The sequence below is a fragment of the Streptomyces sirii genome, assembly GCF_045690365.1.
GTDB classification, from domain to species: domain Bacteria; phylum Actinomycetota; class Actinomycetes; order Streptomycetales; family Streptomycetaceae; genus Streptomyces; species Streptomyces sirii.
The window spans coordinates 7,755,174-7,811,897 of the sequence record NZ_CP147982.1 but is presented as its reverse complement, the minus strand read 5'-3'; the positions used below and the strand labels follow the sequence as shown (position 1 = coordinate 7,811,897).

Annotated in this window: 51 protein-coding genes (2 of these 51 running past the window's edge); 30 read left to right on the top strand and 21 right to left on the bottom strand. The window is 71.4% G+C overall.

Translation table 11 applies throughout. The features are described from left to right. The 4 genes from WAB15_RS34650 to WAB15_RS34635 all read right to left on the bottom strand — a co-directional run. On the bottom strand, positions 1–407 hold the 5' portion of the coding sequence (locus WAB15_RS34650) for a roadblock/LC7 domain-containing protein (protein WP_399145282.1). Its footprint begins 22 nt before the window's first position; only the first 407 of its 429 coding nucleotides appear in the window; it begins with the start codon at positions 405–407; the stop codon falls past the left edge of the window. Beyond that, positions 404–2,926 (bottom strand): nitrate- and nitrite sensing domain-containing protein, encoded by a 2,523-nt coding sequence (locus WAB15_RS34645; protein WP_407288683.1) that lies wholly within the window; start codon positions 2,924–2,926, stop codon positions 404–406. The genes WAB15_RS34650 and WAB15_RS34645 overlap by 4 nt, the downstream gene beginning before the upstream one ends. Before the next feature lie 182 nt (positions 2,927–3,108). Further along, positions 3,109–3,891 carry an MHYT domain-containing protein gene (locus WAB15_RS34640; protein WP_407288682.1) on the bottom strand — a complete coding sequence of 261 codons (783 nt, stop codon included), beginning with the start codon at positions 3,889–3,891 and terminating at the stop codon, positions 3,109–3,111. 712 nt (positions 3,892–4,603) lie between these two features. Beyond that, complete coding sequence (locus tag WAB15_RS34635; RefSeq protein WP_399145279.1) at positions 4,604–5,911, bottom strand: MFS transporter; 1,308 nt, start codon at positions 5,909–5,911, stop codon at positions 4,604–4,606. 133 nt (positions 5,912–6,044) lie between these two features. On the opposite strand from WAB15_RS34635, the gene WAB15_RS34630 reads away from it, so the two are divergent. The 3 genes from WAB15_RS34630 to WAB15_RS34620 are packed head-to-tail and all read left to right on the top strand — an operon-like array spanning position 6,045 to position 8,985. Beyond that, positions 6,045–6,797 (top strand): (Fe-S)-binding protein, encoded by a 753-nt coding sequence (locus tag WAB15_RS34630; RefSeq protein ID WP_407288681.1) that lies wholly within the window; start codon positions 6,045–6,047, stop codon positions 6,795–6,797. Continuing rightward, on the top strand, positions 6,794–8,293 hold the full coding sequence (locus WAB15_RS34625) for a lactate utilization protein B (RefSeq protein WP_407288680.1): 1,500 nt from the start codon (positions 6,794–6,796) through the stop codon (positions 8,291–8,293). The genes WAB15_RS34630 and WAB15_RS34625 overlap by 4 nt, the downstream gene beginning before the upstream one ends. Then, entirely contained in the window at positions 8,290–8,985 is a 696-nt protein-coding gene (locus WAB15_RS34620; RefSeq protein WP_407288679.1) for a lactate utilization protein C, read from the top strand. The genes WAB15_RS34625 and WAB15_RS34620 overlap by 4 nt, the downstream gene beginning before the upstream one ends. A 2-nt stretch (positions 8,986–8,987) precedes the next feature. Here the strand turns inward: WAB15_RS34620 and WAB15_RS34615 are convergent, their stop codons facing one another. Continuing rightward, positions 8,988–9,755 carry a GNAT family N-acetyltransferase gene (locus WAB15_RS34615; RefSeq protein WP_407288678.1) on the bottom strand — a complete coding sequence of 256 codons (768 nt, stop codon included), beginning with the start codon at positions 9,753–9,755 and terminating at the stop codon, positions 8,988–8,990. 163 nt (positions 9,756–9,918) lie between these two features. On the opposite strand from WAB15_RS34615, the gene WAB15_RS34610 reads away from it, so the two are divergent. Then, positions 9,919–10,299, top strand: coding sequence for a VOC family protein (locus WAB15_RS34610; RefSeq protein WP_399145274.1), 381 nt, complete (start codon positions 9,919–9,921; stop codon positions 10,297–10,299). A gap of 182 nt (positions 10,300–10,481) precedes the next feature. Here the strand turns inward: WAB15_RS34610 and WAB15_RS34605 are convergent, their stop codons facing one another. Continuing rightward, positions 10,482–10,721, bottom strand: a complete 240-nt coding sequence (locus WAB15_RS34605) for a hypothetical protein (protein ID WP_407288677.1) — start codon at positions 10,719–10,721, stop codon at positions 10,482–10,484. 392 nt (positions 10,722–11,113) lie between these two features. Here WAB15_RS34605 and WAB15_RS34600 point away from each other — a divergent pair, with 392 nt between their 5' ends. Together WAB15_RS34600 and WAB15_RS34595 are read left to right on the top strand one after the other, a co-directional pair. Beyond that, positions 11,114–12,454 (top strand): hypothetical protein, encoded by a 1,341-nt coding sequence (locus WAB15_RS34600; protein WP_407288676.1) that lies wholly within the window; start codon positions 11,114–11,116, stop codon positions 12,452–12,454. 65 nt (positions 12,455–12,519) lie between these two features. Further along, a complete protein-coding gene (locus WAB15_RS34595) occupies positions 12,520–13,257 on the top strand; it encodes a hypothetical protein (RefSeq protein WP_399145271.1) in 738 nt (245 codons plus the stop codon). Here the strand turns inward: WAB15_RS34595 and WAB15_RS34590 are convergent. Continuing rightward, the gene (locus WAB15_RS34590) at positions 13,151–13,741 is read right to left on the bottom strand and encodes an NUDIX domain-containing protein (protein WP_399145270.1); all 591 of its coding nucleotides are present in this window, start codon (positions 13,739–13,741) and stop codon (positions 13,151–13,153) included. The genes WAB15_RS34595 and WAB15_RS34590 overlap by 107 nt on opposite strands. A gap of 339 nt (positions 13,742–14,080) precedes the next feature. Between WAB15_RS34590 and WAB15_RS34585 the strand changes: the two genes are divergently transcribed. Continuing rightward, positions 14,081–15,259 carry a GDSL-type esterase/lipase family protein gene (locus tag WAB15_RS34585; protein ID WP_407288675.1) on the top strand — a complete coding sequence of 393 codons (1,179 nt, stop codon included), beginning with the start codon at positions 14,081–14,083 and terminating at the stop codon, positions 15,257–15,259. Positions 15,260–15,381: 122 nt separating this feature from the next. On the opposite strand, the gene WAB15_RS34580 is transcribed toward WAB15_RS34585, so the two are convergent. Next, positions 15,382–17,202: an ABC transporter ATP-binding protein gene (locus WAB15_RS34580; protein ID WP_399145268.1), complete on the bottom strand. Its 1,821-nt coding sequence runs from the start codon at positions 17,200–17,202 to the stop codon at positions 15,382–15,384. A gap of 121 nt (positions 17,203–17,323) precedes the next feature. Here WAB15_RS34580 and WAB15_RS34575 point away from each other — a divergent pair, with 121 nt between their 5' ends. Together WAB15_RS34575 and WAB15_RS34570 are read left to right on the top strand one after the other, a co-directional pair. Next, the gene (locus WAB15_RS34575) at positions 17,324–17,782 is read left to right on the top strand and encodes a MarR family winged helix-turn-helix transcriptional regulator (protein ID WP_399145267.1); all 459 of its coding nucleotides are present in this window, start codon (positions 17,324–17,326) and stop codon (positions 17,780–17,782) included. A 144-nt stretch (positions 17,783–17,926) separates the two neighbouring features. Beyond that, entirely contained in the window at positions 17,927–20,866 is a 2,940-nt protein-coding gene (locus tag WAB15_RS34570) for an FAD-binding and (Fe-S)-binding domain-containing protein (RefSeq protein ID WP_407288674.1), read from the top strand. A gap of 13 nt (positions 20,867–20,879) precedes the next feature. Here the strand turns inward: WAB15_RS34570 and WAB15_RS34565 are convergent, their stop codons facing one another. Beyond that, on the bottom strand, positions 20,880–22,250 hold the full coding sequence (locus WAB15_RS34565; RefSeq protein WP_407288673.1) for an alpha-amylase: 1,371 nt from the start codon (positions 22,248–22,250) through the stop codon (positions 20,880–20,882). A 375-nt stretch (positions 22,251–22,625) separates the two neighbouring features. Here WAB15_RS34565 and WAB15_RS34560 point away from each other — a divergent pair, with 375 nt between their 5' ends. Beyond that, a complete protein-coding gene (locus WAB15_RS34560) occupies positions 22,626–24,059 on the top strand; it encodes a Gfo/Idh/MocA family protein (protein ID WP_407288672.1) in 1,434 nt (477 codons plus the stop codon). Positions 24,060–24,117: 58 nt separating this feature from the next. On the opposite strand, the gene WAB15_RS34555 is transcribed toward WAB15_RS34560, so the two are convergent. Together WAB15_RS34555 and WAB15_RS34550 are read right to left on the bottom strand one after the other, a co-directional pair. Then, positions 24,118–25,497: a cation:dicarboxylate symporter family transporter gene (locus WAB15_RS34555; RefSeq protein ID WP_407288671.1), complete on the bottom strand. Its 1,380-nt coding sequence runs from the start codon at positions 25,495–25,497 to the stop codon at positions 24,118–24,120. A gap of 214 nt (positions 25,498–25,711) precedes the next feature. Further along, on the bottom strand, positions 25,712–26,464 hold the full coding sequence (locus WAB15_RS34550) for a L,D-transpeptidase family protein (protein WP_407288670.1): 753 nt from the start codon (positions 26,462–26,464) through the stop codon (positions 25,712–25,714). Positions 26,465–26,697: 233 nt separating this feature from the next. Between WAB15_RS34550 and WAB15_RS34545 the strand changes: the two genes are divergently transcribed. After that, the gene (locus WAB15_RS34545) at positions 26,698–28,554 is read left to right on the top strand and encodes an ABC transporter transmembrane domain-containing protein (protein WP_407288669.1); all 1,857 of its coding nucleotides are present in this window, start codon (positions 26,698–26,700) and stop codon (positions 28,552–28,554) included. Beyond that, positions 28,551–30,332, top strand: a complete 1,782-nt coding sequence (locus tag WAB15_RS34540; RefSeq protein ID WP_407288668.1) for an ABC transporter ATP-binding protein — start codon at positions 28,551–28,553, stop codon at positions 30,330–30,332. Before WAB15_RS34545 ends, WAB15_RS34540 begins: the two co-directional genes overlap by 4 nt. A 70-nt stretch (positions 30,333–30,402) precedes the next feature. Here WAB15_RS34540 and WAB15_RS34535 read toward each other — a convergent pair whose 3' ends face one another. Continuing rightward, a complete protein-coding gene (locus WAB15_RS34535; RefSeq protein ID WP_407289346.1) occupies positions 30,403–31,194 on the bottom strand; it encodes a metal-dependent hydrolase in 792 nt (263 codons plus the stop codon). Positions 31,195–31,820: 626 nt separating this feature from the next. On the opposite strand from WAB15_RS34535, the gene WAB15_RS34530 reads away from it, so the two are divergent. The 9 genes from WAB15_RS34530 to WAB15_RS34490 all read left to right on the top strand — a co-directional run bounded on the left by WAB15_RS34530 (position 31,821) and on the right by WAB15_RS34490 (position 41,868). Beyond that, positions 31,821–34,334, top strand: coding sequence for a DEAD/DEAH box helicase (locus WAB15_RS34530; protein ID WP_407288667.1), 2,514 nt, complete (start codon positions 31,821–31,823; stop codon positions 34,332–34,334). A gap of 51 nt (positions 34,335–34,385) precedes the next feature. Further along, the gene (locus WAB15_RS34525) at positions 34,386–35,303 is read left to right on the top strand and encodes an acyl-CoA thioesterase (RefSeq protein WP_407288666.1); all 918 of its coding nucleotides are present in this window, start codon (positions 34,386–34,388) and stop codon (positions 35,301–35,303) included. Positions 35,304–36,110: 807 nt separating this feature from the next. Further along, positions 36,111–36,377, top strand: coding sequence for a hypothetical protein (locus WAB15_RS34520; protein ID WP_407288665.1), 267 nt, complete (start codon positions 36,111–36,113; stop codon positions 36,375–36,377). Between the two features lie 371 nt (positions 36,378–36,748). Beyond that, complete coding sequence (locus WAB15_RS34515; protein ID WP_407288664.1) at positions 36,749–37,039, top strand: hypothetical protein; 291 nt, start codon at positions 36,749–36,751, stop codon at positions 37,037–37,039. Between the two features lie 711 nt (positions 37,040–37,750). Beyond that, the gene (locus WAB15_RS34510) at positions 37,751–37,972 is read left to right on the top strand and encodes a hypothetical protein (RefSeq protein ID WP_407288663.1); all 222 of its coding nucleotides are present in this window, start codon (positions 37,751–37,753) and stop codon (positions 37,970–37,972) included. Between the two features lie 103 nt (positions 37,973–38,075). Then, positions 38,076–38,264: a hypothetical protein gene (locus tag WAB15_RS34505; RefSeq protein WP_399145254.1), complete on the top strand. Its 189-nt coding sequence runs from the start codon at positions 38,076–38,078 to the stop codon at positions 38,262–38,264. A 246-nt stretch (positions 38,265–38,510) separates the two neighbouring features. Beyond that, positions 38,511–39,488, top strand: coding sequence for an endonuclease/exonuclease/phosphatase family protein (locus tag WAB15_RS34500; RefSeq protein WP_407288662.1), 978 nt, complete (start codon positions 38,511–38,513; stop codon positions 39,486–39,488). Between the two features lie 39 nt (positions 39,489–39,527). Continuing rightward, complete coding sequence (locus WAB15_RS34495) at positions 39,528–40,538, top strand: DUF2278 family protein (protein WP_399145252.1); 1,011 nt, start codon at positions 39,528–39,530, stop codon at positions 40,536–40,538. A gap of 229 nt (positions 40,539–40,767) precedes the next feature. Continuing rightward, on the top strand, positions 40,768–41,868 hold the full coding sequence (locus WAB15_RS34490) for a PP2C family protein-serine/threonine phosphatase (RefSeq protein ID WP_407288661.1): 1,101 nt from the start codon (positions 40,768–40,770) through the stop codon (positions 41,866–41,868). Between the two features lie 14 nt (positions 41,869–41,882). On the opposite strand, the gene WAB15_RS34485 is transcribed toward WAB15_RS34490, so the two are convergent. From WAB15_RS34485 to WAB15_RS34475, 3 genes are all read right to left on the bottom strand, one after another. Then, a complete protein-coding gene (locus tag WAB15_RS34485; protein WP_407288660.1) occupies positions 41,883–42,719 on the bottom strand; it encodes an endonuclease/exonuclease/phosphatase family protein in 837 nt (278 codons plus the stop codon). A 155-nt stretch (positions 42,720–42,874) separates the two neighbouring features. Next, entirely contained in the window at positions 42,875–43,132 is a 258-nt protein-coding gene (locus tag WAB15_RS34480) for a hypothetical protein (RefSeq protein WP_407288659.1), read from the bottom strand. Positions 43,133–43,390: 258 nt separating this feature from the next. After that, positions 43,391–43,882, bottom strand: coding sequence for a hypothetical protein (locus WAB15_RS34475; protein ID WP_407288658.1), 492 nt, complete (start codon positions 43,880–43,882; stop codon positions 43,391–43,393). 250 nt (positions 43,883–44,132) lie between these two features. On the opposite strand from WAB15_RS34475, the gene WAB15_RS34470 reads away from it, so the two are divergent. From WAB15_RS34470 to WAB15_RS34460, 3 genes are all read left to right on the top strand, one after another. Continuing rightward, complete coding sequence (locus WAB15_RS34470) at positions 44,133–44,750, top strand: TOPRIM nucleotidyl transferase/hydrolase domain-containing protein (RefSeq protein WP_399145246.1); 618 nt, start codon at positions 44,133–44,135, stop codon at positions 44,748–44,750. A gap of 119 nt (positions 44,751–44,869) precedes the next feature. Further along, positions 44,870–45,154 carry a hypothetical protein gene (locus WAB15_RS34465; RefSeq protein ID WP_407288657.1) on the top strand — a complete coding sequence of 95 codons (285 nt, stop codon included), beginning with the start codon at positions 44,870–44,872 and terminating at the stop codon, positions 45,152–45,154. A 69-nt stretch (positions 45,155–45,223) separates the two neighbouring features. After that, complete coding sequence (locus WAB15_RS34460) at positions 45,224–45,802, top strand: hypothetical protein (RefSeq protein ID WP_399145244.1); 579 nt, start codon at positions 45,224–45,226, stop codon at positions 45,800–45,802. A gap of 178 nt (positions 45,803–45,980) precedes the next feature. On the opposite strand, the gene WAB15_RS34455 is transcribed toward WAB15_RS34460, so the two are convergent. Continuing rightward, the gene (locus tag WAB15_RS34455; protein WP_407288656.1) at positions 45,981–46,838 is read right to left on the bottom strand and encodes a DUF6397 family protein; all 858 of its coding nucleotides are present in this window, start codon (positions 46,836–46,838) and stop codon (positions 45,981–45,983) included. A 67-nt stretch (positions 46,839–46,905) separates the two neighbouring features. After that, complete coding sequence (locus WAB15_RS34450) at positions 46,906–47,325, bottom strand: roadblock/LC7 domain-containing protein (protein ID WP_399145242.1); 420 nt, start codon at positions 47,323–47,325, stop codon at positions 46,906–46,908. A 170-nt stretch (positions 47,326–47,495) separates the two neighbouring features. On the opposite strand from WAB15_RS34450, the gene WAB15_RS34445 reads away from it, so the two are divergent. Beyond that, positions 47,496–47,924 carry a PPOX class F420-dependent oxidoreductase gene (locus tag WAB15_RS34445; protein WP_407288655.1) on the top strand — a complete coding sequence of 143 codons (429 nt, stop codon included), beginning with the start codon at positions 47,496–47,498 and terminating at the stop codon, positions 47,922–47,924. 53 nt (positions 47,925–47,977) lie between these two features. On the opposite strand, the gene WAB15_RS34440 is transcribed toward WAB15_RS34445, so the two are convergent. Continuing rightward, entirely contained in the window at positions 47,978–48,592 is a 615-nt protein-coding gene (locus WAB15_RS34440) for a GTP-binding protein (RefSeq protein ID WP_399145240.1), read from the bottom strand. 254 nt (positions 48,593–48,846) lie between these two features. Between WAB15_RS34440 and WAB15_RS34435 the strand changes: the two genes are divergently transcribed. Both WAB15_RS34435 and WAB15_RS34430 read left to right on the top strand, forming a co-directional pair. Further along, positions 48,847–50,334 (top strand): purine-cytosine permease family protein, encoded by a 1,488-nt coding sequence (locus WAB15_RS34435; RefSeq protein ID WP_407288654.1) that lies wholly within the window; start codon positions 48,847–48,849, stop codon positions 50,332–50,334. Next, positions 50,331–50,942: a class I SAM-dependent methyltransferase gene (locus WAB15_RS34430; RefSeq protein WP_399145238.1), complete on the top strand. Its 612-nt coding sequence runs from the start codon at positions 50,331–50,333 to the stop codon at positions 50,940–50,942. The genes WAB15_RS34435 and WAB15_RS34430 overlap by 4 nt, the downstream gene beginning before the upstream one ends. Before the next feature lie 21 nt (positions 50,943–50,963). Here WAB15_RS34430 and WAB15_RS34425 read toward each other — a convergent pair whose 3' ends face one another. Both WAB15_RS34425 and WAB15_RS34420 read right to left on the bottom strand, forming a co-directional pair. Next, entirely contained in the window at positions 50,964–51,860 is an 897-nt protein-coding gene (locus tag WAB15_RS34425; RefSeq protein ID WP_407288653.1) for an oxygenase MpaB family protein, read from the bottom strand. 110 nt (positions 51,861–51,970) lie between these two features. Beyond that, on the bottom strand, positions 51,971–52,318 hold the full coding sequence (locus WAB15_RS34420) for a hypothetical protein (protein WP_399145236.1): 348 nt from the start codon (positions 52,316–52,318) through the stop codon (positions 51,971–51,973). 89 nt (positions 52,319–52,407) lie between these two features. Between WAB15_RS34420 and WAB15_RS34415 the strand changes: the two genes are divergently transcribed. Beyond that, positions 52,408–53,190, top strand: coding sequence for a hypothetical protein (locus WAB15_RS34415; protein WP_407288652.1), 783 nt, complete (start codon positions 52,408–52,410; stop codon positions 53,188–53,190). Positions 53,191–53,236: 46 nt separating this feature from the next. Here WAB15_RS34415 and WAB15_RS34410 read toward each other — a convergent pair whose 3' ends face one another. Then, the gene (locus WAB15_RS34410) at positions 53,237–53,419 is read right to left on the bottom strand and encodes a hypothetical protein (RefSeq protein WP_399145234.1); all 183 of its coding nucleotides are present in this window, start codon (positions 53,417–53,419) and stop codon (positions 53,237–53,239) included. 148 nt (positions 53,420–53,567) lie between these two features. Between WAB15_RS34410 and WAB15_RS34405 the strand changes: the two genes are divergently transcribed. Further along, a complete protein-coding gene (locus WAB15_RS34405) occupies positions 53,568–56,513 on the top strand; it encodes an SNF2-related protein (protein ID WP_407288651.1) in 2,946 nt (981 codons plus the stop codon). Beyond that, positions 56,510–56,724: the start of an SWF or SNF family helicase gene (locus tag WAB15_RS34400; protein ID WP_407288650.1), read on the top strand. It continues 1,102 nt past the right edge of the window; the window shows 215 of its 1,317 coding nt (coding positions 1–215); it begins with the start codon at positions 56,510–56,512; its stop codon lies off the right edge, out of view. Before WAB15_RS34405 ends, WAB15_RS34400 begins: the two co-directional genes overlap by 4 nt.

Sequence of the window (56,724 nt, the reverse complement as noted above, 5' to 3'; positions counted from 1 at the left end):
CCTCCGGCCCGCTCGGGCGTGCCGAGGTGTTCACCGACCCGCTTGACGAGCCGGGCCATCTCGTAGGCGACCAGGCCGACATCGGCCTCGGCGTCGCCGAACACCCCCAGGCACGACCCGTCTCCCGCCGCCACGACGAAGAGGAAGCCGCCTTCCAGCTCGACCATGGTCTGGATGACCTGGCCGGCCGCGAAGTGCCGGCCGGCTCCCTTGGCGAGGCTGTGGAAGCCGGAGGCGATGGCGGCGAACCGCTCGCTGTCGTCACGGGTCAGGCCGCTCGACGTACCGACGGGCAGGCCGTCGCCGGAGAGGACCACGGCGCAGCGGATCGCGTGTACCCGGGAGACCAAGTCGTCGAGAAGCCAGTTGAGTTCACCGGAGAGGTGCGGGTGCTGGTCGGCGGTCATGGGGTCTCTTCTCCTCGGGACGGCTGCTGCTCGGCACCGTCGTACGGCCGGTCGTCGTGCGGGGGACGGCCCTGCGGTGGCCGGTGGGTGGCGTCGCGGCCACGGGTCCAGCCGGCGCGCAGGGACGCCATGGTGGCGCGGGCCTGCTCCGGGGAGCGGCGCGGCGCGGGGGTGCCCTCGGTACGGGGAACCCACTCGGGTCGCTGCTGCTGCGGGGTCCCGCGCAGCGCGGGCGCGAGGCTCGCCTGCCGGACGCGGCGGGGCAGGACCACGTCGGGCTCCGCGGACGCGGGGCCGGCGGTGGCGGGCTCCGCGGGGTCGGCCTCCGCGGGGTCGGCCTTCGGCATGGCGGGCTCCGGAGGGGCGATCGGCGCGGGGACGGGGGCGGGGGCGGTGTCCGGCACGGGCCGGACCGGCGGGGGTGGCGTCGGCGGGTGCGGTGGGAGCGGGGGGATCGGCGCCGGGAACGGCGAAGCCGGCGAGATCGGCGAGGGCGGCGCCGGCGGGAGCGCGCCGCGCCGGCCGGTCGCGGGACCCAGCGCCCGTACGACGGGGGGCCGTCGGCGGAACGGCGACGCCGTCTCCGGCGCCCCCTCCCCCTCGTCCTCCGCCGGGTCGTCGTCCCCCTCGGCCAGCAGGGCGTCGGGCAGCAGCACCACGGCCGTGACGCCGCCGTACACCGACGGCTGCAGCGTCACCTGTACGTGCTGGCGGTGGGCGAGCCGGTTGACCACGAAGAGGCCGAGTTGCTCGGTGTCGAGGAGGTCGACCTCATCGGCGTCCGCGATGCGGCGGTTGGCCTCCTGCAGCGCCTCCTTGCCCATGCCGAGCCCGCGGTCCTGGATCTCCAGCGCGATGCCCGTGCCCACGCGTTCGGCGTGCACCCGCACCTTGGTGTGCGGCGGGGAGAACATCACCGCGTTCTCGACGAGTTCGGCCAGCAGGTGGGTGACATCGGCGACCGCGCCACCGGTCAGCCGGGCCTCGGCGACGCCGAGCACCTCGACCCGGGCGAAGTCCTCGACCTCGGCGACCGCGGCCCGCACCACGTCCAGCAGCGGAACGGGGTAGCGCCAGCCGCGGCCGGGCGCGGCACCGGAGAGGATGATCAGGCTCTCGGCGTGCCGCCGCATCCGGGTGGTGAGGTGGTCGAGCCGGAAGAGGTCCTCCAGCTCCACCGGGTCCTCGGTACGGCGCTCCATGGTGTCCAGCAGGGCGAGCTGACGGTGCAGCAGCAGCTGGCTGCGGCGAGCGAGGCTCACATAGACGCCGGAGATACCGCTGAGCGCGGCGGCGCGGTCGGCGGCGGCCCGGAGCGCGGCGCGGTGCACCGCCACCATGGCCTCGCCGACCTGGCCCACTTCGTCCCGGCCGGCGCCGCGGTCGGCTCCGGGCGGGGCGAGGGTGTCGATGTCGACGGGCTTGCCCGCGTACAGCTGCCGCAGCGACCGGGGCAGGTCGTGGCCGGCGATCCGCAGGGCGGAGTTGCGCAGTTCCTCCAGCTCCACGACGAGCCGGCGACCGATCTTGACGGAGATCAGCAGGGAGAGCAGCACACCGGCGAGCCCCAGGACGACGGCGAGGCCGGATCCGCCGAGGGTGGCGAAGGACAGCGGGGCGGCGTCGCGGGCCGCCTCGGTGCTCGCCGACCGCTGCGCCGCCCGCAGTTCGCGCAGCACCTTGCCGTTCGTCTCGCTCCACTGGGTGGCGGTGACGGCCGTGGCGGCGGGGCTGCCCGGGCCGGCGTGCCGTACGGCGTCCTCGGCGGCCCGCAGGGCGCGATAGGTCGGACCGCCGAGGATCCGGTGGTAGGCCGCGGCGTCCTCGGGCCGCAGGTCGTCGACCGCGGCGGCGAACGTCTCGCGCTGGGTGTGCACGGCACCGGTGAAGGAGTCGAACCCGTCGGACGACATCCGTCCGGAGACCTGGGCGGCGCCGAGCACCGCGTCCTCGCGGGCGATGGCCTCCCGGGCGCGGGCGAGTTCCAGGACGACGCGCAGCTCCGAGCTGCCGGCCGGGTTCTGCAGGCCGGTCAGGGCCCCGACGGTGGCCAGGCCGTGGTCGACGATGTCGGTGTAGCGGGCGACGGCACGGTCCGCGGCGGCCCCGGTCGCGGTCCGCTGTGCACGCAGCGCGGACAGCCCGTGCGCGTCGCGCATCAACCGGTCGATCCGGCCGGGCAGATCGGGGTCGACGCCCTCCGCGTCGGCGCTGCCCGCGTTGACGCCGTCCCTGAGGGCCGTGACGGCTGCGTCGGTGGCCCGCTGGCGGTCGCGCAGCGTCTGTTGGCGTGCGGCGCTCGGGGCGGCGAGGGCGCGGGCGGCGGCGCTGCGCTCGTCCTGTACGGCGGCGGCGAAGTTGCCGACCGGCGCCACGAGGGTGGCGTCGATCTCCTTGATCCGGTCGAGATCGGAGACGTTCCGCGCGGAGGTGACCGTGGCGAAGGCCCACAGGGCGATAAGGGACACCACCGGGACCATCAGCAGCGCGACGATCTTCGACCGTACGGATCGGGGCATCAGCGGGAGATGGACGCGGGCGCCGTAATTCCCGCTCCAATTAGCGGACTTGGGGCCGGTTTCGGGGTCGGATCCGACAACCGCCGGGAGCGTGCTTCCGGTCCCGGAACCGGGTGGCGGGGTACCTCTTTCACCCCCGGAACGATCCGGGTTCTGTCGTACGCGCATGAATTCCTCAAAGGTCAGGGAGAAGTGGGGAGTTCGGCCTCGCGGAACGATTCGGCGGAGGCGGAGGCGGCCCGCTCCTGGGCGGTTGGCGACAGTGCGACAAAGGCGACGGTGAGGAAGAGGGAAGAACCGAGCAGGACGGTCAGCGGAAAGATGAATTCCATTGCGGTGGCGCCGGCCACCGGCGCCCGGGTGGGCGTCAGGTCGATGTTCACGGCGGCCATTCCGGTGTAGTGCATGCTGGTGACGGCGAGCCCCATCACCAGAGAGGCGATGGCCGCGCCGGCCGCGCCCCGCACGCTGAGCGCGGCCCACAGGGCGGCCGTCGCCGCGGCGACGGCGATCGCGACGGAGAGCGCGACCAGGAGCGGGTCGTAGCCGACGTTCCCGTGCAGGCGCAGGGCGGCCATGCCCAGGTAGTGCATGGCCGCGACGCCCACGCCCGTGCCCAGGCCGCCGAGTAGCAGGGAGCGCAGCCGGGCGGCGCCGTAGCCGACGGTGAAGACCCCGGCGCCGACGACCACCACGGCGACCAGCAGGCTGAGCACGGTCAGCGGGACGTCGTAGCGGATCGGGCTGCCGGTGACGCCGAATCCGAGCATCGCGATGAAATGCATGGTCCAGATGCCGGCGCCGATGGCGACCGAGGCGGTCAGCAGCCAATTGCGGCGCGAGCGGCCTTCGGCGGCCAGCGCCCTTACCGTGCAGCGCAGTCCGAGGGCGGATCCTACGCACGCCATCGCATAGGCGAGGACCGGGGATACCCAGCCCGCACTGAAGTGGTGGATGTGGCCCACGGAGTTTCCTTTCGCGTTTTCGGTTCGCGGCGATGGACGGTAGCAGGTGATCGTCTTGTGAAAATCGGACACAGTCGCACCCGAATCCGGGCAGAAATGCGGACTTCTCGACGCATGGTTGCGTTACCGGCGAGTTCCGTGACCCGGCGGCCGGGCAAATGTCCGCCATCACCCGGCACCGACACCTCTGATTCCCCGTCAATTCCGGAGTACGGAACCGCCCCGGGAATAGAAAATGACCTCGGCAATGAGAAAGGTCACGCATATCGCGCCCGCTATGCCGTCATACGTCCGGCAGTTGCCGCAAACGGGATATCACCACCAGACCGAACGGTTCAGGATTCCGCCACTAGTTCGGACTTCACACGTTTACATGATCGAAAACGAACACGAGAACGAGTGTTCACTGGAAAGCATGATCGATACCGGAGGGGGTTCCGGGGGAACACCGCGTCGGGTGATGCTTACGGGGCGCAAGCGACGGGCTGCAGACCGTCACCGCGCCTCCGGTCGATATCCCTTGCTGGGCCGGAGAGTTGGTCCCACAACGCATGACTTTCTCAAGGAGAACAACCCAGATGAACGACATCCTCACCAGCGTGATCGCCGGCATCGTCCACATTGTCGGCTGGCTGGTCTGACGGACCTCACAGCACGGAGCGCCGCCCCTCCCTGTCCCGGGAGGGGCGGCGCTCCGTGTGTCCGCCGTACTTCAGGTCTCCAGCTTCTGCCGGGAGGTCTCGGGCAGCGTCAGGTACACCACGAAGGACACCAGGCACAGCGCCGCCACGTACCAGGGGAAGAGGTCGGCGTGGCCGGCCTGCTTGAACCACGTGCCGACGTAAGGGGCGGTGCCGCCGAAGAGGGCGACGGTCAGGGAGTACGGGAAGCCGATGCCGGCGGCCCGCACCCGCGCCGGGAACACCTCGGCGTTCACGGCCGCGGCGACCGAGGTGTATCCGGTCAGCAGCACCATGCCCGCGCACTGCACCAGCAGCAGCGAGAGGAACGCATCGGTGACCAGGTGCAGCAGCGGCACCGCCAGGACCGCGAAGCCCAGGGAGAAGCCGAGCAGCAGCGGTTTGCGGCCGATGCGGTCCGACAGCATCCCGCCGAGCGGCTGGAGCAGCGCGAAGAAGGCGAGCGAGACGGTGCCCACGGTGAGCGAATCGCCCTTGTCGAAACCGGCGTTGACCTGCGCGTAGGTGGGGAGGTAGGTGGTCCAGGTGTAGTAGGCGATGGTGCCGCCCGCGGTGATACCGCAGATCAGCAGGGACTGGCGGGGATGGCGGCGCAGCGCCTCGAAGAGGCCGGGCCGTTCGGCGGCCCGCTGCTCGGAACTGCGGGTCTCCTGGGCACCGCGCCGGATCCACAGTCCCAGCAGGCTCAGCAGCGCACCGATCAAAAACGCGACCCGCCAGCCCCACTGGCCCATCTCCCGCTCGGTGAGCACCGCCGCCAGCAGCGCCGCGGTCCCGGAGGCCAGCAGCTGGCCGAGGGTCGTGGAGACGTACTGGAAGCTGGAGAACAGTCCGCGCCGCCCCGGTCCCGCCGATTCGACGAGGAAGGTCGTGGACGCCGCGAACTCACCGCCCACCGACAGACCCTGGACCAGGCGCGCGATGACCAGGACCAGGGGCGCCAGGACTCCGGTCGCCGCGTAGGTGGGTGTGACGGCGACCAGCAGGCTGCCGGCGCCCATCAGCAGGATGGTGACGGTCAGCGCGCTCCGCCGGCCGCGCCGGTCGGCGACCGCGCCCATCAGCAGCCCGCCGACCGGCCGCATGAAGAAGCCGACCGCGAAGACGGCGAAGGTCGACAGCAGTGGCACCAGGGAGTTTCCGGTGTCTGCGGGGAAGACCTGCTCGGCGAAGTAGACCGCCAGGAAGGAGTAGGCGTACCAGTCGTACCACTCGACGGCGTTGCCGACGGAGGCCGCGGCCAGTTGCCGCAGCCGCGACGGCGGGCGGGCGCCGTCATCGGGTGTCCGGCCCTCGGTCAATCGCTCGGCGCTCGACATGGTCCTCCGCTCCCGGTTCTTCTCCTGGGCCTGCTGCTGGGGCAGGATGAGCCGTCAGGTGATCATGTACCGGTGAGGCGGGTCTCCGCCAGAGTCCATGGCGGCCGAAAGGAGACCGAAAGGAGATGGCAACGTGCGGGTAGCACTGTTCGTCACCTGCATCAACGACATGCTCCATCCCCGGACCGGCCAGGCGGTGGTGACCCTGCTGGAGCGGCTGGGGGTGGACGTCGACTTCCCCACCGAGCAGAGCTGCTGCGGCCAGCCGCAGTTCAACACCGGCTACCGGCACGCGACCGAGCCGCTGGTGCGCCGCTTCGACCGGGCGTTCCGGGACTACGACTACGTCGTCACCCCGTCCGGTTCGTGCGCGGCGATGGTGCGGGACAACTATCCGCGGATCGGGGCGAAGGCCGCCGCCGAGGGGCGCGGCCGGGAGCTGGCCGAGGCGGCGGCGCTCGCGGTGCCCAAGACGTATGAGCTGACCGAGTTCCTGGTGGATGTGCTCAAGGTGGAGGACGTCGGCGCCTACTACCCGCATACGGTCACCTACCACCCCACCTGCCACGGTCTGCGGATGCTGGGGCTGGGCGACCGGCCGCGGCGGCTGCTCGCACGGGTCGGAGGGCTTCGGTTGCGGGAGCTGCCGGGCGCCGAGGAGTGCTGCGGCTTCGGCGGCACCTTCGCGGTGAAGAATCCGGCGGTGTCGGCGGCGATGGGCGCGGACAAGGTCCGCCATGTCCTCGGCACCGGCGCCGAGGCGGTCTGCACCGTCGACAACTCCTGTCTGCTGCACATCGGCGGCACCCTCGCCCGGCAGGGCTCGACGGTCCGCCCGGTCCATATCGCCGAGATCCTGGCCAGTACGGAAGGGAGCGTGTGGTGAGCGGCACGTATCTGGGCATGCCGGCGTTCCCCCGGGCCGCGGAGGACTCCACCCGCGACGCCCGGTTGCGCGCCAACCTCACCCATGCCACCCACACCATCCGCGACAAGCGGGCCAAGGCGGTGGCCGAGCTGGACGACTGGCCGCAGTTGCGGGCCGCGGGCGCCGCGGTGAAGGACCGTACGCTGCGCCGGCTCGACCACTATCTGGAGCAGCTGGAGACCGCGGTCACCACCGCGGGCGGCCGGGTCCACTGGGCGGCGGACGCCGAGGAGGCCAACCGGATCGTCACCGAGCTGGTGCGGGAGACCGGCGAGCGCGAGGTGGTCAAGGTCAAGTCGATGGCCACGCAGGAGATCGGGCTGAACGAGGCGCTGGCGAAGGCCGGCATCCGGGCGTACGAGACGGATCTGGCCGAGCTGATCGTGCAGCTCGGCGATGATCTGCCGTCGCACATCCTGGTCCCGGCGATCCACCGCAACCGCGCCGAGATCCGCGACATCTTCCGCCGCGAGATGGGAAGTTGGGGGCGTCCGGCGCCCGAGGGGCTGTCCGACTCCCCCGCCGAGCTGGCGGAGGCGGCGCGGCTGCATCTGCGGGAGAAGTTCCTGTCCGCCAAGGTCGGGATCTCCGGCGCCAACTTCATGGTCGCCGAGACCGGCACACTGGTGGTCGTGGAGTCCGAGGGCAACGGGCGGATGTGTCTGACCCTGCCCGAGACCCTGATCTCCGTGGTCGGCATCGAGAAGGTGGTCCCGACCTGGCAGGACCTGGAGATCTTCCTCCAGCTGCTGCCGCGCTCGTCCACCGCGGAGCGGATGAACCCCTACACCTCCACGTGGACGGGCACGACGGACGGCGACGGGCCGCGGACCTTCCACCTCGTACTGCTCGACAACGGGCGCAGTGACACCCTGGCCGACACCGTCGGACGACAGGCGCTGCGCTGTATCCGCTGCTCGGCCTGCCTGAACGTCTGCCCGGTGTACGAGCGGGCCGGCGGGCATGCGTACGGCTCCCCCTATCCGGGCCCCATCGGCGCCATCCTCACCCCCCAACTGCGCGGAATTCAGGGCCCGTTGGAGGCCTCGCTGCCGTACGCCTCCTCGTTGTGCGGGGCCTGCTACGAGGTGTGCCCGGTCGCCATCGACATCCCCGAGGTGCTGGTGCATCTGCGCGAACGGGTGGTGGAGGGCGGGCCGGTCACCCGGAGCGGCACCCGGGCCGTGCTCAAACCGGCCAAGGGGCATGCCGCGGAGCGGGCCGCGATGCGCGCGGCGGCCTGGGCGTTCGACCATCCGGGCGCGCTGCGGGGCGGGATGCGGCTGGCGGCCCGCACCCGGCGGCTCCATCCACGGCGGCTGCCGGGACCGGGGCGCGCCTGGTCCAGGACCCGCGAGCTGCCGGCGGTGCCGGCCGAGTCCTTCCGCGACTGGTGGCAGCGCACCCGGGAGGCATCGCCTAACGGGTCCGCGGAGCGAGGTGAGTCCAAGTGAGCAGCCGGGACGTGGTGTTGGGGCGGGTGCGCCGGGCACTGGCGGAGGCGCCGCGCGGGCAGCGGGCGGGCGGGCCCGGCGATCCGCCGGTCGTCCGCGACTACCACCGGGTGCACGGGTCCCGGACGCCCGCGCAGAGGGTCGATCTGCTCGCGGAGAACCTCGCCGACTACCGGGCGATCGTGCACCGCAGCGACCCCGGCGGGCTGCCGGCGCTGATCCACCGGCTGCTGGCCGAGCGGGGGGCGCGGACGGTGCTGGCGCCGCCGGGACTGGAGGCGGCATGGCTGGCGGCGTCGGCCGACTCCGGCGTCACCCTCGTCGAGGACCGGGCCACGGACACACCGCGCGAACTGGACGCCGTGGACAGTGTGGTGACGGGGTGTGCGGTGGCCGTCGCGGAGACCGGCACCCTGGTTCTGGACGCCGGTCCGGACCAGGGAAGACGGCGGATCACGCTGGTGCCCGACCATCACCTCTGTGTCGTCCGCGTCCCGGACCAGGTCGTCGACTCGGTGCCGGAGGCGCTGGGGCGGCTGGCTCCCGAGCGTCCGCAGACCTGGATCTCCGGCCCCTCCGCCACCAGCGACATCGAACTGGACCGGGTGGAGGGGGTGCACGGGCCGCGGACGCTGGAGGTGATCCTGCTGACGGGCGCTGAGCCCGGTCGGTCGATGCCGCGTTCTGGGTGAGGTCAGCGTACGTACGGGGTGGTGGTGGCCAGCGGTACGAACCCGAGGCGTCGCAGGATCGGACGGCTCTGGTCGGACGCGTCGACCTGGAGGTAGCGGTAGCCGTGTTCGGCTGCGATGCGGGTGCGGAAGGCGACCAAGGCCCGGTAGACGCCCCGGCCGCGCCACTCCGGCACTGTGCCCCCGCCCCACAGGCTCGCGAAGGACGTACCCGGGTGCAGCTCCATCCGTGCGGCGCTCACCGGCACGTCACCGGCCATGGCGACGACCGCGGGAGGCGAGCCGGCGGCCAACTGGCCGAGCAACAGTTGCCGGTGGTACGGCCGCGCTTCGCCGAACGCCCGCTCCTGCGCGGCCACCGCGAGCTCGACCCCGGCAGCATCGGTCACCGGGAGCAGGCGAACACCCTCGGGTAGTTCGACGTTCGTGGGCAGGTCTGTGATGTCGGCGACCATCAGCGTCTCCTCGGGTTCGGGTACAAAACCCGCTGCCCTCAGCCGTCCGGGTAGGTCGGCCGGCCGGTCGTGCCCGTACAGCTTCCACTCGAACCCGCGCCCGAGTGAGGTGAAGTACTCCACCTGTTCCGCGACCGCGGCGTCTGCAGTGGCTTCGTCCAGGTCCGACCAGACGATTCCGTTCCAGCCGTCGGCGTCTGCGCCGACATGGCGTACGACGCCGCCCACCCGCTCTACCCGGGCTCCGGGCCCATCGGCCCGGATGCCCTGTCGCATCTCGCGATCGAAGACCGCCAGCACTGTTTCCTGATCCATCCGCTCACTCCAGCATCACCAGGCGCACGAGGCAACGAAAAATGGCATCGCCCCACTGGCCTGGTGTGATGACGAACGCGAGCGGCCCGCCATCCGGCCGGTACCTTCCTTTCGCGACCATCCGACGGGCCCTCCCGGACCCGGCGTCCCCACAGGAGCCCCCATGCGCGTCATCGCCTTCGACCACCTCGTTCTGAACGTCACCGACGTCGAACGATCGCTGGCCTTCTACTGCGGGCAGCTCGGTCTGGAGCCGGTCCGCGTGGACGACTGGCGGGCGGGCCAGGCGCCCTTCCCCTCCGTGCGCGTGAGCCCGACGACCATCATCGACCTCGTCGAGGGGCCCCGCGAGGGTTCCAATGTCGACCACCTCTGCCTGGTCGTCGAGCCCCTCGACTGGCAGGAGGTCGTCGACTCGGGCGAGTTCACGGTGGTCGACGGCCCCGGGCCGCGCTTCGGCGCCCGTGGCGAGGGTGAATCCCTGTACGTCAGCGACCCCGACGGCAACATCGTCGAACTCCGCTGGTATCCGCAGGGCGCCTGAGGCCGCCGGAGTCCGTCGACGGCCGCAGTTCCACGGCGCGGTCGCCCGCGCCGCGATCCGGCCGTGGCGACGCGGGCGACCCGCCGGACAGGCCCCGGCCAGGGGGCGTCCGACGGGGGCGGAGCCGGTCGCGCGCCGGCCGTGGGCGGACGCCCCCGGCCCGGCGCCCCGGACGGCCTGCGTCAGATGTCGCCCATGAGGCGGCCTACCAGTCCGCCGGGTGACTCGTCGCCCCCGTCGCGCCCGGAGGCGCCCTCGCGCGCGATCACGTCCCTGCCCATGGGGGCGTCCGAGACGTCCGCCCCGGAAGCCGAACGGGGGTTGGAGGAGTCCGGGGCGTTGCCGGCGGCGGCGGTGCCCGCGCCGCCGAGCAGGGCGGCGGTGGCCAGGGTTACTGCGAAGAGCGTGGTGCGGATACGCATGAATCCTCCTCAGAGCCAAGACGGTGGTCAGCCTCTGTACTTCCCATCACCGTCTGCGCGATGTGGAGAGCGGCACAAAGATCACCCCGTTGGACCCTTGCGCGGGCGGTGCTCTTCGTTGACTGCCTGTGCTGCTTGCCGACCGCCCTGCTGACTGTCCGTCACGCCCCCTCCAGGGCCGCACCCGTGCGCACGAGCCTTCGGATCAGAGCCTGTCCGATGGGTCATGGCCAGCCCGAACGGGACAGGTGTGCGACCCCGTTGTCAGTGGGGATTCCTACACTGATCGGGATGTCTCTCGCGCACGCGGTGCGCGGGCGCGCCCCGGGGGGAGGGAGCAGGCGATGCTGCGGCAGGAGTTACCACCTCGGCGTTCCGGAGCGGTCGGCGGCTTGCCCGCGCCGGATCCCGGGACGTCGGCCCCCGCCGCGCCGGCCCCCGCGCCGGCCCGGCTGCTGACCTGGCTCGGGAGGCTGGGCGCACCGGCCGCGGCGTTCGGCGCGTTCCAGACGTTGGTGGGGCTCCTGCCGGAGAGCCTGGCGGGCGAGGCGGCGCGGTACGGCCTGGCGGCGACGGCCGGGGCCGGGGTGGGCGCCGTGGTGTGGCTGGCGGCGGCCCTGCTGCGGGCCCGCGCCACGGCCGCCGTGCCCGCGCCACCGCCCGGCCCCGCGGTGCCGGCGGCCGGTTCGCTGCCCGAGCTGATGGACGGCACGTACGAGGCGCTGCGGCGCGGCCTGTCGGTGATCGAGGTGCCCGGCCGCGGTCCGCTCACGGGCTGGCCGCACTCCCTCGCGGAGAGCGGTCCGCCGGTGCACCCGACGGCGTTCGGCACGGCGTACGGGCTGCATCTGCTGCTCGACATCGCGCCGTACGACGGGCGCATACGGGCCGGTGAGGTGGCCGAGACGCTGTGGCGGCTGCGGCTTCCCGGCGGCGGGTGGGCGGCCCGCTCACAGGGCAGCGGGGCACGCCCCGAGGTGACCGCGATCGTGCTGGGCGCACTGGCTCGGGCGGGCGCCGATCCGCGGTTGCTGGAGGCCGAAATAGACTCCTGCGAGGCGCTGTTGGACCCGGATCGCGATGCCTGGGGGCTGGGCAACACCTATGTGGTGACGAATGTGCTGCGCGGTCTGCTGCGGGCGGCGCCCGGCTCCCCATCGCTGCACAGGCTGCGCGAGGTCCTGGTCAACGGCGCCACGGCCGACCCGGCGCGCGACCACCACCGCTGCTGGGGTGCGGCGCTGGCGGGCGGACTCGGCAATCCGGCGCCGTCCGCGGCGCACACCGCTCGGGCGGTGGTGACGCTGGACCGGGCCGCGCGGGTCCTGGGCGAGGACTCCCGGCAGCGGGCGGTGCGCGAGGAGGGCCTGCGCTGGCTGCTGGCGGGCGCGTCGGTCCCCGACGGCGCCACCGATCTGGACAACTGCCAGGAGGAGGTGAGGCGCCCGGGCCGGGAGGACCCGCTGCATCAGGAGCTGCTGTCGGTACGGCACTTCTCGGCCGCCTGGGTGGCCAGGGCCCTGATGACGGACGGAGCGCGGAGGGTGGCCGCGGAGGCGGTGGAGCCGGAGGTGTGGGAGGAGCGGCTGGCCGCGGCCGTGGCGCGGGTTCGGGGGATGCAGCAGGGCGGGGTGTGGCGGTGGGACGACGGCGCGATGGGCCATCCGGTGTGGATGGCGTATCAGGGCCTGTCGGTGCTGCGGCGGCATGCGTTGCTGGTCTACCGGCCGTGAGGTCGGCCGGGTTCGGGGCGGCGGGACCGCCGGCGGTCGGCGGCCCCGGTGAACGGGAGGCGGACATGCAGGTCGAGGAAGCGCGGCGGCTGCTGGCGGAGCGGCTCGGCGGCGGGCCGCGGCCCCCGTCGCCCGAGTCGGCGCGTGCGGCGATCGCCCGGCTGGCGCGGCCCGACACGCTCGGTCCGCTGGTGCGTCGATTATCCGTCGGCGACCGGGACCTCGCGGAGTGCACCCGGCTCTCGTACCGCCATGTGCTGGGCTTCGACAAGCTGTTGCTGCTGCACGGCGCGCCCCGGTTCATGCTGCGGGTCCATTTCTGGCACGGCCGCACGGGCGCGGTCCCCGAGGACATCCACAACCACCGCTGCGCCATCGCCTCGGCCGTGGTCCGCGGCCGCGTCCGGATGGAGTGCTACGAACCGGCCCCGGACGGTGTGCCCGCGATCGCCTATCGGGAGACGATCGACGGCCCCGGCGGGGCATGGCGACTGCGGCGGGTCGGGGACGCCCGGCTGCGGCTGCTGCGCACGGAGCGGTTCGGCGCCGGGCGGAGCTACGGTCTGGACGCCCGTACGCTGCACCGGGTCGTGAGCGAGCAGCCGACGGTGACGCTGTTCCTGGAGACCGCCGCGCAGCGTGCGGCGACCGACGTCTACGTCCGGAGCGGCGGCGCGGGCGGGCGCGCCGCCATGGTCAGGGACGGCGGCGTCGGGCGCCCGGCTGCGCCGCCCAAGACTCCACTGCCGCCGGCCGTCTATCTTGCCGAACTCGACGCGCTGGCAGGCTCTTTGGGCTACTGAACGGGAGCGGCCCCAGCCCCGCGTAGCCGTAGCGGGCCGTCATCGCGCGCAGCCCCGCCGCGTCCAGCCGGCCGCCGAGGGCCTGGCGGATCACGCCGAGGTTGTACGCGTCCACGCCGGCCTCGGTCAGCTCGGCCGGCCGCGCCCAGCGGTAGGCCTGGTCGGCGCTGGGCAGCACGACGTCCAGTGTCAGCGGGCGGACGATGAAGTTGTCCTGGTGGTTGCGGACGCGGCGGCCCTGATAGTCGCTCAGGAAGCTGGAGGCGCCGGTACGCGCGACGATGGCCCCGAGGAGTCCGGTCTCCTCCTTGAGCTCCCGCAGGGCGCCGCTCTCGGCGGACTCCCCGCGGTCCAGCTTGCCGCACGGCACGCCCCAGGTGCCGGGCAGAAAGCGCTCGCGGTAGCTGCGGCGCACGATCAGCACGCGACCGTTGTGCACCACTACCGCCGCGGCCAGATGGGTATGGGCTGCGGATTGATTCATCGGACATCTCGCAATCCGAAGGGACGGGCGGCAGGCCCGTGGCGGAGGACCACCGTACCGGCGATGACTTCACGGCGGACCGGTGGCGACGCGCGGCGGACGGTGAACTGGCGTGCGGCGGGCTTGCATTGGGCGCGCACCGCGTTCGAGCGTGCTGATGGGTACCGACCTGCGCTCGGGGCCGTCGCACGCCCCGGCCGCCGAGGGTGACCCTGGCGTGGGTAGGCATCCGATGCGTACGCAGCCCAGAGGTCTGGGTAGCCCGCACGCCCCTCGGCAGACTCTGCGTCATCGCCGCCGAACGGACGGCGGCGGACAGCAGGAAGGCAGCGCGACATCATGAGCGGCGAGAGCAACTCCCTTGTATGGAATGCCGGTTGGGCGGCGGCCGTACAGCGTCCCAGCGAGGGGTTCCACAAGAACTGGGCGCTGGAGGGGTTCGCGGACCAGACGGTGCGGCAGGTCGTACGGGTCACCGGCGCCGGCACCTCGGCCCGGGTCAGGCTCTCCAACCGGTACGGGACCGCACCACTGGAGATCACCGGCGCCACCCTGGCCCGCACGGACGAGGGGCCGGCCGTGCAGGACGGCACGGAGCGCCGGCTCACCTTCGGCGGCGCACCGTCCGCGCTGATCCCGCCCGGGGGCGAGCTCTACAGCGACGCCGCCGAGGTGACGGCGGCGCCGTTCGACTCGCTGACCGTCTCGCTGTACTTCGCGCGTCCGACCGGGCCGACGACCTTCCACGCCCAGGCCTACGCCACGGCCTACCGCGCCGAGGGCGACCGGCTCGCGGCGTCCGATCCGGCGGTGTTCAGCGAGACGACGGTGTCCTGGTACCACCTCGCCGCCGTGGAGCTGGCGGACGGCGGCCCGGCACGGCGCGACACGGTGGTGGTCTTCGGCGACTCGATCACCGACGGGTTCGCCTCGACCGTCGACGGCAACCACCGCTACTCGGACGCGCTGGCCGAGCGGCTGGCCGAGCGGGGCACCCCGCGCCCGGTGCTCAACCAGGGCATCGGCGGGAATCTGCTGCTGAACGACTCGGCGTGGTTCGGCGAGCGGGCGGTCGACCGCTTCCGGCGCGATGTGCTCGACCAGCCCGGAGTGCGCTCCGTGGTCGCCCTGGTGGGCCTCAACGACATCGGTTTCAGCGAGGTCGATCTGCCGACGTACAAGCCGAACCCGGACAATTCCGCGGCGGAGCTGATCGCCGGATACCGGACGCTGATCGCCTTGGCGCACGCCGCGGGGGTGCGGATCGCCGGGGCGACGATCATGCCCTTCAAGGGGTCGGAGTACCACACACCGAAAGCCGAGGCCAAGCGCCGGGAGGTCAACGACTGGGTGCGCACCTCGGGCGAGTTCGACGCGGTCGCCGACTTCGCCGCGGCGCTGGCGGACCCGGACGACCCGGACGCGCTCGCGCCGGCCTACGACAGCGGCGACCGCAAGCACCCCGACGACGAAGGCTACCGCGCGATGGCCGCCGCGATCGATCTCGCGGCTCTGTAGTGGGCACCGCGCCCGGAATGCCGAGAGCCCGGTATGCCGGAAAGCCGGAAAGCCGGAAAGAGAGTGCGGCGGCCACCCCGACCAATTGAACTGGCCGCCGCGCCTTCGACCTTACCCGCGGGTCACTTACCGGTCACCACTTGATCGCGGGCCGGGGTGAGGTGTGCGTCACGCCGCACCAGCGCCGCATAACGGCCATCGGCGGCGAGCAGTTCGTCATGGGTGCCGCGCTCGGCGATCCGGCCGGCGTCCAGGACGACGATCTGGTCCGCGTCGCGGACCGTGGACAGCCGGTGCGCGATGGTCAGGGTGGTGCGCCCCTCGGACAGCGCGTCGATGGCCTGCTGCACGGCGTGTTCGGTGCGGGTGTCCAGGGCGCTGGTCGCCTCGTCCAGGACGAGTACGGGCGGATCGCGCAGGATGGTGCGGGCGATCGCCAGACGCTGCTTCTCGCCGCCGGAGAAGCGGTAGCCGCGCTCGCCGACGAGGGTGTCGTAGCCGTCGGGGAGGGCGGCTATGTGGTCGTGGATCTGGGCGGCCTTGGCGGCGCGCTCTATCTCGTCGTCGGTGGCGTCCGGCTTGGCGAAGCGGAGGTTGTCGGCGACGGAGGCGTGGAAGAGGTAGGTCTCCTGGGAGACCACGCCGACCGCCCGTGCCAGGGTGTCGAAGTCGAGGTCGCGGACGTCCGTGCCGTCGAGGGTGACCCGGCCCTCGGTCACGTCGTAGAGCCGCGGGACGAGGTAGCTCAGGGTGCTCTTGCCGCTGCCGGTCGGGCCGACCACGGCGAGGCTGCCGCCGGCGGGGACGGCCAGGTCGATGCCGTCGAGGGTGGGTGCCGCGTCGGGGTCGTAGCAGAACCGCACGTTCTCGAAGCGGACCTCGCCGCGCGGGGCGGGGAGTCGGACCGGGTCGGCGGGCTCGGTGATGGCGACCGGCAGATCGAGGTACTCGAAGATCCGCTGGAAGAGCGCGAGCGAGGTCTGCATCTGCACGCCGGTGGACAGCAGCGAGACGGTCGGTCGCAGCAGGCCCTGCTGGAGCGAGACGAAGGCGACCAGGGTGCCGATGGAGAAGACCGGACCGCCGAACTGGAGGACCAGGCCCGCCGCCCAGTAGATCAGCGCGGGCATGGCCGCCATGACGATGCCGATGGTGGCCATCCGCCAGCGGCCGGCCATGTTGGCGCGGACCTCCAGACCGACCAGGCGCTCGGACTCGTCGGCGAAGGACTGGGTGAGCGAGCCCGCCCGGCCCATCGTGCGGCCGAGCAGGATGCCGCTGACCGAGAGGGATTCGGTGACCATCGCGGACATCGCGGCCATCTGCTTCTGCCGCTGGGTGGTGATCTTCTTGCGTTCGTTGCCGACCCGCCGGCTGATCCAGACGAAGAGCGGAAGCAGCAGCAGCGAGACGGCGGTCAGCCGCCAGTCGAGCGCGAGCATGGCGCAGACGGTGGCGATGACCGAGGTCAGGTTGGAGACCAGCGAGGTGGCGGTCGAGGTGACCGTGGCCTGCATACCGCCGATGTCGTTGGCGATCCGGGACTGGACCTCGCCGGTGCGGGTGCGGGTGAAGAACGCCAGCGGCATCTGCTGGAGCTTGGCGTAGACGGCGGTGCGCAGGTCGTGCATGACGCGCTGGCCGACGGTGGTGGACACCAGGGTCTGCAGGACACCGAAGACGCTGGTGGTGACGGCGGTGGCGATCATGCCGAGGGCGAGCAGGGTGAGCAGTCCGGTGCGCCGTTCGGGGATCGCCACGTCCAGGATCTCGCGGAGCAGGAAGGGCGAGGCCACCGAGACGAGCGAGGAGGCGCCGACGAGCAGGCCGACGAGGGCGAGGCGGGCGCGGTAGGGGCGGAAGAGGGCGAGGATCCGCCGCAACTGGACCGGCGCTTCGGGGTCCTTGGGCGGTGGGGTCCACTGGGGTTCGTCGCTGCGCATGGGCTCCTTCGAGGTGTGCGGAATACGGGCGGGGACAGACGGGGGCGAGCATCATGGAGCTTAGCTCATTGTTACCTATACTCACAATGAACCAGGTCCTGATATCGGCTATCCTCGCGGTATGCCCTCCCCCGAGCCGACGGTCAGCACCGCCAACGTCGCCGAGCAGCTGGTACGGCTGACACGGCGGATGCACCGCGCCCAGAAGCACCATCTGGAGCACCTGGACATCGCCTTCACCCCCGCGCAGTCCCGGCTGCTGCGGATCGTCGACCACTACCGCGACGCCCCGCCCCGGATGGCCGACCTGGCCGAGCGGCTGGAGGTCGTACCGCGGGCGGTGACGACGCTGGTGGACGGCCTGGAGGCGCATGGCGCGGTGCGCCGGGTACCCGATCCGGCCAATCGCCGGGTGGTACGGATCGAGCTCACCGACACCGGCCGCTCCACACTCCGCGCGTTGCGCAGCGCCCGACGGGCCGCGGCGGAGGAGATCCTGGCTCCACTGACCGCCGAGCAGCGCCAGGTGCTGGGCGGTCTGCTGTCCACCCTGGTCGACGGAGCGGGCAAACCGCACTGAGCCGGACCGGGTGGACCGCACTGAGCAAGGGCGTGTCTCTTCGGTCGGAGTGACACGCCCTACCAAGCCGAGCGGCCCAGGGCCCGTACGACGCCGATCCACCGGGCGGGCCCGGACGCGGAGTCGACCGGAGGAGTGCCCGCCATGCCCCTGCTGGAGCCGAAGCCCGAGTCCCTGCGGCCCACCGCCCATCACGGCCCCGCGCACGACCGGGTGGCCGACCGGCGGGCATCGGGCACCCCCGAGCCGCTGCGCGGCGACCTGATCGCGCTGCTCGGCGCGGACAAGGTGCTGCACACCATCTCCGACCTGGTCCGCTACTCCTGCGACGCCAGCCCGTACCGCTTCGTCCCCCAGGTCGTGGTGCTGGCCGAGGACCTCGACGATGTCTCGGCGGTCTTCTCCTACGCCCACGGCAAGGGCCGCAAGGTGGTCTTCCGGGCCGCCGGGACCTCGCTCAACGGCCAGGCGCAGGGCGAGGACATCCTCGTCGACGTCCGCCGGCACTGGACCGGGATCGAGGTGCTCGACGGCGGCGCCCGGGCCCGCATCCGGCCGGGCACCACCGTGCTGCGCGCCAACGCCGCCCTCGCCCGCCACGGCAGGGTGCTGGGCCCCGATCCGGCCAGCGCCATCGCCTGCACGCTGGGCGGGGTGGTCGCCAACAACGCCTCCGGGATGACGGCCGGCACCACCCGCAACTCCTACCGGACGCTGGCCTCGGCCACCGTCGTCCTGCCGTCCGGCACGATCGTCGACACCGCCGACCCGGCCGCCGACGAGGAGCTGGCGCACGCCGAACCGGCGCTGTGCGCGGGACTGCTGGCGCTGAAGGCCGAGATCGAGGCGGAACCGGAGCTGGTGTCCAGGATCCGCGCCAAGTACGCCCTGAAGAACACCAACGGCTACCGCCTGGACGCGTTCTTGGACGGCGCGACCCCGGTGGAGATCCTGCGCGGGCTGATGGTCGGCTCCCAGGGCACCCTGGGCTTCATCGCCGAGACCGTCTTCGACACCCTGCCGCTGGACCGCCGCGCCTCCGGTGCGCTGCTGTTCTTCCCGGATCTGAGCGCCGCGGCCGCCGCCGTACCGCGGTTCACCGACGCGGGCGCGCGGGCCGTGGAGTTGATGGACGGCAACACGCTGCGCGCCTCGGTGAGCGTTCCTGGGGTGCCCGCGGACTGGGCGGCGCTGCCCAAGGAGACCGCCGCACTGCTGGTGGAGTTCCGGGCGCCCGACGAGGCCGCCCAGGAGGCGTACGAGCGGGCCGCCGCGCGGGTACTGGACGCACTGGAGCTGGTCGCTCCGGTCGCCTCCGTCAGCAACGCCTTCACCCGGGACGCGGCCGCGCTCGGCGGCTACTGGAAGGCCCGCAAGGCGTTCGTCACGGCGGTCGGCGGCTCCCGGCCGTCCGGGACCACGCTGATCACCGAGGACTTCGCGGTGCCGCCGGAGCGGCTCGCACAGGCCTGTACCGCCCTGCTGGAGCTGCAGTCCCGGCACGGCTTCGACGCGGCGGTCGCCGGGCACGCCGGGCACGGCAATCTGCACTTCCTGCTGGCTTTCGACGCGGCGAAGGCGGACGATGTGGCGCGCTACGCCGCCTTCATGGACGCGTTCTGCCGGCTGACCGTGCGGCGCTTCGACGGCTCACTCAAGGCGGAGCACGCCACCGGGCGGAACATCGCCCCGTTCCTGGAGCTCGAATGGGGCCCGCGGGCAACGGAGTTGATGTGGCGGATCAAGGAGCTGGTGGACCCGCACGGCATCCTGGCGCCCCGCGTCCTTCTCGACCGCGACCCCCGGGCCCATCTGCGCGGCCTGAAGACCCTGCCCGAGATCGAGGCGATCGCCGACCCCTGCATCGAGTGCGGCTTCTGCGAACCGACCTGCCCCAGCGAGGACTTGACCACCACGCCCCGCCAGCGGATCGCGCTGCGCCGCGAGATGCTCCGCCAGCCCCCCGGCTCCCCCGTGACCACCGAGCTGCTGGACGCGTACGGCTATGCCGCGGTGGACACCTGCGCCGGCGACTCGACCTGCAAACTGGCCTGCCCGGTGGGCATCGACACCGGCGCGCTGATGCGGGACTTCCGGCATCGGCGGCACTCGGCGCGCGAGGAGTGGCTGGCGGAGCGGTCCGCCCGGCGGTTCGGCGCCGTCGAGCGGTCGGCGCGGCTGGCGGTGGCCGCCGCGGACCGGATCGGCGACCGGCTGTCGACGTCGCTGACCGGCACCGCCCGCCGGGCCGTACGCCCCGACCTGGTGCCCCAGTGGCTGCCCCACATCCCCGGCGCGGCGCCCCGCCGGCTGCCCCCGACGCAACGGGCGGGCGCGGCCGCGGTCTACTACCCGGCGTGTGTCAACCGGATCTTCGGCGAGCGCCCCGGAGGGCCTTCGCTGCCCGAGGCCGTCGTGGCGGTGTCGCGGCGGGCGGGCCGGCCGGTGTGGATCCCGTCGGACGTGACCGGGACCTGCTGCGCCACGATCTGGCACTCCAAGGGCTATGAGCGTGGCACCGCGGTGATGGCGAACCGCATCGTCGAGGCGGCCTGGGGCTGGACGGCCGGCGGCCGACTGCCCCTGGTCGTGGACGCGTCCTCCTGCACCCTGGGCCTCGCCCGTGAGGTCGTGCCGTATCTGACCCCGTTCAACCGGGCGCTGCACGCCGAGCTGACCGTCCTCGACTCCGTCGTCTGGGCCGCCGACGAGCTGCTGCCGCGGCTGCGGATCGAGCGCGGCGTCGGCTCCGCGGTGCTCCACCCCACCTGCGCCATGCAGCACTTGGGGGACGAGCCGCAGCTGCGGCGGGTCGCCGAGGCGTGCGCGCGGGAGGTGGTGGTGCCGCACGACGCGGGCTGCTGCGGCTTCGCCGGCGACCGCGGGATGCTGCATCCGGAGCTGACGGAGTCGGCGACCGCCAAGGAGGCGGCGGAGGTGACCGCGCGGCGTTTCGACGCGCATCTGTCGGCGAACCGGATGTGCGAGATCGGCATGGACCATGCGACGGAGGGCCGAGGCTACCGCTCGGCCCTCCTGGCGCTGGAGTGGGCCACCCGGCCCGGCGGCCCGTCCGGCGGGTGAGGACGCGCGCGGGTCAGCGCGCGATGTGCAGCGCCACCGCGCTCCTGGCGGGCAGGGTCACCCGCGCCTTGCCGTCGTCGCCGACCGTGACCGTGTTGCCGGAGCAGTCGTCCGGTGCGGCCTTGACCACGTTGCAGTACGTCCCGCCGGGCAGCGACGTGGCGAAGGTCTGCGTCAGTTCGCCGTCGCCGTTGTTGAGGGCGACGAACCCCTTGCCCCGGCGTGCGAAGGCGATCGCGCTCTTGCCGTTGTCCCACCAGTCGGTCAGCTCCGCGGACCCCACCGCGTTGCGGAACCCCACCATCCCGGTGATCTCCCGCTTGGTGTGCTGCTCGGTCCAGCCGCCGCTCCCGCTGGGCGGCCCCGCGTCCTTGTCGGACCACTCGTAGCCGGAGTAGACGTTCGGCGAGCCGTAGGGCGAGGCGAGCATGAAGACGTTGGCGAGGGTGTAGGCCGCGCCGTCCTTGTAGGTGAGCGTCGAGCCGTTGCGCTCGGTGTCCCAGTTGTCGACGAACGTACGGGCCTTGTCGCCGCCGAGCTTGCCGTCCGCGACGGACTTGAGCTGGGCGATGTCGCCGCCCTGGAAGGCGCTCTTGAGGTGGCTGCCGTAGCGGAACTCGTCGACGTCGCCGATGCCGGTGTACTCGTCGGGCTGGACCGCCTCGCCGGCGCCGTGGATGACCTCCTGCACCCAGTAACCGGGGTCGCTCATCTTGCCCTTGACGGCGGCGACGTCGGTGGCGGAGATGTGCTTGGCGGCGTCGATCCGGAAGCCGTCCACGCCCAGCGACCGCAGGCCGTCGAGGTACTTGGCGATGGTGGTGCGGACGTAGTCGCTTCCGGTGTCGAGGTCGGCGAGCCCGACCAGTTCGCAGTTCTGGACGTCGTCGCGGTTGGTGTAGTCGGAGATGCTCTTGCGGCAGCCGTGGAAGTCCTGGTCCTGGTAGTAGCCGGGGTAGTCGTACTTGGTGTACTGCGTACCGCCGGTGCCGGTGCCGGACCCGGCCGCCATGTGGTTGATGACGGCGTCGGCGATGACCTTCACGCCGGCGCCGTGGCAGGCCTTGACCATCGAGGCGAACGCGTCCCGGTCGCCCAGCCGTCCGGCGATCTTGTAGCTGACGGGCTGGTAGGAGGTCCACCACTGGTCGCCCTGGATGTGCTCGGTCGCGGGCGAGACCTCGACATAGCCGTAGCCGGCCGGGCCCAGCTGGTCGGTGCAGGCCTTGGCGACGTCGACGTACTTCCGCTCGAACAGCGTGGCGGTGACGGTCTTCTCGCCGGGCGGGGTGGCCTGTGAGGACCACGGCGCGAAGGTGGCGAGGCCGGCGGCGGCCAGTACTCCGGCCAGCGCCCCGCCCACCACACGGGAACGTTGCTGCATCTTGCGGCTCCTTCGTCATGGGGCACGGCACGCCGCACCGCGCCCACGAGAGCAGCCACGCGCCAGGCCGCCATGGGGGGGTTTCCGTATCGGAGCCTGCCGTTTACCTCGTGAACACGTCAACCCTTTCCGCAAGGCTTTTCAGCGACTTGCGAAAGATGCCGACGGGGTGGCGGGCGGTGTTGCAGCAAGAAGACCCGCGCAGCGGCACCACGCGACCGCGGCAGCGCCCGGACACCTGCCCGGCATCGCGAAAAGAGTCCAAGTGTGTCGTATCAAGAGTCCAATCGGCCCTCTTGTGCCACCGCCTCCCGGCCGACATGGTCCTGACCGAGGTTCACCTGCCCCGGCGCACCACCGCTCCCTGGAGGATCGATGAACGAGGCACAAGCGCAGCACCACGACCACAACGAGGCGGGCCCCAGCCGCCGTTCGGTCCTGTGGACCGCCGGTGCCGCGGGCGCCGGGCTGGGCCTCGGCGGACTGGCGGCCGGGTCCGCCACGGCGGCCACGCCCACGGCGGCCGGTCCCGCCTCGGCGGCCGGCACGGCCCCCGCGGCCAAGGGCAAGACCATGATCGGGGTGCCGTTCGAAGGACGGTCCACCGTACGCGTCGGCATCATCGGCCTCGGCAACCGCGGCGGCGGCATGATCGACCTCTTCCTCGCGGTGCCGGGCGTACGGGTCGTCGCCCTGTGCGACCCGGTGAAGGAGAAGACCGCCAAGGCCGCCAAGAAGGTCACCGCCGCGGGGCAGCCCGCGCCCGCCGTCTACACCAACGGCGACCACGACTTCGAAAACCTCTGCAAGCGCGGCGACATCGACTTCGTCTACGTGGCCACGCCCTGGGACTGGCACTTCGAGATGGCCAAGACGGCGATGCTCAACGGCAAGCACGTCGGCGTCGAGTGCCCCCTCTCCCTGCGCCTGGACCAGCTCTGGGCCCTGGTCGACCTCTCCGAACGGACCCGCAGACACTGCATGCAGCTGGAGAACTGCTGCTACGGCAGAAACGAGATGCGGGTGCTGCGGATGGCGCACGCGGGCCTCTTCGGCGAGCTGCTGCACGGGGCGGGCGCGTACAACCACGATCTGCGCGGCCTGATGTTCGACCCGAAGTACTACGAGGGACCGTGGCGCCGGCTGTGGCACACCCGGCTGCGCGGCGACCTCTACCCCAACCACGGGTTCGGCCCGGTCGCCAACTACATGGACGTCAACCGCGGCGACCGCGCCGTGCGCATTTCCAGCTTCGGCACCCCCGCCCTCGGCCTCGCCGCGTACCGCAAGGAGCACATGCCGGCGAACGACCCGAGCTGGAAGGAGTCCTACATCGAGAGCGACCGGACGATCAGCCTCGTGCAGACCGCCAAGGGGCGGGTGATCCGCCTGGAGCACGATGTCTCCACCCCGCACCCCTACAGCCGCATCAACAGCCTCGGCGGCACCAAGGGCGTCTTCGAGGACTACCCCGAGCGGATCTACCTGGAGCCGGACCAGAACAACGACGAGTGGGGCGACTTCGCGCGGTACGCGGAGTGGGACCACTGGCTCTGGAAGGAGCACGCGAACCCGCCCGGGGGACACGGCGGTATGGACTACATGCTGGTCTTCCGGCTGATGCAGTGCATGCGGCTGGGCCTCGTACCGGACTTCGACGTCTATGACGGGGCGACGTGGACGGCGCCGGTGCCGCTGAGCGACGCGTCCATCAAGGCCAACGGCGCCCCGCAGGAGATTCCCGACTTCACCCGCGGGCTGTGGAAGAAGTACCGGCCGGGGATGGACTCGCAGAAGCCGGAGGAGTAGGGGCGGTTCGAAGGGCCCCGGCCGCGGACCTGCGCCCCACGGCCGGGGCTCCTCGGCATCAGCCGTCGGAGGCCGTGACGGGCGCCGCGCCCGGCTCCTCGGCCGGCCGCGGGGGCCGCTGTTCCGAGGCCTCCGCGACCGCCGGCTGCGGCTCGCCGCTGAGGACCCGCTTCGCCGTCACCCGGTCCAGCGCGCCCTCCCAGCGGGACACCGCGAACACCGCGACGCAGTTGCCGAGCAGGTTGGTGGCCACCCGCATCGAGTCCATGATCCGGTCCACGCCGAGCAGCAGGGCGACCGCGGCGGCCGGGATGACGCCCAGCGCCGAGGCGGTCGCCGACAGCGCCAGGAAGGCCGAACCCGGCACCCCCGCCATGCCCTTGCTGGTCAGCATCAGCACCAGGACGACGGTGATCTGCTGGCCGAGCGAGAGATCGACGCCGACGGCCTGCGCGATGAAGAGCGTGCCGATGGAGAGGTAGATCGAGGCGCCGTCCAGGTTGAACGAGTATCCGGTCGGCAGCACCAGCCCCACCGCGTCGTCCCGGCAGCCGGCGGCCCGCAGCTTCTGCATCATCCGCGGCATCACGGTCTCGCTGGAGCCGGTGCCGAGCGCCAGCAGCAGTTCCTCACGGGTGTAGCGGACGAACCTCCACAGGCTCAGCCCGGTGACGGCCTTGAGCGCCAGGCCGAGCAGCACCAGGAAGGCCAGCGCGACGCCGTAGCAGACCGCGATCAGCTTGCCGTACGTCGACATCGCCCCCAGGCCGTACTCCCCGACGAGGTGGGCGGTGGCGCCGAAGACCGCGAGCGGGGCGAGCCTCATGACGTAGCCGACGACGGTGAACACGACGTCCTGTGCCTGCTCGATCAGCGGCAGGAGCTGCGGTACCTTCTTCTGCCCGAGGTGCAGCAGCGCCGCACCGACCAGACAGGCCAGCACCAGGACCTGCAGCAGCGAGTTCTCGGCGAACGCGCCGACCGCGCTGTTCGGCAGCGACTCCAGGACGAACTGGCTGGTGGAGGGCAGATGTCCACCGCCCGTCCTGGCATCCACCGCGCCCTTGTCCAGGGACGCGGGATCGACGTGCATCCCGGCGCCGGGCGCGAAGACATTGGCGGCGACCAGCCCGATGCCGAGCGCGAGGGTGGTCGCCACCTCGAACCAGATCAGGGCCTTGACGCCGATGCGCCCGAAGGCCTTGAGGTCACCCGCCTTGGTGATGCCGGTGACGACGACGCAGAAGACGAGCGGGGCGATCATCGCCTTGATCAGACGGACGAAGCCGTCACCGAGCGGCTGGAGCGAGGGGCCCGCCTGCGGCCACAGGCGTCCGACGAGGACACCGAGGACCAGGGCGATGAGTACCTGGGCGAACAGGCTGGTGCGCAGGAGGCGGCCTGCGCGGCGGGCGACGGTTGCGGTGGCGTGCGGCACGGGCACTCCTCCAAGGACGAATTCTGTTATGCGGAAGTGGACTTCCGCGATCCGTCACTATGGCCGCCTGCCGTTCACCACGAAAGGTCCGAGGCGACTTCCGGGAAAATCTTGGAGCTTGACCCAAGGCGAATCGCGTGGCCCGTACGCTTTTGCTCGACACCGGCCGTGATGCACGCATTCCGCCCGCCGCGCCGGGCCTCCACCACGCCCCTCAGCCCGCCAGACGCACCTTGTCACCCATGACGACGACAGGGTGCCGCGCCGGATCCAGGGCGCGCAGCAGCGTCTGCATCGCGGCCTTCGGCACGCTGACACAGGCGGAGGTCCCGCCGCCGTGGTCCCCGTGCAGCCAGATCCCGCCGCCCTTGGACTGCCCCTGGGGCCGGGTCGGATCCAGCGGGGAGGTGCCCTTGACGCGGTTGTAGTTGATCGCGACGACATAGTCGAAGTCGTGCCGGGTGCTCTTGTCCCAGTACGGCGGCGGGGTGAACGCCGATGAGTGCGTATAGGGCAGCTTGGCGCCGGGGTCGGCGAGCACCCCGCCCGCGTCGGTCAGCGTGAAGACGCCGACGGGGCTGCGCTTGTCGCCTTCGTGGTGGTCCGCCGTCCAGCCGCGCCGTCCGTTGTGCGCCGTCCAAGTCGCCTTGCGGTCCCACCCCCCGGCGTCCTTCTCGTAGAGGACGACGGTGGAGTTCGCGGAGTCGGCGCCCTCGCCGTAGACCGCGACGACCTGACGCGAGGCGGCGGGGATCCGCGACCGCAGGGCCGTGCCGATCCCGGGAACCTCCTTGAGGTGGGTGGTGGTGGACGCCCCGTGCGCCGGGCCGCCCGGACGCCGCCCCTTCCCCGCGTCGTCCGTGCCGTCCGAGTGCCGGCCGCCCGGACCGCCGCCGCAGCCCGCCAGAAGAACCAACCCCGCCGCGGCCACCGCCGCGCTCCGCACCGCACCGCCCGAAGTCCGCATGGCCCCATGGTCGCACCGCGAGCCTGACGACCGTTCAGCGCCCGTCCGCCGCGCACGGCTTCCCACACGATTGTCCGAATCATATGACCGCAGCGGAAAAACCGTTTGAAAACGGCCCACGCCGCGGGCCAATCTTCCAGAACCTCCGCCGCCAGACGAGACGGGCGAGAGGGGCATTTCGCCTGCCGGGACGGCGCTCTGCCGCCCCCCACCACGACTTCGCCTGGGACATCATGCATATTCGCGATCTTCCGCACCCCGACCCGGGCTTCCCGGACGTCCGTACGGGCGGCGCCTTCCTCCTGTGGCTCTACAAACAGCAGCTCGGCGGGCAGTTCAAGGCCCTCTTGTGGGGGCTGGTGAACTTCGGCGCCATCGCCTCGTTCCCGCTGCCGGTGGGCCTGGCCGTGCAGGCCGTGGTGGACCGCGACGGCGGCCGACTCGCCCTGTCCGGCGGCCTGGTCGTGGTGCTGGGCGCGCTGATCGCGCTCGGCGGCACGATGCTGCACCGCGCCGCCGTCACCAACTGGATCACCACCGTCGCCCGGATGCAGCAACTGCTCGCCCGCAAGACCACGGAGCTGGGGTCGGCCATGACCCGGCGGGTGGCGGCCGGCGAGATCGTCGCCGTCAGCACCGGCGATCTGGAGAAGATCGGCTGGTTCGTCGAGGCGATCTCCCGGTTCGGCGCGGCGGCGGTGACCGCGGTCGGCGTCTCGCTGGCCCTGGTCGTCCGCCAGCCGCAGCTCGGTGTACTGGTGGCCCTCGGTGTTCCCGTACTGGCGCTGGCCGTACTGCCGCTGCTGCCGCCCGCCACCCGGCGCGCCGACGCACAGCGCGAGAAGGCCGGCCGGGCCACCGAGCTGGCCTCCGACACCGTCGCCGGACTGCGCGTACTGCGCGGCATCGGCGGCGAGGAGCTGTTCCTCGGCCGCTACCGCAGCGCCTCCCAGGAGGTCCGCGAGGCCGCCGTGCGCAGCGCCCGGATGTGGGCGCTGATCTCGGCCGTCCAGGTGGTGCTGCCGGGGCTGCTGCTGATCGCGGTGGTCTGGTACGGCGCCCGGCTCGCCCTCGACGGCGCGGTCGCCGTGGGCGAACTCGTCACGATCTACAGCGCGGTCACCTTCCTCCTCTTCCCGCTGCGGCACTTCGAGGAGATCGCCCAGGCCTTCTCCTTCGCCCGGCCGTCGGCGAAGCGCACGGCCCGCGTACTGGCACAGAGCCGGCCGGCCGACGGACGGACCTCCGGACACGGGGCGGCGCCCACCGGCGATCTGCACGACCCGGTCAGCGGCCTGACCGCCCCGGCCGGCCGGCTGACCGCGGTCGTCTGCGGCGACCCCGACGCCGCGGGCCGGCTCGCCGAACGCCTCGGCGGCCATCCCCCGCAGACCGACGAGGACGGCACCGACCGGGTGGAGGGCACCGCCCCGCCGTCCGTCGTCCTCGGCGGCGCCCCGCTGGACGACCTGCCGCGCGACGCCGCCCGCCGAGCCGTACTCGTCCAGGACAAGGACCCGATGCTGCTCTCCGGCACCCTCGGCGAGCTGCTCGACGTACCGTCCTCCGGGCAGGTGCCCGCCGCCGAGGCGCTCGACGCGGCCCAGTGCGCCGACGTGCTGACCGCGCTCGCGCAGGCGTCCGTCGACGACTCCGACGACCCCATGCGCACCCACATCACCGAACGCGGCAGATCGCTGTCCGGCGGCCAGCGGCAGCGGCTGGCACTGGCCAGGTCGCTGGTCACCGACCCTGAGGTGCTGGTGCTCGACGAGCCGACCAGCGCGGTCGACGCGCACACCGAGGCGCGGATCGCCGACGGCCTGCGGAAGATCAGAACGGGCCGCACCACAGTGGTCCTCACCTCCAGCCCGCTCCTGCTGGACCGGGCCGACCAGGTCGCCTTCCTCCGCGACGGCACGGTCGTCGCCGAGGCCACCCACCGCGAACTGCTGCACGGCCACCCCGCCTACCGCGCCGTCGTCACCCGCGAGACCGACACCGAGCCGGCGCTGCGGGCCGGCCGGGTCGACCGGATCGACCAACCCCACCGCACCCACCGGATCGACCAGATCGAGGAGACCGCATGATCGGCCTGGCGCCGCCGGAGCACGATCCGGACGCCCCGCAGACGCTCACCACCCTGCCGGTCGGCTCACCGGCGACCGTACGCGGCTACGTGCGCGGCCTGATCCGCCGCCACCGCCGGGAGTTCACGGTGCTGGTGGCCGTGAACGCCGCCGCGGTCATCGCCTCCATGGCCGGCCCGTATCTGCTCGGCGGCGTCGTCGAGAAGCTGGCCGCGGGCAGCCGTGACCTCCAACTCGGGCGCACCCTCGCCCTGTTCGCGCTCGCCCTGGCCGTCCAGACGGCCTTCGTCCGCATGGTGCGCCTCCGCGGTGCGATGCTGGGCGAACGGATGCTGGCGGATCTGCGCGAGGACTTCCTCGTACGGTCCGTGGCGCTGCCGCCGGGCGTCCTGGAGCGGGCCGGGACCGGCGATCTGCTGTCGCGGATCACCACGGACATCGACCGGCTCTCCAGCGCGATGCGCGAGGCCGTACCGCAGCTGTCCATCGGCGTGGTGTGGGTGGGGCTGCTGCTCGGCGGGCTCACGGTCACCGCGCCGCCGCTCGCGCTGTCCGTGGTGATCGCGCTGCCGCCGCTGGTCCTGGGCTGCCGCTGGTACTTCAAGCGGGCGCCGAGCGCCTACCGTTCGGAGGCCGCCGGATACGCCGCGGTCTCCGCCGTGCTCACCGAGTCCGTCGACGCCGGCCGCACCATCGAGGCCCACCGCCTGGGCGAGCGCCGTATCGCCCTCTCGGAAGACCGCATCCGCTCCTGGACCCAGTGGGAGCGCTACACGCTCTTCCTGCGCTCGGTGCTCTTCCCCGTCATCGACCTGACGCATGTACTGCTCCTGGGCGCGGTGCTGCTGCTCGGCGGGGCCTTCGTCATCCAGGGCTGGATGACCCCGGGACAGCTGACGACGGGGGCGCTGCTCGCGCAGATGATGATCGAGCCGGTCGGCATGATCCTGCGCTGGTACGACGAGCTCCAGGTGGCCCAGGTGTCCATCGCCCGGCTCGTCGGCGTCCGCGAGATCGAACCGGAGGCGGCGGACACCGGGCGGTCCCCCGAGGGCCGTGACGTCCATGCCGACGACGTGACCTTCGGCTACCGCGCCGGCGTCGACGTACTGCGCGAGGTGTCGCTGCGGATCCGTCCGGGGAGCCGGCTGGCGCTGGTCGGACCGTCCGGCGCCGGCAAATCGACACTGGGCCGGCTGCTGGCCGGGATCTACGCTCCCCGCCGGGGCAGCGTCACGCTGGGCGGGGCGGAGCTCTCCGCGATGCCGGCCGAGCGGGTCCGCGAGCAGGTGGCCCTGGTCAATCAGGAGCACCACGTCTTCGTGGGCTCACTGCGCGACAACCTCCAGCTGGCACGCACGGGAGCGGCCGACGCCGAACTCTGGGCGGCGCTCGGCGCGGTGGACGCGGACGCATGGGCCCGGGCCCTGGACGACGGCCTCGACACGGAGGTCGGATCGGGCGGCCACACCCTCACCCCCGCCCAGGCCCAGCAGATCGCCCTGGCCCGCCTGGTGCTCGCCGACCCGCACACGCTGGTCCTCGACGAGGCGACCTCGCTCCTCGACCCACGGGCGGCCCGCCACCTCGAACGCTCCCTGGGCAGGGTGCTGGACGGCCGCACGGTGGTGGCCATCGCCCACCGTCTGCACACCGCCCACGACGCCGATGTGATCGCCGTCGTCGAGGACGGCCGCATCAGCGAACTGGGCAGCCACGAGGAACTGGTCGCGGCCGAGGGGGCGTACGCGGCGCTGTGGCGGTCCTGGCACGGGTGATACGAAGGGCCGGGTCCACGAGGGCCGGGGGTGCGGCGCGGCCGGTACGGAGCCGGCCGCGGCGCGTCCGTCAGATATAGCCGAGCGCGCCCAGGGCGCCGATCCCGCCCAGCACCATGAACACCGGCATCAGCACCTTCAGTTCCACCCAGCTGCCGGCCTTGAAGCGCATGGCCTTCGGCGGCCCGATCGGGTACCAGCGCTTGCGGCCTATCGGGATGGGCCACAGCACGGGGCACCCCGAGACGGTCAGCGCGTCGCCGATGTCATGGACCAGCGCGCCGAGCACGATCGGCAGGCCCAGCCACAGGTACTGCTGCCCCGGTTCGGTGAACAGCCAGCTCGCGCCGTTGCCCGGCTGGTCGAGCACGCCGGCCAGGATCCAGGCCGAGGCGGCGCCCAGCAGCCACACCAGCACATCGCTGGAGACCCGGGCGGCCCGCCACAGCAGCCCCTCGATGGCCAGCACCATATGGACGAAGAGGATGCCGAGCACGGCCCAGCGGCCGCCCTGCATCGCCAGCAGCGACATCCCGCCGCCGACCAGCACGGCCCACACCCAGGTGTGGGTGAGCGTGCGGTGCCCCCCGTTGCGGTGGGAGTCGCCGCGCATCTTGGTCGCCTTGTAGACCGCGTGCGAGAGGGCGTCGACCACCTCGCACAGGATCCGCGACAGCGGCCCGAACGCCCGCGAGATGGTCGCGGACTTGTGGTCGAGGTCCGGGGCGAGCGCCGCTCCGGCACAGATCAGCGCTCCGCAGACGAGCACCGGCCAGGGCATCGGATGGTCGGTGGCCGCGGCCACCGCGCCCACCCCCAGCCAGGCCGCAGCCCCGGACAGCGAGTGCGCCGGTCCCATCATGGTCGTTCCCACCCCTTGTTCCGCCGCGTCGCGTGTCCGTGTGCGTCGCGCCCTCGGTGACCGCGCCTCTGACGCCCGGTCGGCGACTCAGCGTAGCGTCAGATGATCTCCGTACGAGGACCGGGTGACCCGACCCCCGACCCCCGTTCGGGTGCCATTGCCCACCCGCCTCGATCCGGCCTCCCCCACCCGGTGGCGATCCCGCCCGGGACGCCACACCCGACCCGCGCCGAGTGATCTCCACCACGTCCCGGCCTCCACCCCGCACCGCGGGGACCAGCGGCAACCACAATCCGTCCGCGGTCATGTACGGAATGTGAAGGCATTGCGCGGATGCCTTCGCGAGTGCCGCTGCCGCCGACGGCCACCGCGCCCCGCAAAGAGCCCTCCCCGCCCGCGCCAAGGTGCCGTCCACTCCGGCGACCAGGCACCCGCCTACAGCCCCGTACGCCCACGTTTCCGCAGGTCAGAATGGAAGAAGTGGCATTCTGGGGCGATCCGGCCGGTGGCTGGGACAGGCGAGCGCGGCACCGGCACGGCCACCGCTCCGCCTCGGCGATCTTCGGCAGACCCCTCCTCCGGTCGCCGGTTCCCAGATCCGGGCCGGAGGCAGGCAGTATGGGGGCGTGACCCTCATCGATCATCTGCCGAACGACGCCGACCCCGATGCCCTCTTCGAAGCCTTTTCGGGCTGGGCCGAGCAGCAGGGCATCTCGCTCTACCCTGCCCAGGAGGAGGCGCTGATCGAGGTGGTGTCGGGAGCGAACGTCATCCTGTCCACCCCCACCGGCTCCGGCAAGAGCCTGGTGGCGGCCGGCGCGCACTTCACCGCTCTCGCCAACGACCAGGTCACCTTCTACACCGCGCCCATCAAGGCGCTGGTGTCGGAGAAGTTCTTCGATCTGTGCAAGCTGTTCGGCACCGAGAACGTCGGCATGCTCACCGGCGACGCATCGGTCAACGCCGACGCGCCGGTCATCTGCTGCACCGCCGAGGTCCTCGCCTCGATAGCGCTGCGGGACGGCAAGGACGCGGACATCGGCCAGGTCGTGATGGACGAGTTCCACTTCTACGCCGAGCCGGACCGCGGCTGGGCCTGGCAGATCCCCCTGCTGGAGCTGCCGCAGGCGCAGTTCGTCCTGATGTCGGCGACGCTCGGCGACATGTCGCGCTTCGAGGAGGACCTGACCCGGCGCACGGGGAAGCCGACGACGGTGGTGCGCTCGGCGACCCGACCGGTGCCGCTGTCGTACGAGTACCGGACCACGGCGATGACGGAGACACTGACCGAGCTGCTGGAGACCCGCCAGTCCCCCGTCTACATCGTGCACTTCACCCAGGCCACCGCCGTGGAGCGGGCCCAGGCGCTGATGAGCATCAACATGTGCACACGCGCCGAGAAGGACGAGATCGCCCAGCTCATCGGCAACTTCCGGTTCACCACCAAGTTCGGCCGGAACCTCTCGCGCTACGTCCGCCACGGCATCGGCGTACACCACGCCGGCATGCTGCCGAAGTACCGCCGGCTCGTCGAAAAGCTCGCGCAGGCGGGCCTGTTGAAGGTGATCTGCGGTACGGACACGCTCGGCGTGGGCGTCAACGTGCCGATCCGTACGGTGCTGTTCACCGCGCTGACGAAGTACGACGGGTCGCGGGTGCGGACGCTGCGGGCGCGGGAGTTCCATCAGATCGCGGGCCGCGCCGGCCGGGCCGGTTTCGACACCGCGGGCTTCGTGGTCGCGCAGGCTCCCGAGCATGTCGTGGAGAACGAGAAGGCGCTGGCGAAGGCGGGCGACGATCCCAAGAAGCGCCGCAAGGTCGTACGCAAGAAGGCGCCGGAGGGCTTCGTCAACTGGGGTGAGAACACCTTCGAGAAGCTCATCGCCTCCGACCCCGAGCCGCTGACCTCCCGCTTCAGGGTGACGCACACGATGCTGCTGTCGGTCATCGCCCGGCCGGGCAACGCCTTCGACGCGATGCGCAAGCTCCTGGAGGACAACCACGAGCCGCGCAAGAACCAGCTCAGGCACATCCGGCGGGCCATCGCGATCTACCGGTCGCTGGTGGACGGCGGGATCGTCGAGCCGCTCGCCGAGCCGGACGCGGAGGGCCGGATCGTACGGCTGACCGTCGACCTCCAGCAGGACTTCGCGCTCAACCAGCCACTGTCGACCTTCGCGCTGGCCGCCTTCGACCTCCTCGACCCCGAGTCGCCGTCGTACGCACTGGACATGGTCTCGGTCGTGGAGTCCACGCTGGACGATCCCCGGCAGATCCTGGCCGCCCAGCAGAACAAGGCCAAGGGCGAGGCCGTGGCCCAGATGAAGGCCGACGGCGTCGAGTACGAAGAGCGCATGGAACGGCTCATGGACGTCGAGTACCCCAAGCCGCTGGAAGAGCTGCTCTTCCACGCCTACGGGCTGTACCGCAAGAGCCACCCCTGGGTCGGCGACCATCCGCTGTCGCCGAAGTCGGTCATCCGCGATATGTACGAACGCGCCATGACCTTCACGGAGTTCACGTCCTTCTACGAGCTGGCGCGCACCGAGGGCATCGTGCTGCGCTACCTGGCGAGCGCGTTCAAGGCGCTGGACCACACCGTGCCGGACGATCTGAAGTCCGAGGACTTCGAGGACATCATCGCCTGGCTCGGCGAGATGGTGCGGCAGGTCGACTCCAGCCTGCTGGACGAGTGGGAGCAGCTCGCCAACCCCGAGGAGGAGACCGCGGACCAGGCGCAGGAGCGCGCCGACCAGGTCCGGCCGGTCACGGCCAACGCGCGGGCGTTCCGGGTGCTGGTGCGCAACGCGATGTTCCGGCGGGTGGAGCTGGCGGCGCTGGACAAGGTCGAGGAGCTCGGCGAGATGGACGCCGAGTCCGGCTGGGACGCGGACGCCTGGGGCGACGCGATGGACGCCTACTGGGACGAGTACGAAGAGCTGGGCACGGGTCCGGACGCCCGCGGCCCGAAGCTGCTGCAGATCCAGGAGGATGCCGAGCACGGGCTGTGGAAGGTGCGGCAGACTTTCGCCGACCCGAACGGTGATCACGACTGGGGCATCTCGGCGGAGGTGGATCTGGCCGCCTCCGACGAGGAGGGACGCGCGGTGGTGCGGGTCACGGATGTGGGTCAGTTGTAGGGCGACGGCCTCACCCGAGGCCGCCGAGGACGCGACGGAGGGCCACCGGTCATGACCAATCCCGCCGAGAGGCTGGTCGATCTGCTGGATCTCGAACAGATCGAGGTGAACATCTTCCGCGGCCGCAGCCCGCAGGAGAGCCTCCAACGGGTCTTCGGCGGCCAGGTCGCGGGGCAGGCGCTGGTGGCCGCCGGACGGACCACGGACGGTGACCGCCCGGTCCACTCGCTCCACGCGTACTTCCTGCGGCCGGGCCGGCCGGGGGTGCCGATCGTGTACCAGGTCGAGCGGGTACGCGACGGACGGTCCTTCACCACCCGCCGGGTCGTCGCCGTCCAGGAAGGCCGCACGATCTTCAATCTGACCGCCTCCTTCCACAAGCCGGAGGCCGGCTTCGAGCATCAGTTGCCGATGCGCCGGGAGGTGCCCGGGCCGGAGGACCTGCCGACGGTCGCGGACGAGGTCCGCGAGCACCTGGGCGGCCTGCCCGAGGCGTTCGAGCGCATGGCGCGGCGGCAGCCCTTCGACATCCGCTATGTCGACCGGCTGCGCTGGACGCCGGACGAGATCGAGGGTGCGGAGCCGCGCAGCGCGGTGTGGATGCGCGCGGTCGGCCCCTTGGGCGACGATCCGCTCGTCCACACCTGCGCACTCACCTATGCCAGCGATATGACCCTGCTGGACGCCGTCCGCATCCCGGTCGAACCGCTCTGGGGACCGCGCGGCTTCGACATGGCCTCGCTCGACCACGCGATGTGGTTCCACCGCCCGTTCCGCGCGGACGAGTGGTTCCTCTACGACCAGGAGTCACCGATCGCGACGGGCGGCCGAGGCCTGGCCCGCGGCCGGATCTACGACCGGGAGGGCAGACTTCTGGTCTCGGTGGTGCAGGAAGGGCTTCTCCGTCCCTATGGTCCACGTCACATGGACGGGACCGACAAGGACGCCACTCCAGGGGTGACCACCTGAAGGACCCCCGGCGCGGTGCATGCCGGCCGCGGAAGTCCGGGCCGCGTGGCCGGACGGTGGATGAGATCCGAAAGACCGTGGCCGCCCTGGAGGCGGACGGACAGCCCGTCAGCGGCTCCGCCCTTACCGTTGACCGTGCTCGCGCCACCGTGGCCCCCGTCGGCTGCCGCCGGGGCGGCGCTGACCGCGCCGAGGCGAGCACCAGTGCTGCTATGGCGAGTCCCTGATTGACGTCGTCTCCTCCAACGCAAAGCGGGCGTGTCCGGTCCCATGCACTGGGGTCCGCGACACGCCCGCTTCGGAGAGAAGCATCTAGCCAGGTTCCTTACGGAGTATGGCTTCTGCCATTCATGCGGGGCGCTGTACCTGCGGGAGGTTCCCTGAGAGAGGGGAGCCGCCCGTGGTCGGCCCGGAAACCGCGGCCTTGTACGTGAATCCGGTCTCCCCAGTTCACCGACCGCCCGTAGATCACCTGGGCCCCGATGGTGGGACAGGCGGAGTATCGCCCCCTGGACGCTGAACCAGTCGTATGCCGTCCATACGGACGCGGTGACCGGGAAGAGCGACGCGGTCCCGGCCTGCGGCCCTACCCAAGCCGTTCTCCTGCCGTCGTTCGTACGGTTCTTCTAGTCGCGTGAAATGACTGAAGAAAAATATTTCTCGGTCGGGTGACGCCCCGACACTTTGATATGAGTGCAGTGGTTAGGGGCGGTGGCAGTGCGTTACGAGCGTCCGAGGGCGGGACGCCCCGGAGGCACGAGAGTCGTGCCGCGCCGTTGAGCGCACCTGCCGGAAGGGGTACAGATCGTGAAGATCGCCAAGGCTGCTGTGGGTGTTGTTGGCGTCGCGCTGATGCTGGGGGCCGCATCGCCGGCACTCGCGGCTCCTGCGCCGCACGGTGACGACAGGCTGGTGGACAGCAACACCGTCAGCAAGAACGAAGTGAAGAACCCGCTCAAGGACGTCAACGCCGAGGTGTTGATCGGCGGGTTGAGCAAGGTCGCTGACAAGCTGGCGACGAAGAACGACCTCGCCTCCAAGACCAACGCCCTTGGCGGTGCAGCCACCCACTGATCGACAGCAGGTGAAGACTTCGGCGCCCCGTTGATTGGGGCGCCGAACGCATTTCAGAGCCAGAGAATCTTCGGCTTCCAGGACGCGACGCCGTACAGCCACTGAACGCAGATCCACACAACCGAGTTGGGCTTGGCGCGGGCCTGGAGCTTCATTTCCGGATGTGCCCCGAAGGTACGTCAGACGTGGCCGGGCCAGGCCACCGGGCACCACGTCCTCCGAGAGAAGTTCGTGGCCCTGGGCGTCCTTGACTCGGACTGCCTGGGCCCGGCCCTTCGTGGTTCCGCCGTACGGGTGAATCGGCACATAGCGAAAACGGACCAAGGGCAGCCATGACAAAGCCCAATTGACTTGCAAAAAAAGGGGAGTTCATGCGAAGCCTCGCTACGACACTAGGCACCATTGCCGCCGCCGCCATGCTCACGCTCGCCGTCCCCAGCTCCGCCTACGCGGCCGAGGGGGTCCTGTCCATCAACGGCGCGGACTACGTTGATCCCAGTGGCTGTTACGGGGTCGACTGGTTCCCGACCTCAGTGACCAACAACACCGACGCCATCGCCGAGGTCCACTCAGGCCCGGACTGCACGGGTCAGGTCGAGTGGCTCGTGTACCCAGGCGAGACGTACTACACGGAGACCGCGCAGAGCGTCTTCGTCCTCTGACGATCGCACCGCACCCCCTCAGCACACGTACGAGCCGGGGGTCAGGGCTCGCCAGGGGTGCGGTGTCTGAGGGTCTGACGGCCCTTGGAACCCGTACAGGATTCGAGCCGCCATCACGCTTCGCGCGTGATGCCACCGACACAGAGGCTGAAGGTTCGCCGGGCCATGGTCGTCACCCGGGACGATGTGGTCGACGTCCGTGGCCGGCGCCGTGCCGTGGGCGCCGGTGTCCCGCAGGACGGTCACGCGCTGGAAGCCGTCCCGCTTCAGGACGGACAGGCGGCGGACCGGCCAGTCCGTGGGTAGGCGGGAGCGTCGATTGCTGCTGTACCAAGCCAAGGGCACTCCTCCTAGTCAGCATCAGCGGTTCCCTACTCAGGGGTAACTGCTGTGCCAGGTGCATGAAACCCGAGCCCATCAACAGGACCCCTCAGTTCGAACTCCGCTGCGGAGGACTGCACTTAACGATCCAGCGAGTACCAGGTTGGCTCATCACTCTCGTCACCACGGCCACCGGAGCGGGCACCGCGTGGTGGGCAAGCCGCTGACTGGGCAACTGCGTAAGCGCAGTATCAGCGAAAGCAGGCTCGCCGTTGGGGGTTGCCTCGCAAGCGGCCCCGACCGGTGGCTTTCGCCCTCTCTGACGGGGTGTCTCGGGTGGTCGACCCGCCCCGGCGCGCGGCTCGCGGCGCGGCTGCCTACGCTCGGCCCATGGACTTCCACATCACCGCGGCGGAGGAAGCGCTGGTACTCCACGTCGCCGCCCTCGTCCGCGCCGACCGCTCCCCCACCGACGACGACCTGGCGGACGAGATGGGCGACGAGGTCCGGCCCCTCCTTCAGTCCCTCCTTCAGAAGGGCTGGCTGGTCGTCGGCAAGGAGCGGGGGCTGACGCTGTCCGTGATCGCCCGGGCTGCCGTGTCGAGCCGATAAACCGTTTCGTCACCACCCACAAGGAGGACCGTCGGCGTATCGGCGCACAGGCGGGGAAAGTTGTCGCCGGAAACACCAACCGCCTTATGCAAAGGGATAGTTAATGCGTCGAGTCGCCACTGTCATCCTCGGAACCCTCGCGCTCTTCGGAGCCCTCGCCACCCCGGCCCAGGCAACTACCGGACCCGTCACCGATCAGGCTTTCACCTTCATCGGCCACGTGTGGGGCCTCACCGCGCCGGCCAGCGTCACCGACCACGCCGCGAACGCCGCCCTCCAATCCAGTAAGTGACGACGAGGATCACACCGGCTTTACCGCGGCTGACACGATGAATCGCTCTGCCGGTGCAGAGCGCTACTCGTCGTGTCAGCCGCTCCGGCCATGCGTCGCCGAGCTTGATCGTGGGCACCGGCGCGGCGGCGGCAACGTTGACGATCTTGAGGCCGACCGGACAGCGCCTCCTTCCGTTTTCCGTGCCGGACCAGGCGAGTTACGCTCAGAGTATGAGGGCCGACACGGCTGATCGTGGAGGTCGGCATGGATGTCACGATAGGAACCTTCAACCTCAACAATCTCTTTTCACGGTTCAACTTCCAGGCCGAGATTCAGCAAATTCAGCCGGTCGGACCCGACGGCGAGCTGACCTCCAAGTATGTGTTTGACGACCCCGAGAAGGTGCGGATCCGCACCTACAAGGGCAAGCTGGTCAAGGGCAAGGACTCCGGGGATCAGGATCTGATCGCCAAGCGGATCCAGGCGATGGACCTTGATGTGCTGGCGGTTCAGGAGGTCGAGGACATCGACACCCTGCGATATTTCGCCGCTCAACATCTTGGTCATGCCTATGAGTTTCTGTCGCTGATCGAAGGCAACGACCCCCGGCTGATCGATCTGGCGCTGCTCTCCAAATTCCCGTTGGGCGCGGTCACCTCCTGGCAGCATGCCGTCCACCCGGAGGCACCCGGCGAGCGCGTATTCAGCCGGGACCTGCTGGAAGTGGATGTCCTGGATCCGCGCGACACCGATCGCCGTCTGCTGACGCTCTTCAACAATCACCTCAAGAGCAAGTTCGTCGAGCACGGGGTGGACCCTGAGGAGGGCAAGGCCGCAGCCGATGCCCGCAGGCACCGGCAGGCCGAGTCGATCGCCCGTATCGTCGCCGCCCGCACCCGCCCCGACGGGCGTTTCATCGTGCTGGGGGACATGAACGACAGCCCGGACGCGCCGACGCTCGCCCCGCTGGCCACCTCTCCGGAGCTGAGCCTGACGGAGGCACTCGCGCATCCGCAGCAGACCCGAGAACCCAAGGCCGACAATCCGCCGCCACCCGCTTCGGGGGCCTGGACCCATCGGTTCAAGGCGGCCGGGCAGAACGCCCAGTACGAGCTGTTCGACCAGATCTGGCTGAGCCAGAGCCTCACCTCTCAGCACAAGAGCTCGCATATCGATCGGCGCACCCGGCACGGCGGCGACGGGTCCGATCACGACCCCGCCTGGGTGGTTCTCGATTTCTAGCCGCTTCCCGCCGCCTTTCTCGCTTCGGAGTGATGACCAATGCCACTGAAGAACTACGGAGTTCTGGCGTGCCGGGCCGTCGAGCGGCGCCGTGAGGGCGCCCCCGACGAGACCCCGCACTACCAACTCCACCTCACCGACAACGCCGGCACCCACTACCGGGCCGCGATCAACGTCAAGTCCCAGCAGCGTCCGCCCGATCTGCTCTTCGTGGCCGATGACAACTTCCGTCATCCGCTGACCGGGCAGCTGCCCGCGGCCGGTAGCGGATGGAAGATTCTGCCGTCGAAGCCGGGGACGGCCAGCCTGGACTTCATCCGCGGCAATCTCTTCCCGCCGGACGCGGTACGGCCGCTGCCGCCCGATCTGCCCGGCATGGACAACGACTTGGAGGACATGCTGGACCATCACGTGGAACGTGCCATCGCCGACTCGAATACGGAGGTCTATGTCTTCGGAGAGCGGTACGGCCCCGAACCCGACGAACCTGACAAGGTGTTCGGCTTCCGGCCCGGCAACGGTGTCCACGAAATTCACATGAACCAAGGCAGCAGCGGACAGTTCCGCCCCAGCAACGGTGTCTGGCAGGACGGCGGGCTGCTTCTGCACTTCCCCGCCGAATCGCGCTGGATCGCCGTCTTCCTGGCATTCCAGTCCCAGGCCTGGCACACCGACGAAACGACCGGCCACCCCCTCACCGCCGCACCGCCACGGCCCGCAACGCGTGACGCGTCGGTACGCATCCTGGCGGCGCTGGTCAATCCCACCGGGCCGGCACCCGAGCGCGAGACGGTCACGCTCCTCAACGCCTCCCCGGTCGCCATCGACCTCGACGGCTGGCGCCTGGCCGACCAAAAGGATCACCTGCTGCCACTGCCCGCGCAGCCGCTCGCCGCCGGCGCCACACTCGCCATCGCGGGTGGCAACGAGTTCCAACTCGGCAACCACGGCGGGTCGATCACGCTCCTCGACCCTGCCGGGCTCAAGGTCGACGGCGTCTCGTACACGGAGGAACAGGCCCAGCGCGAGGGCTGGACCGTCGCCTTCTGACATCCGAATGACACCCGAATGTGCGCTTCGTTCGATGCGTTATAGGTGATTCCGGGGCAGGCGCACCGCGCCGCACCACAGTGCGCCTGCCACTGCCGCGGGGCCGGGTTCGGTCTCGGCTCGGGCGGCGGTCTCACGGGCCTCCGGCGCGACGGCGGGGGCAGGGGTCGTGGGGGTCGTGGGGGCAGCGGGCACTGCGGGCACCCACGCACCCGCCGAGAGAGGCCCAGTGAAAGTCCTGCAACCCACCCTGGCGAAGGTGCCGTGGATACTCGCGGCGCTGGCCCTCGTGGTGGGCGTGCTGCTGGACCTGGTCGCGCCCGAGCCGTACACGGGGCTCCCGCTGCTGGCCGCCGCACCGCTCGTCGCGGGCGCCACGCTCTCCTTCCGCGCCGCGCTCGCCGTCGTCTGTGTCACCTGCGTGGTCTCGGTGGCGGTGGACATCGAACGGCAGCGCCCGGCGACGCCCTTGCTCGTCGATCTGGCCGTCGTCGGCCTGATCGGCGTGCTGGCTCTCGCGGTCAACCGGCTCATTGTGCGGCAGGGGCGCGATCTGGCGCTGGCCAGGGATGTCGCGGAGGCGGTCCAGCGGGCAGTGCTGCCGACCCCGCCGAGAGAGGTAGGGCCGCTGGACGTGGCAGCGGGGTATACGGCGGCACACGCCGAGGCACGGATCGGCGGTGATTTCTACGCGGTGCAGGAGACACCGTTCGGGGTGCGGATGATCATCGGGGATGTACGGGGCAAGGGGATCGCGGCGGTCGCCGCCGTGTCGGTCGCGATCGGAGCGTTCCGTCAGGAGGCCGAGTACGCCCCCACCCTGGTCGCACTGGGAGAGCGGATGGACGAGGCAATGGCCCGGGCAGCGGCCCGCGGCGACCCGGTGATCTCCACCGAGGGCTTCGCCACCGCCGTATTGGCCGAGGTGTCCGGCGACGGCGAGGTGCTGAGCCTGGTGAACCACGGGCATCCGCCCCCGTACCTCATACACGACGGGCAACTCGTACGGCTCGACCCGACCACCCACCAGCTGCCTCTAGGCGTGGGGCTCGGCGATATCGCTCCCCCCGGCCCCGCACCCGTCGATATGGTGCGGCTGCCCCCCGGCGCCTCATTGCTGCTGGTCACCGACGGTGTCACCGAGGCGCGCGACAATCAGGGCGCTTTCTACGACCCGGTCCGCTCGGAACGCCTGCACAGGTCGTTCAAAGATCCGGAGGCGCTGGTGGATGCCCTCACCAGGGACGTCGGTCGCTGGACCGAGGGCGACCGCGAGGACGACATGGCCATCCTGGCCGTCACCCGACGCCGCCGCCCCCGCCCCACCTGACGCGTCATGCCTGTTCAGACCCGCGCCGGCCCTGACTCGGACCGCAGCTCGGCAAGGACCGCCGCGTGGTCGGACGGCCACACACCGTTCACCGGCCGGTCCGCGACGCGGCGGACGGAGTCGACGAAACCGAGCCCCTCGGGGCCTGGCGGTCCGACGTGGATGTAGTCGACTCGGACGCTGGGCCCGAACTCGGCCCCGATGAACGGGTTGGCCGTGTCCCAGGTCGCCGAGGGCCGGGCGGGATCGGCGTAGTCCCAGGCGTCGAAGAAGACCTGGCCGGGCGCGGCGGGTGCCGTCTTGTAGCCGCCGAACAGCCGGACTTCGTCGGAGTCCGGCCAGGCGTTGAAGTCCCCCGTGATCACCGGCGGGAAGGCGGTGCCGGTTCGATGGGCCGCGACGAACTCGGCGAGCACTCCGACCTGTTCGCAGCGCACCGCAGAGCCGTCAACGGCTGATGTCAGATGTGTGGTGAAGAACGGCACCGGCTGGGAGGGCGCGTCCAGCCGTGCGTACAGGGCGAGACGGCCGTCATCTTCGCCCGGCCCTGCGGGCAGCTGCACCACGTCCTGGTCCGCGATGGGCCAGCGACTGAGGATGGCATTGCCCATGGCGATCGTCGGATCCCCCAGCCTGCGCTGCCAGCGGTCCGGAGCTCGCGACGGTGCCCAGGTCCCGTACATGCCGAGGTCGTCCGACAACCATTGTGCGAGGTTCTCCGTATCCGAGGCCCAGACTTCCTGGAGCCCGACGGCGTCCGGCTGGAGATCGCGCAATACGGCGAGTATCGCCTTGCGCCGCTCCTGCCACGGGCCGAACTTCCACCACAGGTTCCATGTCAACACACGCATCGTCAGCCGCCCTTCCGCTCTGCTGTGCCCGTGAATCCGGTGTCCCTGAATCCGGTGTCCCTGAACCCTGTGTCCACGATGAGCACGGCGCCCTTACGGCACCGCTCGCGAGGCTGCTGCCGGATGGTCCACGCGAATCTGCGCAGCCGCCGTGGTCAGCTGTCTTCGGGGTCCAGCTCGAACGTGAAATAGATGCTCAGTGTGTAGGGCTCGTCCTCATCGTGCGCGAAGTCCCATGACACATCCACCAGGAAGACCTTGTGCTCCCTCACCCACTCATGGGCTTTCCTGAAGGCATCCGCGGCAGTTGTGGCGGGGAAGAGCTTCCTGGCCATGGGATGCACCTGACTCTCGGCATCCCTATCGTCGAACCCCTCCGGAACGTCCAGACAGAGGCCGGGATCGATCTCCATGGACTACGCCCTTCCAGTCGGCTTACCGCTACGAGTACGAGTACAAGTCGCCAGAGCTCGGCCCTCTGAGCACGACGCCCGGTAGGACCACCCCACACCCGGAACGGTTGCTTCTGCCGAACCGCGGCGCGCTGACGGGCGCTGTGGACTCGGGCACCGCGGACTCGGGCGGGGCGTGACCTGACTCGTCGCGGCATGGGCTTCTCCCCCAGCCGCCGAAGATCGGGCACCAGCCGGCTTACGACCGGCCGGCCGAACCTAGGCCACGTCCGAACTCCCGAAGCGGAACCCCAGAGCCCTCATCAACTCCGTCACCAGATCCTCCGCGAGCGGATCCGCCTCAGCCGCGAGTACCGACGCCACCGCATCGGCATCAGGTTCACGGCCGGCTTCCCTCGCCCACGCCACAGCAGGCCCCACCGCCATCGCGTTCCGCTCGACTATCTCGTCCGGAGCCCCGTACGAGTCCCGCGCCGTCTGCGGTGACAGCACGCACTCCCACCTCTGTCCCTGCGGGCCAGCCGCCTCTACCGCCACCACATCACTGTCAAACACATGAGCAACGAGCACCGGAGCCTGAGTCTCCTGAGCAATGGAATCGGCAGGTCTACCACCGCCATGAAGCTGCACCATCTGCCACTCACCGTCCCGGGCGGACCAGCACATATCACCACCTGCCTTGCTCATCGCGGGCAGCTCCGTCAGAGGTCTGTCGCTCCGGGCGATCACAAAAGATCCGAAGAATCCCATGAGCTCAGACCATAGGCCCCGCCACTGACAGAACCCACGTCCAGCTGACGGCCGCGTCCATCAGGCCGCCGGGGCGACGGATAGCCGTCGGTCTGCCATGGCCTGCACTCCGCTCTGCCTCCGGCCACCTACCGGCTGAGGGCCCTACTGGGTATCAGGCCGGCGGCGCGGCGTCCGACGGCCCACCGCCGATCGGCGCGCCGGCGGAAATTCCCTACCGCGGTGGCCGGCAAGGGCGGAGACTCTTCTCATGGCTGACATGGGGGCGTTCCAGGAGGCGGTTACCGCGTGGGCGGCCGGTGGCCCCGGCGGCCCCGCGCGCGAGCTGGCCACGCGGCTGCCCGTCCGGGCCGTCGTCCTGCTCGAAGGGCCGAGCGACGCCGCAGCGGTCAGCGCGCTGGCCGCGAGCCGTGGCCGGGACCTGGCGGCCGAAGGGGTCTGCGTCCTGTCGATGGGCGGTGCGATGAACGTCGGGCGTTTCGCCCGCCTCCTCGGGCCACCCGGCCTGGGCCTCCCCCTCACCGGACTGTGCGACGAGGCGGAACGTCCCTACTACGCCCGCGGCTTGGAGCGGGCCGGTGCGGCAGAGCAACAGTTCTTCGTCTGCGCGGCGGACCTGGAAGACGAGCTCATCCGCGCGCTGGGCGTGACACGGGTGCAGGAGCTCGTCGGGGCCGAGGGCGACCTGCGTGCCCTGCAGACCTTCCTGCGCCAGCCCGCACAGCAGGACCGCGCCCCACAGCGGCAGTTGCGGCGCTTCCTCGGCACGAAGAAGGGCCGCAAGATCCACTACGGCCGCGTCCTCGTCGAGGCCCTCGACCGCGACCGCATCCCCGCCCCACTCGACGGCCTACTCACCAGCCTCTGACCGTATTCCACGGCCCGGGCCGTTCGGGCAGATCACGCAGCACTGCACCCCGCTCCATACCCAGAACCGAGAACAGTGAGCAGCTCGGTCGGGGCGGTACCAGCGCATACGCTCGAGGAATGGATCCTGAGGAGAAGACGGCGCATCTGGAGTCGTGGGCCAACCCGCGCCCCTGCCCAGCCCGCATCCCCGTCAGAGTGACGGCCACCGCCACCGCGGAGGAGTGGGAGGCCGTGTTCTCACCTCCTCTCGACCACGACGCCTACGAAAGCCTGAAACAGCTCATCGACACGGACCCCTGTTTCACCCTCCGCTTCGACGACTCCACCGTCGAAGTCGAAGTCCAGGAAGGGGATTTCGACAATGTCCATCACCTTCGGCTGACCGCTACCTCCAAGTCTTAGACGTCGATTCTCGTGGCAGATGGCGCACCGGGCATCATGATCGGTAGCGCGTGCAAGGTGAGAGGACGTGTGCTGCAGGTGTCTGGGATCGAGCAGACAGCGCTGACGGAGCTGTGGCAGCGGCGATGGCCCGGCTGTCCCCCCGTGGGGCACCAGCTCCGCGGCCCCTACAGGGATGTCTGGGTTCGCTTTCACAGCCTTCCGGAGTCGAAGCGGTACGCACAGGACGAGAGCGAGTACGCCATCGTCTTGGACCGTTACAACAGCGTCCTCGGTGAACTGTTCGCCGGTACGGACGTGTACGTGATCACTCCGGTATGGACGGCCGATCCCGACGTCCCGCCGCATCAACCGGACGCCGGCTACTGGCAGAGTCTGCTCGTGGCGGATGACCCCGACCCGGAGTTCCGCACGTACTGCCACCTCTTCGCTGCCAGGCGGCTCTGGCAGCGTGGCTGCGTCGATGATCTGCTGCGCGACATCGCCGACGACAAGATGGCCGATGTCTTGATCACCGACGTCCAACTGCAGCGCATCCATCACCCTTACGACGGTGGCGCTGACGTCTTCCTCGCCACGCCCGAAGAGCGGGACATGATGCGCGACCGGCACGCCGGCTGGCTTTCCACCCACCCGGCCGGCCTCTGACCAGCCGGTGTGCCCTGCTGCCCTGGGCGCAGCACGACGTCTGAGCGATCCCGATCGGCATCGGGCCGGCGCACCCCCGCCCCTGGCTCCTTACTCTCTTGTGCACGGATGCGGGGATGGAGGGCATGCGCCGGGGCAGCATCTCCGGCCCGGGATCGGCTCGTTGAGCACTTTCCGATCAGCGGGTGTTGCCGGCACTGCGTGAGAGCGAGGCGGGCCCGGGGCCGGTGGTGGCGGGTGTCCTGGGGCGGGCTGGTTTTTCGTTGCGGGCTTGTTCCAGGGATCGGGTGAGGTGGATTCGGTACCACATCACCTCGTCGAAATCGTCCGCTGTCAGCACCCGGTCGTAGGCTTCCCGGGCGGCTGGGGTCGCGGTGATGGTCGAGGCGAGGGTGGGCCTGAGTCGGCGGAGGAGGGAGCGCTCCAAGGGGTTCTCGGCGACCGAGGCCAGTTCTTCCGGGGGGAGTACGGCGGCGATTACGGCTGCGGACTCCCAGGGGTCTTCGGTTTGGCCCATGAGCTGGCCGACCCTTCGGCTGCGCCACTGGCGTGCCCGCCGGTCCTGTCCGTTTTCGAGCATCACCCGCATCGCGGTGGGGGTGTTGCCGCGCAACAGATCCGGTTCTCGGTCGGCGAAGTCGGTTACCTCGGAGGCGAGATAGAGCCAGACCACCGCGCCGTAGCGGTTCACATAGAAGCGGACGGGGTCGAAGCAGCCGGCTCGGGTCAGGCGCAGGGCGCGGCCGGGGCCGATGCCCATCAGGGCCGCGGCCTCGGTCGTGCTGACCGTGCGGACGCGCTCGCGGAGAGCGTCGGGGAAGCCCGGCTCGGCCTGCAGCCGGGCGACCTCCTCCGCCGGGACGCGGCGCCGGCCTGGTGCTCCGGCGCCGCCCGGCCGGCCGTCGCTGGCGGCGGCCGGGATCGTTCGCACTTCTCCGAGCTGGGTGGCGAGCTCGAACTCGCCGGTCCTCAGCTCCAGTTCGCGGGCCGCTCGGCCCATCGCGAGCGTCTGGCGCCCGTCGCACATCACTGTCATGTCGGTTCCCCCGCAACTCGGTCGATCACTGACAGTGACGACCATAGCCGCAGTCAATGACAGTGCGTCAACCTCTTCCGCCGGCCTGTGGATAACTCTCGGGCCGGCGGGCCGCGACGCCCAGATGCTCCCCGACGCGATTGACCAGCAGGGTCATCTCGTAGGCGATCTGGCCCAGATCGGCGTCGGCGCCGGCCAGCACGCACAGGCAGCTGCCGTCCCCCGCCGCCGTCACGAACAACACTCCGTCGTCAAACTCGATCATGGTCTGGCGTACCCGCCCGACGCCGAAGTGGAGCGCCGAGCCCTTGGCCAGGCTGTGCAGTCCCGAGGCGACGGCCGCGAGGTGCTCGGAGTTCTCCCGCCCCAGTTCCTCGCTCGCGCCGGTCACCAGCCCGTCGTTGGAGAGCACCAACGCGTGCCGTACCTTCTCCACCCGTTTGGTCAGGTCGTCCAGCAGCCAGTCGAGTCCGCTGCTCAATGCCATGTGCCGCTTCCTCCCCGTATCCCCGTCCGCGCGCCTGGCCGGACGGCAGGCCCGCGGTCCGTTCGGGGCCTGCCGTGCCAGCCTGTCCCACCTCCGCCGTCTCGGCAAGCGGCCCTGCGGTCCGGCGCGCCACGCGGCGCAAGTTCGTGCGGCACCGGGAGGATGCCGGTATGGGACACAAGATGAGCAAGGACGAGTGGCGGCGGTTCCTCTCCGAAGGCGCGCGCACCGGCAAGCTGGCGACCGTACGGGCCGACGGCGGGCCGCACATCGCCCCCGTGTGGTTCCTCTTGGACGGCGACGACCTGGTGTTCAACACCGGCGCGGAGACCGTCAAGGGCCGCAATCTGGCCCGCGACGGCAGGGTGGCGCTGTGCGTCGACGACGAGCGGCCGCCGTTCTCCTTCGCGGTCGTGCAGGGGTCCGCGGAGATCAGCGACGAGCTGCCGGAGGTACGCGACTGGGCGACCCGGATCGCCGCCCGTTACATGGGCGAGGACCGTGCGGAGGAGTTCGGCGCCCGCAACGGGGTGCCGGGTGAGGTGGTGGTCCGCGTCAAGATCGACAAGGTCGTCGCCGTCGCGGCTCTCGCTGACTGAGGCCCCCCGGGCGGAACGGGCCGTCCGGTGGACGCGCCGGATCGGGCCGCGGCTCACCCCACCGGCGTCGGCACCCTGGCGGAGTGCCGGCGCCCGGCGTGCTCGACGAGCCGGACCAGGACTTCCTTGCCCGAGTCGCGATCCCTCGCGTCGCAGAGCACGACGGGGGTGCCGCGGTCCAGGTCCAACGCGCGGGCGACCTCGTCGGCACCGTAGGACCGCGACTCCGCGAAGCAGTTGACGGCCACCAGGAAGGGGATCGCCCGGCGCTCGAAGTAGTCGACCGCGGGGAAGCAGTCCTGCAGTCGGCGGGTGTCGGCCAGTACCACGGCGCCCAGGGCGCCCTCGGACAGGTCGTCCCACAGGAACCAGAAGCGGTCCTGTCCCGGGGTGCCGAAGAGGTAGAGGGAGAGCCCCTGCCTGATGGTGATGCGGCCGAAGTCCATCGCCACCGTGGTGGTGGCCTTCCGCCCTACCGGCCCGGTGTCGTCGACCGCCTCGCCGGCCTCGGTGAGCCCTTCCTCGGTGCGCAGCGGGCGGATCTCGCTCACCGCCCCCACCAGGGTGGTCTTGCCCGCACCGAAGCCGCCCGCGACTAAGATCTTCAGGGTCAACTCGGGGTCGGGGACCGGGGCTGCGCCGTCCGGGGCCCCTAGTGCGGCGTTCATCGGCCGTCTCCTCCAGGATGCAGGTCCTGCGCGTCACGGGGTATACGGATGCATGGCTCGACGAGGGGAGCCTTCGGCGGCAGAGCGCCGCGCGAATCCATGGCGAGGACCGTACCCGGCGCGGAGCGGGATTTCCGCCCGTTCGCCAAAGCCGTCGTCTTCTTCGATCAAGAATCCCATCGTCCCTGATTTCCATGGTAGTTGGGTCGTACGTTCGTTCCCCGCGACGGTGGCCCATGCGAGATCATGTCGCCATGACTCAACAACAGGAACGCGAGGAGCTCGGACCGCCCGCCGCCGCGAACACCTCGGCCGGCCTCGTGGAACGCAACGGCATCGATCCGGTACCGGACGCCGAGCGACACGGCACACCCCGGTCCCTGTTCTGGCCCTGGGCCGCATCCGGGCTGTCGCTGCTGGGCATCGCCTACGGGATCTACCTGATGGGCCTCGGTCTGAGTCCCTGGCAGGCGATCGTCACCGGGGCGCTCGGCTATGTGCTCTCGTTCCTGCTGGTGGGGCTGGTCTCGGTCGCCGGTGCTCGTACGGGCGCACCCACCATGGCGATCGGCCGGGCGTCCTTCGGGCGGCAGGGCAACAAGCTGCCCACCTTATTCAGTTATGTCTCCAACGTCGGCTGGGAGACCGTGCTCGTCGCGCTCTCCTCCCTGGGCGGCGCGGTGATCCTGGCGCGGGTCGCGCCGGGCACCTTCGCCCAGGCCGACGGGCGGACGCCGACCACGGCGGCGCAGGCGGTCTGCTTCGCGGTGACCGCGGTCGCGGTGGTGGTCGTCGGCATCTACGGGCACGCGCTGATCATGAAGGTGCAGAAGTATCTGACCTGGGCCATCACCGTACTGACCGTGGTGTACATGGTGCTGATGGCCGATCGCGTCGACTGGTCCGCGCTGGGGGACGGCCGCTCGGGCGACCTCGGCACGTTCGTCGGCGGCGTGGTGTTCGCGATGACGCTCCTGGGGCTGGGCTGGGTCAACTGCGGTGCGGACTACAGCCGTTATCTGCCGCGTCACAGCAGTGGGCGGGCGATCACCGGGTGGACCACCCTGGGCGGGGTGCTGCCCCCGCTGGTGCTGCTGGTCTTCGGCGTGCTGCTGAACGCCGGTGATCCCAAGCTCGCCGAGGCCGCGACCGCCGACCCGGTGAGCGCCCTCGCGGCGGAGCTGCCTACCTGGTTCCTGGTGCCGTATCTGCTGACCGCCATCGGGGGCTTCGCCTCCGGAGCGATCATGGACATCTACAGCTCGGGCATGTCGATGCTGGCGCTGGGCATCCCCGTCCGCCGGCACCTCGCGGTCCTGGTGGACGGTGTGCTGATGGCCGTCGGCGGCTGGTACGTCCTGTTCGTCTCGCCCAGCTTCTTCGCCACGTTCCAGGCGTTCCTGTCGATCATCGGGGTGGCGATGGCCGCCTGGACGGCGGTCTTCCTGGTGGAGCAGTGGCGCCGCCGCCACACCGGTTTCGACCTGCGAAACGTACGGTCCCTGGGCTGGCCCGCGGTGCTCTCGCTCGTCGTCGCCACCGTCGTCGGGCTGGGCCTGATCACCTCGGCGGACCCGCACATCGCCAGGGCCGTAGGCTTTCTGCTGACCGACAGCGCCGCGAAGGGCACGCTGGGCGCCATGAACCTCGGCGTCGTGGTGGCGCTGGCCGTCGCCGGCGTCCTGTACGCCGTCACCGCCCCCCTCGCCCCCCGGCGCACCCCGCCCGAAGGAACACGATGACCGACCACCACGCCGACCGGCCGCACGAGGTCCGGGCGTTCTTCGCGGCCCGCGCCGCCGGCTGGGACGCCAGGTTCCCCGACGACGGTCCCGCCTATGCGGCGGGCGTCGCCGAGCTGGGCCTCCAGGAGGGCGACCGGGTGCTGGACGCCGGTTGCGGCACCGGACGTGCGCTGCCCGCGCTGCGGGAGGCCGTGGGCCCGCGCGGCGCGGTGCTGGGCGCGGACGTCACGCCCGAGATGCTGCGGGCCGCCGTACGGGCGGGGCGCGGCCGGTACTCGGCGCTGCTGCTCGCCGACGCGGCCCGGCTGCCGCTGCCCGGCGCCGCGCTGGACGCGGTCTTCGCCGCCGGACTGATCTCCCATCTGCCGGACTCGGCCGGCGGGCTCGGTGAGCTGGCCAGGGTCGTACGCCCCGGTGGCCGGCTCGCCCTCTTCCACCCCATCGGGCGGGCCGCCCTCGCCGCGCGCAAGGGCCGCCCGCTCACCCCCGACGACCTCCGGGCCGAGCCGAACCTGCGTCCCCTCCTGGCCGGGAGCGGCTGGGACCTGACCCGGTACGAGGACAAGGACGACCGCTATCTGGCGCTGGCGGTCCGCCGGGGCTGAGCCCGCCACCGGGCCCGTGGTTCAGGATGCCGCCGGGCCCTGTCCGTGGGGGACCGGGCAGCCGCCGGCGGCGCGGGAGGCGGGGAAGGTGCCCAGTTCGGCCACCCGGAAGCCGTTCGGATAGCCCTTGATCTCGGGGTTCTGGCGGGCGTAGTGCGGGGTGCGGCGGGGCGGCAGCAGCCGTACGGCTTTGGCGCGCAGCTTCAGGGCGCCGCGTACGGCCTTCTGGACCGCCGGTTTGGGCCGGTCGTAGCGGAAGGCGTCCAGCAGCGAGTCGTCCAGGAGAGCCTTGCTCGCACCGCGCACCACCGGGGCGAGCGGGCCGTACCAGCCCGCCATCAGGTCCAAGGTGGCGTCCGACACCCGTCGGGCGCTCTCGTCCCAGCCGAAGTGCGCCGCCTCGTAGGCGTCGAGGTACCGCTCGAAGTCCTCGTAGGTCTGCGGGAGTTCGGTGATGCCCATATGACCGCCGAGGGTGCGGTAGTAGGCGGCGACGGCGTGTTGTTCATGCCGGGTCAGGCGCCGCCAGCCGTAGGCGTCGAGCCAGCGCTTGGGCACCACCACGAAGGTGCACAGGACGTAGCGCATCTCGTCGTTGGTGATGTCGTAGCGGCGGTGCATCTGGTTGATACGGCGGATCGCCGTCCGGCCGTCCTCGCCGTCGAAGCCGTGCTCCAGGACGGCGTCCAGGAGGAGCGCGGTGTCGTCATAGCGCTTCTGGGTGCGGTCCGTCAGCTCGGCCGTCTCCGACAGCAACCGGCCGATGCTGGGCACGGCGTAGGTGCGGTACAGCGCGAGTTCCAGGGCTCTGGTGATGTCCCAGGGAAACTCATGCGTCGCGATGATGCGGTAGATCCGCAGGAAGTCGCGCTCCGGGTCGAGCCGCCGGATCTCCTTGAGCCAGTCGTAGCGCCGCACCTGGCACCTGTCCCTTCGATCGCCGAAGGGACAATTTTACGGGTGGGCAGGGGCGTTGAAGGATGGTGGCGGCCGCCAGATCGGGCGGCGCATGGCCGGATTGCGTCGTCTCAGGAGATCGCCGTGGGGTCCGCCACGGCCAGCGCCCGCCGCACCGGCATACCCGTGCGCCCGGCCAGCGCCAGCCGCTCGCGGACCTCGCGCGGGGTGCGCGGGCGGAAGCCGGGGCCCGTACCGCAGCAGCCGCCGTGGAACGTCAGGCCCGCGCGCAGCACCGCCTCCAGCGCGCGCCAGCCCGCCACGTCCCGTCGCTTGGGGACCGCCAGGTCGGCGCCCGCGTCGATCAGCTCGCCGCGGCACTGCGGGCAGTGTCCGGGGCCGGGCCCGGTCGGCGTCTTCTTCCACGCGGTCCGGCAGCTCAGGCACACGAAGTGCATCCGGCGGCTGTAGAAACACATAGGCGCAGCGTAGGGCTGGTGACAAGGCGCTACCAACCCGATTAGTGTGCGCCGACGTACCGAGCAACGGACCGGGATGGGGAGGCCTCGTGCCCACGACCGAGAGCGCCGACAACGACCAGTTGTTCGTGCTGACGGCGGTGCTGCTGACGCCCGCGCAGTTCCCGAGCGTGCTCGGTGACGACTACCCGGAGGTGTGCGCGGGCCTCGGCCTCGAACCGTACGCGGAGGGCTATGGGCTGGTCCTCGGCCAGGACGGTTCCGGGGCGCGCTGGACGGTGGCGACGGAGGACGTGTCGCTGGTGGCCTGTGCGATCGCGGCCTGGGACTGCGGTATGGAGTACGACCTCTCACCCGGGGAGAACAGCATCGTCGCGGCGCTTCCCGGTTGGCCGCTGGCCCTGGCCGTGGCGGCGCCGGGTGTGCCGCAGCCGCACGATCCCGAGCCGCAGGAGGGGGATCCGGCGCCGCTCGCGCCGCCGGACGCCGCGGAGTGGGGACCCGCCCAACGGCGGCTCGGCGCGGACGAGATCGCGATGCAGTGGGCGGCGTGGCGCGAGCAGGTGGACGGCGACGTCAGCTTCGCCGAACCGGGGGACGAGGCCCACCAGGGCGTGCGGCGGGTGCTGAAGGAGGCCCGTGGCTATGTGTCCGATCCGCCGCCGCCGGGCCGGGTGCGGTCGTCGTTCGCGGCCGGGGAGGCCCGTACGCTGCGGGTCGACGGGCCCGGCTGGAGCATGGTCGCACGCACCGACGACATCGCGTTCGTGCTGCTGGACGAGGAGCCGGGCGAGGTGCACCCCGTGGGCCGGGGGCCCGAACTTCCCGGACTGCTGGCGTCGCTCGGCGAACTGGCGGCGCGGCCGGTCTGAGCACCGCCGCCCGGGCCCCCGCGGTCCGCGGCGGGGGCCCGTCGGCTCAGCGGCCGAGCTGCTTGCGGCCGGCCCGGCGCAGGCGGCGGCGCTGGGAGGAGTCGAGGGTCAGATAGGCGACGGCCGGGACGCCGACCATGACCAATACGGCCGCCCAGAAGGGCAGCAGCCACAGCAGGATCACTCCTACCGCCACGCCGCCGATCGCGACCTTTGCCTGTGTGGACATCCTTCACGCCCCTTCCGCGGCGCCCGCCGCACTGTGTGTACTCCATTGAACGCCGTTTCCGCGCCGCGGGTTCCCTGAACGGCGCCGAGGTGCTGTACCCTCGGGCGCTTCAGGCGCCATTAGTCAAACTTGAGGAGTCCTGGACCCAGTGCCCTTCCTCCCCACGGTCACCCCGGCTCGGCTCGCCGAGCTCGCCCGCTGTGCGGCGGTCTTCCTGCCGTCGGATCCGCCGCGAACCGGGCGGGTCGCCTTCTGGCGCCCGGACGGCGAGCCCGTCGCCGACACACCGCACGACCGGCTGTGCGTCGCCCTGCCCGGCGAGGACGGTGCGGTCGAGGTGTGCGAGGTCCCCGCCTTGGTGCTGCCCGTTACCGAAGCGCTGCCCGTGCTCACGCGCGCCCGGGCCGCACGGGGCACCCATCCGGCGGCGGCCTTCTGGGGTGCCGCGGCCGTGCTGGCGCTCCAGTTGGCGGCACGCGGACGGCTACTGCCAGGGGTGAGCCCCGAGGGGTTCGACGCCTGGCGGGCGGGTCCGCTCGACCCAGGGGACGTCGAGCGGCTGCGTGACCTCGCGGCCGCGATGCCGCCCTACGCGCACGCCGTCCCCCTCGCGGACAGCGACCCGGTGGCGCTGCCCGACCCTGAGCGGCAACTACGGGCCTTCCTCGACGCGGTGGCGGACGGGCTGCCGCGCTCCCCCGCCGCGGCGCTGGTCACCGGCGCGCCGGCCTTCGCGGCGGCCGCCCCGAGTCACGTCCCCGAGCAACGCGCCTGGGCCGCGGACGTCGCCGCCGGCCATGACGCGGGCGTACGCATCTCCCTGCGGGTGGAGGTCCAGGGGGCGGACGGCCCCGGCGGCCGGGACGCCTCGCGCGCCCCCGTCGACACCGACTCCCCCGCCACCTTCACCGCCGTACTGCAGCTGCACAGCCTCACCGACCCGACACTGGTCGCGGATGCCGCCGAGGTGTGGGTGGGGACCTCCGCGGCGGGGCAGGCGTTCGGGCCGCGGGCGCGGATGGACACGCTGCTGACGCTGCGCCGCGCCGCCGACGCCTGGGCTCCGCTCACCCCGCTGCTGTCCGCGGCGGTGCCCGACGCGCTGCAGCTCGCCGACGAGGAGGTCGCCGAGCTGCTCGGGCCGGCCTCCCGTGCGCTGGCCGCCGCCGGGGTGCAGGTCCACTGGCCGAAGGCGCTGGCGCGCACACTGACCAGCCGGGCCGTGGTGGGGCCACCGGACGCGGCGGACGGCGACGGGCCGGACGGGCCGGAGTCGGGGCTGCCGTCGTTGCTGTCGGCGGACGCGCTGCTGTCGTTCAGCTGGCGGTTCGCGGTGGGCGATCAGGAGCTCGGCAGGGCGGAGCTGGACCGGCTCGCCGAAGCCGGGCGGCCGCTGGTCCGGCTGCGCGGGCAGTGGGTGCTGATCGACCCGGAGGCCGTACGGGCCGCCCGGGACCGCCGGGACCGCAAGGTCACGCCCCTCGACGCGCTCGGCGCCGCGCTCACCGGTAGTGCCGAGGACCCGGCCGGCGGCCGTGTGGAGGTGCAGGCCTCGGGCTGGCTCGCCCGGTTGCGCGACCGGCTCGCCGACCCCGAGGGCGCCGACGGCACCCCGGTCCGGCAGCCGGCGGCGCTCACCGCGACCCTGCGCGACTACCAGCTGCGCGGCCTTGGCTGGCTGCACCGGATGACGTCGCTGGGGCTGGGCGCCTGTCTCGCCGACGACATGGGCCTCGGCAAGACGATCACGCTGATCGCGCTGCATCTGCACCGGCAGCAGGAGCCCGCGTCCGCCGGTCCGACGCTGGTGGTCTGCCCCACCTCCCTCATGGGCAACTGGCAGCGGGAGATCGAGAGGTTCGCGCCGGGCACACCGGTGCGCCGCTTCCACGCCGGGCGGCGCAGCCTGGCGTCCCTGGCGGACGGCGAGTTCGTCCTCACCACCTACGGGACGATGCGCCTGGATGCCACCAAGCTCGCGGAGGTGGGCTGGGGGCTCGTCGTCGCCGACGAGGCGCAGCACGTCAAGAATCCCTTCTCCGCGACCGCCAAGGCCCTGCGGACCCTCCCCACCAAGGCCCGGGTGGCGCTGACCGGCACCCCGGTGGAGAACAACCTGTCGGAGCTGTGGGCGATCCTCGACTGGACGACGCCCGGCCTCCTGGGGCCGCTCAGCCGGTTCCGTACGCGCTATGCGCAGGCCGTCGAGGGCGGTGTGGCGGCGTCGGCGGAGGCGGGCGCGGCGGCCGAGCGGCTGGCCCGGCTGGTGCGGCCCTTCCTGCTGCGTCGCCGCAAGTCCGATCCGGGGATCGCGCCGGAGCTGCCGCCCAAGACGGAGACCGACCGTGCGGTGGCGCTGACCAGGGAGCAGGCCGGGCTGTACGAGGCGGTGGTGCGCGAGGGGCTCGACGAGATCTCCGGGGCGGACGGGTTCGCCCGCCGCGGGCTGGTCGTCAAGCTGCTCACCTCGCTCAAGCAGATCTGCAACCACCCCGCGCAGTATCTGAAGGAGTACGGCCCCGGGGACGGCGCGCCGGCCGCCACGACCGTCACGGTCTCCGGGCGTTCGGGGAAGGTCGAGCTGCTGGACGAGCTGCTCGACACCCTCCTGTCCGAGGGCGCGAGCGTGCTGGTGTTCACGCAGTACGTGCAGATGGCGCGGCTGCTGGAGGCGCATCTGGCGGCTCGGGGGTTGCCCACCCAACTGCTGCACGGCGGGACGCCGGTGGCCCGGCGCGAGGAGATGGTGCGGCGGTTCCAGGACGGTGCGGCGCCGGTGTTCCTGCTGTCGCTCAAGGCGGCCGGCACCGGGCTGAACCTCACCCGCGCGTCGCATGTCGTGCACTTCGACCGCTGGTGGAACCCGGCCGTCGAGGCGCAGGCCACCGACCGTGCGTACCGCATCGGGCAGACCCAGCCGGTGCAGGTGCACCGGTTCGTCACCGAGGGCACGATCGAGGACCGGATCGCCGAAATGCTCTCCCGTAAGCAGCGGTTGGCGGACGCGGTCCTGGGGGCCGGCGAGGCCGCGCTGACCGAACTCACCGACGCCGAGCTGGCGGACCTGGTCGCACTGCGAGGGAGCGAGCGATGAACACACCCGGGAACGACACGGCGGGATACTCCGACGGGGCCGCGGCGGCCGGGCCCGAGCGGACCTTCGCCGCGCTGCCGGCGAACCGCGGCCGGGCCTTCGCGCGGAGTTGGTGGGGGCAGGCGTGGCTCAAGGCGCTGGAGGACTCCGCGCTCGACGGAGCGCAGGTCAAACTGGGCCGGCGGCATGCGCGGGCCGGCGCGGTCGGCGC

Coding starts and splice junctions, on each gene's coding strand:
- WAB15_RS34470 (WP_399145246.1), top strand. CDS start 44,133: ATGGCTGACATGGGGGCGTTCCAGGAGGCGGTTACCGCGTGGGCGGCC.
- WAB15_RS34525 (WP_407288666.1), top strand. CDS start 34,386: ATGACCAATCCCGCCGAGAGGCTGGTCGATCTGCTGGATCTCGAACAG.
- WAB15_RS34445 (WP_407288655.1), top strand. CDS start 47,496: ATGGGACACAAGATGAGCAAGGACGAGTGGCGGCGGTTCCTCTCCGAA.
- WAB15_RS34510 (WP_407288663.1), top strand. CDS start 37,751: ATGGACTTCCACATCACCGCGGCGGAGGAAGCGCTGGTACTCCACGTC.
- WAB15_RS34515 (WP_407288664.1), top strand. CDS start 36,749: ATGCGAAGCCTCGCTACGACACTAGGCACCATTGCCGCCGCCGCCATG.
- WAB15_RS34420 (WP_399145236.1), bottom strand. CDS start 52,318: ATGTGTTTCTACAGCCGCCGGATGCACTTCGTGTGCCTGAGCTGCCGG.
- WAB15_RS34450 (WP_399145242.1), bottom strand. CDS start 47,325: ATGGCATTGAGCAGCGGACTCGACTGGCTGCTGGACGACCTGACCAAA.
- WAB15_RS34500 (WP_407288662.1), top strand. CDS start 38,511: ATGGATGTCACGATAGGAACCTTCAACCTCAACAATCTCTTTTCACGG.
- WAB15_RS34570 (WP_407288674.1), top strand. CDS start 17,927: ATGCCCCTGCTGGAGCCGAAGCCCGAGTCCCTGCGGCCCACCGCCCAT.
- WAB15_RS34645 (WP_407288683.1), bottom strand. CDS start 2,926: ATGCCCCGATCCGTACGGTCGAAGATCGTCGCGCTGCTGATGGTCCCG.
- WAB15_RS34540 (WP_407288668.1), top strand. CDS start 28,551: ATGATCGGCCTGGCGCCGCCGGAGCACGATCCGGACGCCCCGCAGACG.
- WAB15_RS34430 (WP_399145238.1), top strand. CDS start 50,331: ATGACCGACCACCACGCCGACCGGCCGCACGAGGTCCGGGCGTTCTTC.
- WAB15_RS34505 (WP_399145254.1), top strand. CDS start 38,076: ATGCGTCGAGTCGCCACTGTCATCCTCGGAACCCTCGCGCTCTTCGGA.
- WAB15_RS34590 (WP_399145270.1), bottom strand. CDS start 13,741: ATGAATCAATCCGCAGCCCATACCCATCTGGCCGCGGCGGTAGTGGTG.
- WAB15_RS34545 (WP_407288669.1), top strand. CDS start 26,698: ATGCATATTCGCGATCTTCCGCACCCCGACCCGGGCTTCCCGGACGTC.
- WAB15_RS34465 (WP_407288657.1), top strand. CDS start 44,870: ATGGATCCTGAGGAGAAGACGGCGCATCTGGAGTCGTGGGCCAACCCG.
- WAB15_RS34495 (WP_399145252.1), top strand. CDS start 39,528: ATGCCACTGAAGAACTACGGAGTTCTGGCGTGCCGGGCCGTCGAGCGG.
- WAB15_RS34605 (WP_407288677.1), bottom strand. CDS start 10,721: ATGCGTATCCGCACCACGCTCTTCGCAGTAACCCTGGCCACCGCCGCC.
- WAB15_RS34480 (WP_407288659.1), bottom strand. CDS start 43,132: ATGGAGATCGATCCCGGCCTCTGTCTGGACGTTCCGGAGGGGTTCGAC.
- WAB15_RS34535 (WP_407289346.1), bottom strand. CDS start 31,194: ATGATGGGACCGGCGCACTCGCTGTCCGGGGCTGCGGCCTGGCTGGGG.
- WAB15_RS34410 (WP_399145234.1), bottom strand. CDS start 53,419: ATGTCCACACAGGCAAAGGTCGCGATCGGCGGCGTGGCGGTAGGAGTG.
- WAB15_RS34485 (WP_407288660.1), bottom strand. CDS start 42,719: ATGCGTGTGTTGACATGGAACCTGTGGTGGAAGTTCGGCCCGTGGCAG.
- WAB15_RS34610 (WP_399145274.1), top strand. CDS start 9,919: ATGCGCGTCATCGCCTTCGACCACCTCGTTCTGAACGTCACCGACGTC.
- WAB15_RS34455 (WP_407288656.1), bottom strand. CDS start 46,838: ATGACAGTGATGTGCGACGGGCGCCAGACGCTCGCGATGGGCCGAGCG.
- WAB15_RS34550 (WP_407288670.1), bottom strand. CDS start 26,464: ATGCGGACTTCGGGCGGTGCGGTGCGGAGCGCGGCGGTGGCCGCGGCG.
- WAB15_RS34580 (WP_399145268.1), bottom strand. CDS start 17,202: ATGCGCAGCGACGAACCCCAGTGGACCCCACCGCCCAAGGACCCCGAA.
- WAB15_RS34440 (WP_399145240.1), bottom strand. CDS start 48,592: ATGAACGCCGCACTAGGGGCCCCGGACGGCGCAGCCCCGGTCCCCGAC.
- WAB15_RS34585 (WP_407288675.1), top strand. CDS start 14,081: ATGAGCGGCGAGAGCAACTCCCTTGTATGGAATGCCGGTTGGGCGGCG.
- WAB15_RS34435 (WP_407288654.1), top strand. CDS start 48,847: ATGACTCAACAACAGGAACGCGAGGAGCTCGGACCGCCCGCCGCCGCG.
- WAB15_RS34565 (WP_407288673.1), bottom strand. CDS start 22,250: ATGCAGCAACGTTCCCGTGTGGTGGGCGGGGCGCTGGCCGGAGTACTG.
- WAB15_RS34475 (WP_407288658.1), bottom strand. CDS start 43,882: ATGGGATTCTTCGGATCTTTTGTGATCGCCCGGAGCGACAGACCTCTG.
- WAB15_RS34575 (WP_399145267.1), top strand. CDS start 17,324: ATGCCCTCCCCCGAGCCGACGGTCAGCACCGCCAACGTCGCCGAGCAG.
- WAB15_RS34615 (WP_407288678.1), bottom strand. CDS start 9,755: ATGGATCAGGAAACAGTGCTGGCGGTCTTCGATCGCGAGATGCGACAG.
- WAB15_RS34560 (WP_407288672.1), top strand. CDS start 22,626: ATGAACGAGGCACAAGCGCAGCACCACGACCACAACGAGGCGGGCCCC.
- WAB15_RS34595 (WP_399145271.1), top strand. CDS start 12,520: ATGCAGGTCGAGGAAGCGCGGCGGCTGCTGGCGGAGCGGCTCGGCGGC.
- WAB15_RS34635 (WP_399145279.1), bottom strand. CDS start 5,911: ATGTCGAGCGCCGAGCGATTGACCGAGGGCCGGACACCCGATGACGGC.